Origin of the sequence: Marilutibacter chinensis (assembly GCF_021725675.1) — a bacterium.
GTDB lineage: Bacteria > Pseudomonadota > Gammaproteobacteria > Xanthomonadales > Xanthomonadaceae > Marilutibacter > Marilutibacter chinensis.
Window position 1 is genome coordinate 1 of sequence record NZ_JAKJPO010000001.1, and the last position, 57,671, is coordinate 57,671.

Sequence of the window (57,671 nt, forward strand, 5' to 3'; positions counted from 1 at the left end):
CGATGAATCGCGACAGCGGGCAAAGCCAAGGCAAGCGCCGCGTTCGTGGCGGACGAGCCCCGATGCGGGTGGCGCTCTACATGGCCACGCTCTCGGCCGTACGCTGGGATCCGCTGATGAAAGCGCATTATCAGCAACTGCGGGCCCGTGGAAAACTGGGCAAGGTCGCGCTGGTCGCCTGCATGCGCAAGCTGCTGGGCATCGTCAATGCCAGACGGCGTGACGAGCTGCGTGCGGAAGGGGCCTTAACTGCCTGACAGCTGGGCTCACAAGACAGTTGCTGATTTAAGCCGAGCCGCGAAGCGGCTTCGGCTTGAATGAATGGTTAGGCCTGCGGCTAGTAGAGGCCACGAGTAAGCACTTGGTAGAAGGTGCCGTTGCCGCCAAGACCGCCGGTGTCCCGGATACGGACGAGAACAGAGCCGCAAGTTTGGCATTGAAGGAAAGAGTGGTCAGTGTCGCCGGCCGACCCACCATTGATATGCACATCCTGTCCAATCTCGACGCATACCTCCGAAGGATTGCCAGCGGTGCAGTCAGCGCATTTACCGGTGTGATTGATAGTCATGAGTGTTTCCTAGCAGGCCCCAGAAATGGGGTGATAGCTGAATCGTGCAGGCCCGTGTAAGACCGGTCAAGTTGGATACCCAAGGGCAGCGACAGCACCAGGGCAGAAGCTTTGTAGATGTGGAGCGCGCGCAGTCGTCCCCCCACCTCGCCTGCTTACCATTTGTGTCCCTTTCGACTCAGATGCCAGGCGCCCAATCAGGGGCGCCACGCTGGGCGTGGGCGGGGTATCTGAAGGGTGGCCGCGGCGACGCATACCGACGCGCGCAGGGCGGTTCTGAGGCCCTGTCGGGCGGCTGGCTACAGCTCGCATCTATCGTCTCAATCGTGGAACGGTCGCGCGGACATCCTCGCGATTGTTCTGGCCACGAACGCCACCGCCTTCCCCAATTGGGTTGACCATCGGAAAAGGGTAACCAAGGTAACCACTCCCGAAAAACATCCGTAACACGCTGATTCTAAAGGAGTAGTGAGGTTACCTTTCAACGGTAACTTGAGGTAACCTCAGGGGTAATCCCGGCCTAAGTTGTTGATCTGTATAGGGGGATTTGAGCCATGCAGTCACCTCAGAAAAAGGTAACTAGTTACTCATGAGTTACCTCAATAGTTACCGTCCAATTGTCGCCATATCTGATTGAAATTATTATAGATTTGCGACTTGGTTCTGTGCAGGTTACCAAGATTACCTTTTTCCGATGGGCAACTATTGGCGGGTTCGGCTCTGGCGCTGGACGGCCTCGCTGGCGCGCCTGAGTTGCCGGCGCGACAGCAGTACCCACGCCGGCGTCGGCGTTGGGCAGGAGAGGAATGGCTTAGGGCTGGATGCTGCTGAGCCGGTCAGACTGCGATCTGGGCGCTGGGCTCGGCTCGAGTTCTCGCTCGTCTGGGCGATCGTTGTGATCTCGGGACGCTCCAGGTGGCGGCAGTGTGCCGCCAAGCTGCTCCGCAATCTAAGACGGGCCCTTGCCGCGCAAGGGTTTCACGATACGGATAACGGTGAGATTGCGGAGCGGAAATTGCCGTGGAAACGTAGTAAATCCTACACTCGCACGCGCATTCAAAATCCGCCGGCCTAAAAACCTTGTGGGTTCGAGTCCCACCTCCGGTACCACAGGCTGTTGACTCAGTTGAGTGTGTCCGGGATTGGAGTAGCGGACTTCCCGGTCTTCGGATTCGCCGAGCCCGGAGCCAAGGCCTAGGCAGCTTGGCGGCCCCGGTCGAGGGGGAGCGTCCTCGCAACGGCGTCACCTTCGTGCGGACATAGTCCTGAATTTGCTGGGTCGTCGTGTAGCCCCCCAGCTACTCCTTGAAAAGCTCAGATCGCCCGTCTCCTGGACCAGGCGTGTCGCGCTGGTGCCTGGTCGCTCAGGCCGCGCAGTTCTTGTGGTCGATCCTTGCTGAGCGCCGGGCGCGAGCCAACGATCGTTCGCTCGCCAGTAGTTGAGGCTTGCCTTCTTCGTCAAGAAATGGTCACGTCACCTATCGGAGGTTTATCGTCCTATGAGCCTTTGGCACCTCTTCATACTGCTGGGTTTGATCGGGATCGTGACTCTCATCGTTTTCCTGGTGCGCCGCTCGAAGTAGCTCAAGCGATCGCGTCTTTCCACATGCCAGATCCGGGAAAGTAGCTGAGGGAATCCGTGAGGTAGTGGCGGGGGACCAGTGTCATCGCCGCTGGGCATTGATGAGGGACGCGAGTCCGACGGCCGGCAATCCGGTGAGGACGTAACCGGCGGTCCATCTGGGCTGGCCGGTAGTCGCCGGGCGGCGCAGGGCGACACAGAAGACATCGCAAAGTATCCGCAAGGTGATGGGGCGTTGGCCTCGCCCCGGAGGACGAACGGTTGAGGGTCGCAACCAGTGGCCGGGCCTGGACGTTGGGCTTTGCTCTCATGCAGGTGATGAGTGCCTCGATGCCGCTCAGCGGCTCTGGTCCCGCATGGGGCTGCGTGAGGGCATGGCATCCAGGCAGAGAGCAAGCTTGCCTCACCACCCTGGTCACCTTCGACGAATCTGGACGTTGCCGGGCTGCGTTCGCGCTCAAGGGATTCCGGCAACGACTCGACTTAGGGAGGCATCATGATCGTCACCATTTCCAACGTGACGGATTTCGATCGGTTCCTGCGGACATTCTCGAGCGAGGGCGTCGCGAAGAGGAGGGAGCAGACCGCTCATGCGCTGGCGTTTGCCTGCATGATCTGCACGCCGGCCTGGGCCGCGCAACCGATTTCCCAGCCCGATGACGCGTGGCTGAGCATCGCCGGCACGGTGGATGCGCCAATGGGACTGGTGCCAGGAGGGCTACAGGCTGCTCGATGGTGGCGAGGTCACCGTCTACGGCCGGGTCGACGACGACATGTTCGAGAGCAAGTCGATCGAGGCCGGCAGCGTCTACGTCAAGGATCTGAACACGTACTTCCATGCCAACTCCACGGACGAGGAGGATACGATGTACGCCGGATTGCTTACGACCGACTGGGATCCTGACCAGGTGACCGCACGCGTCTGGCGCAGATGATCGATGAGTCGGACGGGCCTTCTGGATGTCGGAGGAGCCATGCGAAGCAGCGTCGACGGGGGTTGACCGGCACGACCTTCTTGCGGAGAGTCGCTCCCGGAGCCCTCCCGGTCGAGCCTGTAAGCACGATACGGCCCGCCACATACGCCAGGCGCAGAACCCTCTTGTCACGCAACGTTCTCTTCATCTGTACCCAGAACCGGCTCCGCAGTCCGACCGCCGAACAGGTCTTCGCCGATTGGCCGGGCATCGAGACCCAGTCGGCCGGTCTCGGCAACGATGCCGGTAATCCCGTGTCGCCCGAGCTTCTTGCCTGGTCCGACGTCGTCTTCGTCATGGAGAAGGCGCACCAAAACAAGCTTTCCAGGAAGTTCCGCCCTCACTTGCGTGGTAAACGGGTCATCTGTCTCGACATACCTGACGAGTACGACTACATGGATCCGGTGCTGGTCCAGTTGTTGCGCCAGAAGGTCACGCGGTTTCTGCCGGCCTTCTAGCTGTAAACCCGGTACGTTGTTCAGCGACGGTCGGCCGGTCGGCGGCTTGTAGCCCAGGCTGGCGTAGGGGCGGTGCCGGTTGTAGTGGTGCAGCCAGTGGGGAAGCGCTGGTCGGAGCTGTCATGGCAGCGTGCGTAGACCCATTCCCGCAATACGGCCGGGCCCCGTCGCTCGGCCTTGCCGTTGGTGTGCGGTGAAGGCCGGGTCCGTTTGTGGCGAAGCCCAGGGTGCTTGAGGAGCCGGCAAAAGCGGCGTGATCTGTAGCAGGCGCCGTTGCCGGTCAGGTCCCGGCGGAAGCGGATTCCCCGGTCCCGGTGGTGCGGTCACCCGGCGCGCGTCAGCCCGTGTCCGCCGAGCGGGAGCGTTTCGATGTGCTGGTCGAACCCGGCGATCAGGGGTTTGGCACGCGTGATCGCATCCCTGACCGCGGGCAGCGACAGCGACGCCTTGTGGCTGTCGGCGCTGTTCCAGACTTCGGTGATCCAGATGCCATCGGCGTCGGTGGGGTCAGCGGCGACGACGTAGCTCAGGCAGCCGGGCATGCCGTGCACGCTTTCGAGCAGGATCGCGACCAGCGCGTCGCGCTGGCCGGGAGCGGCGCGCATCTTTCCGATCAGTCCGTACATGGGCGTGTCTCCATCCAGGGTGGCGCAGCCGGGCAGGGCGGCGGCAAGAGGGGCGGCGATGCCGGCGATCAGCATCCGGCGTCGGACCAGGTCGGTGTCGAAGGCGGTTGGCCGGCCTGCGGCCCGCGGCAGGGAGGACGCGTCGGCAGAGTCGGCAGAGCCGCCCGCGGCCCGCGGCGTGCCGGACATCGCTCAGAACCCGCCGTAACGGGCCATCGCCGCGGCCAGCACGAAGATCGCGCCGATTGCGAGCAGCTCCAGGTGCACGATGCGACGCGCCCGCGCGACATCGATCGCGGTCGGCGTGAACCCCGGGTCGCTGCGCAGCGCGCGGCGCCAGCGCATGAAGTTCAGCGTCGGCAACGCCGAGAGCAGGCCGGTCAGGACATAAAGTCCGATCTTGGCGTGGAACCAGGGGTTGTGCAGGTAGAAGTCGTAGCCCTTCACTCCGTAGAACAACCGCAGCACGCCGACGCCCAGCAGCAGCACTGCGCAGGCGCCGTAGCCGCCGTCGAGGCGCGCAAGGCGGCCGGCGGTCGCGGAACCGACCTCGCCGCGCAGCAGCACGGATTCGGTCACGAGCATCACCAGCAGTCCGAATACCAGCAGGTGATGGGCGGCGGCGAGCAGCAGGTCGGTGAGCATGGGGACATCCCTGGCGAAAGGCGGGCTCACGCTAGCGATGCCGCCGCCCCTGCGCAAGCCCGGCAAGATGGGGGCTCACGGGGCTGCTGCCGGAGACCGGCAGCAGGACCTGCGGATTTGTGAATACCGCCATCACGCCGGCTTCGCCCTGCGTGAAGCCGGCTTGTGCTTAGGTGTCGCCTACAGGGCGGGCGTTCCGCCGGCCGTCCGGTCAGGATGCGGCGCCACGGGAGAGCGCATCCATTCCGGATCGATCCCCGACGCTCCGCACGGCCGTCCTCCGCAGCTCGTCTCCTGCAACCATCGCTCCGACGGGGAGGCCGACGTGAAACAGCATCATGTGTTCTGCACGCGGGACATCCAGCATGCGAACGAGGTCGTTGCGCTGACCCGCGAAAGTGGCGTGCCGGATCGCGATATCGCGCTGGTCGCGCGCGCGGACATCGAGCTGGGCCAGGTGCCCAACGAGCGCAAGGAGGCCGACACCGACTTCATGCCGGCGGCGGTCCGCGGTGCCGGCTACGGCAGCCTGGCCGGGATCGTGATCGGCCTGCTCGGGCTGGCGATCGTGCCGCTCGGTGCCCTCGGTATCGCGCTGATGGCCGCGGTGGGTGCGGTCGTCGGTGCCTGGGCCTCGGCGCTGATGGGCTCGGCACTGCCGGACCCGGTCCGGCGCAAGTTCAAGGAGCAGATCGACGCCGGACGGGTGCTGGTCGTGGTCGATGCCGACGAGGACACCCAGAAGATGCTCGAACAGCGCCTGGGCGAGCGCGGCGCGGTCCATCTCGACCACCACTCGTCGGCGGCAATGCGTTAGGAGGGCTCCGCAAAGCCCGGCGCCGCCCGATTCGCCGCTCGATTCCGTGCATGGTTCGACAGGCTCGCCACCAACGAAGCCGGGGATGACCGTTCTTCCGGTGTCGACGGAGTGGCCGGGTTGCGCGGAACCAGCGAACCGGGCGCTCGCTCCGGGCTGGTCGGAGGGTGGGCGGGCCGCTGCTTGGGCTCTTCGATGCCTGCCGATGCCCGGGAGCCGGGATGGTGGGCCTGATCTCCGTGCCCGCCGGCAAGGCGTGCCGGGAGTGTGGCCCGGTCAGTGCGCGTCGTCGATGTCCAGGGACTTGTCCAGGCGGGCGAACCATTCGCCCTCCTGCGGCACGAACATCGAGCAGCACTCCATCGGGGCCTTGTAGATGTGCAGCGACACTGCGACCTCGTCGGCGCTGGTGTTGCGGATGGTGTGGTATTCGTGCGGCGGGATCAGGCTGCCGGCGCTGCCGGGGCCGGCCTGCATGCCACCGGCGGCGCGGAAGCGGAAGCGTTCGCCGTCGCGCTCGAGCAGCTCGTACTGGGTGATCTCCAGTTCGCCGTCCCAGACACCCTCGACGCACCACAGCCCGCAGTGGTCGTGCACCGGCGTGCCCTGGCCCGGGCCCCAGGTCATCGCGACCACGCTGTAGCCATGGATCGGACTGCGGTAGATCTCGCGCCGCGCGTAGTGGTCGTCGATCGGTTCGTAGACGCAGGCGGGCAGGGCGACGTCGCGATCGCGGATCATCCGGCACAGGGTGCCGCGCAGGGCAGCGGTGATCGCGTGCTCGTCGCCGCTGGCGACCGCCGCGTCAAGGGCCTGGAGCAGCTTGTCGTGGCCGGGGAAGGGCAGGTCCGGGAGGGTCTGGGCGCTCATGGCGTCATTGTAGGGCGGGTCCGCGACGGCCGCACACCGCAACGCCGCCAGCTGCGTCCGGGGCTGCATTGGGGGCGTGAGCCGCGACCGGCGTCTTCGGTGAAGCCCGATCGCGGCCTGCGCCGCTGCTCCCACACAGGGGGCATGCAGTTCGTCGATGGACCCGGCCTACGGGCTGGGCCGCGATGGGGGGCTACGCACCGGGGGCTGCGCAGGAGGGGTGCGAGCGGCGAGGGACCCCCAATGAATGAGCGCCTGTCGCGACCGGCTCCGGCTGAGCTCTTACGGGGAGTGGGAGACGTGCAGGCTGTCCAGGAATCCGGCCACGGCCGGACCGAAGCGTTCGAAGTCGACCAGGAAGGCGTCGTGGCCCTGCGGCGACGGCAGCGGCAGGAAAGCCGCGTCGCAGCCGCCGGCGCGCAGGCCCTCGGCGATCTCTTCCTGCTGCTGCAGCGGGAACAGGATGTCGGTGTGCACGCCGATCGCCAGCGCCTTTTCCAGGCCGGCGCGGCCGATCGCGGCCAGCGCGCTGCGGGCGTCCGCATCGTGTTCGCCGCAGCGCTGGCTGCAGTATTCGGCGATGTCGAACCAGTCCATCGAGCGGCTCAGGTACAGGTAGCAGTTCGGGTCGAAGCGGCGCACGAACCGGCGCGCATGCGCCTCCAGATAGCTCTCGACCTCGAATTCCAGCCCGAACGGCTCGTCGTCCGCGCGGTCGGAATCCAGCCGCACGCGGCCGAAACGGCCGTCCCATTCCAGTGCGGAGCGGTAGGTGATCACGCCGAGCTTGCGCGCCATGCGCATTCCCGACTCGGGGTATCGCGCGTCGTCGTAGTTGCCGCCGTTCCAGTTCGGGTCCAGCCGGATCGCCTCGCGTTGCAGCGAGCGGATCGCGATCGAGAACGGCAGCGCGCGGGCGGCGCCGGAAATGTTGACGTGGCTGCGGGCGATGCCCGGGCGCTGGGTCAGCAGCGCGAGCGCGGTCATCCCGCCCATCGAGTTGCCGACCAGGCAGGCGAGGCGGGAGATGCCCAGCGCATCCACCACCGCCGCGGCGGCGCGGGCGCCGTCCTCGATCGACAGGTCGGGGAAGTCGAGGGCGTAGCGGCGGCCGCTGTCCGGATTGAGCGACGCCGGTCCGGTCGAACCCTTGCAACTGCCCAGCGAGTTCACGCAGATCACGAACCAGCGGTCGGTGTCGATCGGCTTGCCGGGGCCGAGCATCGCCTCCCACCAGCCGGGTTCGGGATTGGTCGTGTTGGAGGCCGCATGGGCGTCGGGCGACAGCCCGGTGACGATCAGGATCGCGTTGCCGCGGTCGGCGGCCAGCGTGCCCCAGGTTTCGTAGGCGATGCGGGCCTGGTGGAGCTCGCCGCCGCGCTTCATCGGAAATGGCGAGGGCAGGTCGATGTAGCGGGTGCCGGGGGGGATGAACTCGGTCATGCGGCGGGAGCGTGTCCTTTCGGGTGACGTTCGGCGCGCGGCAGCCGCGCGCCAGCGGCCAAGTGTGCCTGCAACGCCCGGCGATGTCGTGCCGTGGAAAGATGCCGATCGGTTATGGCGGTCTGCCGGAACCGCTTCCGACGGCCCGCGGCGTCATCTCAGGGCACCGCCTGATCGATCAGCAGCGCGGCCCTGGCATCCTTGCCGGTGCCGACGAGGACCGGCTGCGAAGCGAAGTCGCCACTGGCAGGCGTGGCGTTGCCGCTGGCGGAGATGCGCGCGATCAGTTCGACCCGGTCGAGCTGGGACAGCTTCATCGTCGGCATCGGGCTGTCGCCATCGCCAAGGGCGACGGTGAGCGGAAATCCGGTGGCCGGCAGCTTCTTCACCGCGACCGGCATCGGCGGGCCGCCCGGCTGGCGCGCGATCACGAACAGGGTCGCATCCGGCGGCAACTGCATGCCCAGTTGCGGATCCAGCGAGACGGCGACGGTGATGCCGGGCGCGGGCGCGACGGCGGGTTCCGCAGCCGGCAGCGGCGGCAGCCCGGCCTCGCGGCGGGCGAGGTCGATCTGTTCACGCAGGGCGGCACCGGTGCGGGCGTCCACTACCTCCAGCAGTGGCTCCCAGACCTTCACCGCGTCCACCGGCCGCTCGGCCTGGCGGTGGGCGATACCGAGGAACCAGCGCGCGCGCTGGTGCATCGGCTGCAGCTCGATGGCGCGTTCGAGCATGGCGACGGCCCTGGCGTCGAAACGGCGCTGCGGCGCCGCCATCGCCCGAGCCTCGGCGGCCTCGGCGAGCATGTCGGGGTCGTCCGGTGCGTGCTGGACCGCCCGGTCATAGGCCTGGCTGGCGTCCTCCATGTCGCCCCTGCTGGCGTAGGCGCGGGCGAGCAGGCGCCAGCCTTCGGGCTGCCCTGGATCCTGGTCCAGCTTGATTTCCAGCTGGGTGATCGCGGCGTCGAGGGTCCGCGGTGCGGCGCGGCGTGCCGGATCCAGTGCGTCGGGCGTGCCGACGGTGGTGTACAGGGTGCCGGTCAGCACGGCCAGCGCGACGACCAGGGCCGCGCCGACGCCACGGGCGCCCCGCCACAGCGGACGCAGCACGTAGCCGAGCGCGAGCGTCGTCAGCACGCCCGCGAGGGCGATGAAGAGAATGGCGGGGTTGTCCGTCATCATGCCGCCCATCACCATTCCTGCGAGTCGTCGGGCGGCACCGGCGCGCCGGCGCTGCGGCGACGCACGATCACCGCGACCGCGATGCCGCCGATCAGCAACAGCAGGGCCGGGCCGAACCACAGCAGCCAGGTCCGCGACTTCACCTGCGGGCGGTAGAGCACGAACTCGCCGTAGCGCTCGACCAGGAACGCCTCGATCTCGGCGTCGCTGCGGCCTTCGCGCATCAGGTCGAGCACTTCGCGGCGCAGGTCGATCGCGATCTGCGCGTTGGAATCGGCCAGCGACTGGTTCTGGCACATCACGCAGCGCAGCTCGACCAGGAGCGCGTGGAAACGCCGTTCCTCAGCGGCGTCGCGGAACTCGGGCGGCGCGGCAGCAGCGCCGGCCTGGGCGAAGGCCGAAGCAGCTGCCAGCCACAGGGCGAGCACGAGCAGCGCCCGCCAGGCGTGCCGGAGCGCGGCGTCACCGTTCATGGCGTGGCGGCCCCGGCGTCGAGGCGGTCGAGCAGTGGCAGCAGTTCGTCGCGGATGTCGTCGTCGTCGACCGGGCCGACGTGCTTCCAGCGGACGATGCCATCGGCGTCGACCAGGAAGGTCTCCGGCGCGCCGTAGATGCCCCAGTCGATCGCGGCCTTGCCTTCGTAGTCGACCAGCACCAGCCAGTACGGGTTGCCGTACTGCTCCAGCCAGCGGATCGCGTCGGCGTGCTCGTCCTTCCAGTTGTAGCCGATCACCCGGATGCGCTTGGTCTCGGCGAAGCGGGTCAGCACCGGGTGCTCGACCCGGCACTCGGGACACCAGCTGCCCCAGACGTTGAGCAGGTAGGGCGCGCCCCTGAGTTCTTCCGACGACACCAGCCGGCCGGCCTCGTGCAGCACCGGCAGCGCGAACGCCGGTGCCGGTTTGCCGATCAGCGGCGACGGCAGGGCCTCGCGGTCGGGCCGGCTGCTGAGCCAGATGCCGGCCGCCAGCAGCAGGCCGAGTGCGGCGACCACGACCAGCGGCAGCCAGCGCATCGCGGAGCGGGGGGCGTCGGTCATGCGGGGCTCTCCTGCGGGTTGTCCTGCCGGCGGGCGGAAGGCGCGAGACGGAAGCGGCGGTCGCAGGCGGTGACCACGCCGCCGAGCATCATCAGCAGTGCGCCGGCCCAGACCCACCTCACGAACGGTTTCACGTGCACCCGCAGCGCCCAGCTGCCGCCGCCCAGCGGTTCGCCGAGCGCGACGTAGAGATCGCGGGTGAAGCCGCGCGAGATCGCCGACTCGGTCATCACCTGGCCGCCGCTGGCATAGGCGCGCTTCTCCGGGTGCAGCACGGCGAGGCGGTGTCCGTCCTCGAGCGCGCCGATTTCGAACACGCTGACCGTGCCACGGTCGGCCTCGTAGTTCGGACCCTGGTGATGTTCGACCCGGTCGAACCGGAAGCTGTAGCCGGCCAGCTCGACCGATTCGCCCGGTGCCACGGCGACCTCGCGCTGCTGGCTCAGGCCCTCGGTCAGCAGCGCGCCGACCAGGAAGACCGCGATGCCGAAGTGGGCCAGCGCCATCCCGGCCATTTCCGCGGTCAGCCGGCCGCTGGCCCGCAGCCGCGCCCACACGAAGCGCAGAGTGCCGAGGCCGACCCAGGCCGCACCGGCCAGGCCGGCGGCGACCTTCCATTGGCCCTGCGGTGCGAGGAAGAATGCGGCGATGCCGGCGACCGCCGCCAGCGCAAGCCACGGCGCCAGCATCGCAAGCGGTCTGACGGTCTGCTCACGCTGCCAGCGGGTCAGTGGCCCGAACGGCACCAGCAGCACGAGAGGCGCCATCAGCAGGGTGAACATGAGGGCGAAGTAGGGCGGCCCCACCGAGATCTTGCCCAGCTCCAGCGCATCGGCCAGCAGTGGATACAGCGTGCCCAGCAGCACCATCGCGCAGGCGGTGGTCAGCAGCAGGTTGTTGACCAGCAGCAGGGTCTCGCGCGAGCTGGCGGCGAACGGCCGTCCCTCGAAGCCGCCGGAGCCGTTGCCGGTCGTCGGCGCGCGCAGCGCATACAGCAGCAGCGAGCCGCCGATCACGAAGCCGAGGAAGATCAGGATGAAGACGCCGCGGGCCGGGTCGGCGGCGAACGAGTGCACGCTGGTCAGTACGCCGGAGCGGACCAGGAACGCGCCCAGCAGCGACAGCGAGAAGGTCGCGATCGCCAGCAGCAGGGTCCAGCTGCGGAAACTGCCGCGCTTCTCGGTGACCGCCTGTGAATGGATCAGTGCCGCGCCGGCCAGCCACGGCATGAAGCTGGCGTTCTCGACCGGGTCCCAGAACCACCAGCCGCCCCAACCCAGTTCGTAGTAGGCCCACCAACTGCCCAGCGCGATGCCGAGGGTCAGGAACGCCCAGGCGACATTGGTCCACGGCCTCGTCCAGCGCAGCCAGCGCGCGTCGACGTGGCCGTCGATCAGCGCCGCGACCGAGAACGCGAACGATACCGCGAAGCCCACGTAACCCATGTAGAGCATCGGCGGGTGGATCACCATGCCCGGGTCCTGCAGCAGCGGGTTCAGATCGCGACCTTCGAGCGCGGCCGGCAGCAGCCGGGTGAACGGATTGCTGGTGAAGATCAGGAACGCGAGGAAACCGGCGGCGACGATGCCGAGCACGCCCAGCACGCGGGCGATCACCGTCTCCGGCAGGCGTCTGGAGAACAGCGCGACCGCAGCGGTCCACAGCGCGATCACCAGCACCCACAACAGCAGCGAGCCCTCGTGCGAGCCCCAGACCGCGGTGTAGCGGTAGACCAGCGGCAGCAGGCTGTTGCTGTGCTGGGCGACATAGGCGACCGAGAAGTCCTGGACGACGAACGCATGGGTCAGGATCGCGTAGGCGATGCCGACCAGGGCCAGTTGCGCATAGGCGGCCGGGCGGGCGACCGCCATCCAGGTGGCGAGGCCGCGCTGCGCGCCGAGCAGGGGCAGTGCGCCCTGCAGGACGGCGACCAGCAGCGCGAGCAGCAGCGCGATCTGTCCGAGTTCGGGCAGCACCTAGTTCGTCGCCTCGTTCGCGGCGGGCTCGACGTCGTGCTTTTGGTGAGCCTTGCCCATCTTGTCGGCGACTTCCTTCGGCATGTAGGTCTCGTCGTGCTTGGCGAGGATCTCCTCGGCGATGAAGGTGTCGCCCTGCATGCGTCCGGTCGCGACCACGGCCTGGTTCTCGCGGAACAGATCGGGGAGGATGCCGGTGTACCGGACCGTCATCTCGGCGTCGCCGTCGGTCACCCGGAAGCTCGATTCGAGCGAGCCTTCCGCACGCCGGAACGACCCCTTGGCGACCATGCCGCCGAGGCGGAAACGGCTCTGGCCGCCGGCGACCTGGGCGCCGGCGGCGCCACCGAGGATCTCGCTGGGCGTATACAGGTAGGCGATGTTGCGCTGCAGGGCGAACGCCACCAGCACGGTGGCGATGCCGGCGGCGGCGATCAGGGCCAATACCCAGATCAGGCGGCGGCGTCGGGTCGGATTCATGCGGCAGGCTTCAGGTCGGCGTGGTTCATCGGATCAGTTCCTCGGAAGCCGTGCGGCCGGCGGCGCGCTCGGCCCGGGTGGCCTCGCGTGCCGCACGCAGGCGCGCCTGGCGGAGCGCGTGGCGGATCTGCAACTGCGGCGCCAGCCAGTCCCAGGCCATCACCACGACGAACACCGCGTAGGCGGCGACCACGTAGCCGAGATAGCTCATCGGCGCGCCTCCACGGCAACCGGCGCGGACAGCCCCGCGACCCAGGCCTTGCCCGACTCGCGGCGCAGGTTGTCGGCGCGGGCACGGGCGAGCAGGGAGCCGAGGAACCAGAACTTGCTGCCGAGCACGACCCACAGCAGCGGCCAGATCATGCTCGGGTCCATGCTCGATTCGCCGAACAGGCGGATGGTCTGGCCCTGGTGCAGCGAGTTCCACCACACCACCGAGTAGCGGATCACCGGCAGCAGCACCACGCCGACGATCGCCAGCAGACCGGCGGCGCGCGCGGCGGCGCGGCGGTCGTCGATCGCGTGGTAGAGGCCGATCACGCCCAGGTACATGAACAGCAGCACCAGCTCGGTGGTCAGGCGCGGGTCCCAGTCCCACCAGGTGCCCCACATCGGCTTGCCCCAGATCGAACCGGTGGCGAGGGTGATGAAGGTGAACGCCGCGCCGATCGGCGCGCAGGCCATCGCCAGGATCTCGCACAGCTTTATCCGCCAGACCAGGGCGATCGCCGCGTAGAAGGCCATCGCCGCGAACACCGCCAGGCTCATCCAGGCGCTGGGCACGTGGATGTAGAGGATCCGGAAGCTGTCGCCCTGCTGGTAGTCGGCCGGGACCTGGAACAGCCCACCGTACAGCCCGACCGCCATCATCAGCAGACCGATGCCGTAGCCCCACGGCGCCCAGCGCGCGGCGAAGCGGTCGAAATAGGGCGGCGAGCCGAGTTTGTGGAACCAGAGGACGATTGGATTCATCTGTTTCTCCCGCTCCCGTCCACGCACGCGGCCAGGGGCGAGGGCAAAGGATTGTCAGTTCAGTGCGATGCGGATCGCGGCGGCTGCCGCCATCGGCGCCAGCACCACCGCAACGACCAGTCCGGCGGCCAGCAACAGCATCGCGCCCGCGACGTCGTGTCCCTGGGCGGCGGCGGTGACACTGCCCGCGCCGAACACCAGGATGGGCACGTACAGGGGCAATGCCAACAGGGCGACCAGTATACCGGAGCGCCTCATCCCGACCGTCAGCGCGGCCACCACCGCGCCGACCAGGCTCAGCAGCGGCGTGCCCAGCGCCAGCGAGGCCAGCAGCACCGGCAGCTGGCCGTGCGGCAGGTGCAGCATCTCGCCCAGCAGCGGTGCGGCCAGCAGCAGCGGCAGCGCGGTGGTGGCCCAGTGCATCGCGGTGCGCACGCCGACCAGCCAGGCCAGCGGCACCGGCGCCAGCATCCACTGCTCCAGCGAGCCGTCCTCCGCATCGCCCCGGAACAGGCTGTCGAGCGACAACAATCCGGCCAACAGCACCGCCAGCCAGAGCACGGCCGGCGCGACCCGGGCGAGGGTCGCCGGTTCGTTGCCCAGCGCCAGCGCGAACAGCACCACCATCAGCAGCGCGAACAGCGCCGGCTGCAGCGCGTCGCCGCGTCGCCGCCAGACCAGATGCAGGTCGCGTACGACCAGGGCGCGGGCGGACTGGAGCAGGCTCACATCGCCGTCCATCGTTAGGTCCCCGGCTCTGATGCAGGGGCGGCCGGTGCCGACGGCCCGCCATTCGGATGCGACGGCCTGCCGAGCGCCAGCAGCCGGGTGCGCACCGGTGGCGCGGCATAGGCGCCGTGGGTGGTGACCAGCGATGCGCCGCCGGCGTCCAGGTGCGCGCGGACCATTCGGTTGACCAGTTCGATGCCCTCCAGGTCGAGATTGGCGTAGGGTTCGTCCATCAGCCACAGCGGTGCCGGCGACAGCCACAGCCGCGCCAGCGACAGCCGCTTCTTCTGGCCGGCCGACAACTGGCGCGCGAGCGTGTCTTCGTAGCCGGCCAGTCCGACCACCGCCAGCGCGCCCTCGATCGTCTGGCTCCGGCGCTGCCCGTGCAGCCCGCACAGGTGCCGCAGGTTCTCGACCACGCCGAGGTCGGCCTTCAGCCCCGGCAGATGGCCGAGATAGGCGAGCGCACGTGCGCGCAACAGCGGTCCGGCCGGCTCGCCGCGGATCGCGACTCCACCGGCATCCGCGCGCAGCAGCCCGGCCAGCACCCGCAGCAACGTGGTCTTGCCGGAGCCGTTGTCGCCCTGCACCAGCAACGCCTCGCCGGCCCCGACCTCGAAATCCAGCGGACCGAACACCGGCACGTCGTTGCGCGAGAAGCGCAGGCCGTGGACTTCGAGCAGGGCCGGTCCGGTCGAAACGGAAGGCGGCGGACAGGCATCCGCAGGTACGGTGGTTCGGTCGGTTCGGATCATCAGGAAGCGGCGGGCGACCAAAGAGGTCGCGGAGCGGACATTCTAAGGGGCGTCGACGCGGCTGTGGCTGGACGTTGCCGCTTTCCCGGCCGGCCGCCGGTGCTGCGGGAGCGGGTCAGTCCTCGACCGGGGGCTGCAACCATTCCACGCTCGGCAGTTCTCCGCAGTCGGGGGGACGGGCCAGCAGCATCCGCAGCCGCACCGGTTCGCCATGCTCCCAGTGCAGCGCGCCGGCCTGGCCGAATTCGGTCGCGAGGGCGTCCAGCACCGTCGGGTCGAGATCCGCGACCAGCCAGCCCGACTCGCGCCACTGGCGGTCGTGGTCGCTGGCCCAGGCCGGGTGGAAGACCAGGTCCAGCCCTTCGATCCGCGCCACCAGGCGACCGTCGGCGAGATTGTTCGCTTCTTCCGAGAGGGGCCGCGATGCCGGGTTCCAGGCGGTGATGAAGGCGTAGCGGCGGGCCGCCCAGTACGCCTCGACGTCGCCGGCATGCTCGCCGACGCGAAACGCGATCACGTCTCCGTCCAGGACGACCGCATAGTGGGCGGCGGCATAGGCGGAGGCCAGCTCGCAGGCGTCGACGACGTGAAGCTCGCGCATCGGGTCAGTGTCGCGGCAGCGGCGTCGCGCCGCAACACCCCCGACGTTGTCGGTCTGGCCCGGTCGTGCGTCGCCGTCGTAGAGGCCGCGCCATGGACATTCCCTGTACCCGTCGATTCCGTAAACTCGGGGCCCCCACCGTCGCTCCCGTTGCCGATGAACCCCGAGACCAAGCTGCCGAAGGTCGGCACCACCATCTTCACCGTGATGTCCCAGCTCGCCGCCGAGCACGGCGCGGTCAACCTGGGGCAGGGGTTCCCCGACTTCGCGGTGCCCGAACGACTGGTCGAGGCGCTGGACAAGGCCATGCGCAACGGGCTCAACCAGTACGCGCCTTCGCACGGGCTGCCGGCGCTGCGCGAGGCGATCGCGGCCAAGGCCGGGCGCTGCTACGGCCACCGTCCCGACGCGGATGCCGAGATCACCGTGACCTCGGGTGCCAGCGAGGCGATCTTCGATGCGATCCATGCGGTGGTGCGGCCGGGCGACGAGGTGATCGTGCTCGATCCCTGCTACGACTGCTACGAGCCGGCGATCGAGCTGGCGGGCGGTATCGCGGTGCATGTACCGCTGGGTTCGGAGGGCGGCGATCCGGCGGACTTCGCGCCCGACTGGTCGCGGATCAGCGCGGCGATCACGCCGCGTACCCGGATGTTGATGATCAACACCCCGCACAATCCGTCCGGAGCGATGTTCGGCGTGGACGACATCGCGCAGCTGACCGCGCTGCTGCGCGATACCGGCATCGTCCTGCTGTCGGACGAGGTCTACGAGCACATCGTGTTCGATGGCGCGCGCCACGAGTCGGTGCTGCGCCATCGCGAGCTGCGCGAGCGCGCCTTCGTGATCTCCAGTTTCGGCAAGACCTATCACTGCACCGGCTGGAAGGTCGGCTACTGCATCGCGCCGCCGGCGCTGACCGCCGAGTTCCGCAAGGTCCATCAGTACAACACCTTCTGCACCTTCACTCCGGCGCAGGCGGCGTTCGCCGAGATGATCGGCGCGGAACCGGAGCACTACGAGCGACTGGGCGCGTTCTACCAGGCCAAGCGCGACCGCTTCCGCGAGCAGTTGCTGACGACGAGGCTCCAGCCGCTGCCGGTGCCGGGCGGCTATTTCCAGCTGGTCGACTATTCCGCCGTCAGCGATCTGGACGATGCAGCGTTCTGCCGCTGGCTGACCGCGGAGCACGGCGTCGCCGCGATCCCGCTGTCGCCGTTCTACGAGACCCCGCCGGCGGGCCAGCGCCTGGCGCGGCTGTGCTTCGCCAAGAACGAGGCGACGCTGGACGAGGCGATCGCCCGCCTGCGGGCGCTGTGAGGACCTGAGCATGGAGAACCTGCGCATTTCCCTGGTCCAGGGCGACACCCGATGGCATGACCCCGAGGCCAACCGCGACTATTACGGCGGGCTCATCGCGCCGCTGCACGACATCACCGATCTGGTGCTGCTGCCGGAAACCTTCACCAGCGGCTTCTCCAACGACGCGATAGACCGCGCCGAAGACATGGACGGGCCGACCGTCGCCTGGATGCGCGAACAGGCGGCGAAGATCGGCGCCGCGATCACCGGCAGCGTGCAGTTGCGGGTCGCCGGCAAGGTGTTCAACCGGATGCTGTTCGTGACCCCGGACGGCGGGATCAGCCACTACGACAAGCGCCACCTGTTCCGATACGCCAACGAACACCAGCGCTACGCGGCCGGCCGCGAGCGGCTGACGGTGGAATGGAAGGGCTGGCGGATCTGTCCCCAGGTCTGCTACGACCTGCGTTTCCCGGTGTTCGCGCGCAACCGCTACGACGTCGAGCGCAAGGGCGGGCTCGACTACGACCTGCTGCTGTTCGTCGCCAACTGGCCCGCCGCGCGCGCCTACCCGTGGAAGACGCTGCTGCGGGCGAGGGCGATCGAGAACCTGTGCTACGTCGCCGGCCTCAACCGGGTCGGTACCGACGGCAACGGCATCCACTACTCCGGCGACAGCGCGGTGATCGACTTCCTGGGCCATCCGGTCAGCGAATGCACCGACGAGGAGGTCGTGGTCACCACGACGCTGTTGGCCGGCGAGCTGGCCGCGCATCGCGAACGCTTCCCGGCGATGCTGGACGGGGACGCCTTCGAGCTGCGATGACGGCGGGGCGGTTCCTCACGCCTGCGGCCGAGTCTCGGAGCGGCCGTTGCCGGCCCTGCGGGCGCGCTCGGCTATGCTCGCCGGATGGATGAACGTCCCTTGGACAAGCCCGGCCGTCGGGACCGACGCCGCCGCGCGCTGCGGTGGGTCGCGCTGGTGCTCGCCGGGTCCTGGCTGGGCTATCTGCTGCTGGGCAACCTGTTTCTCAACACGGCGCTGGGCCCGTGGGCGATCAACCGCAAGCCCGAGCGCTTCCAGATGCACTGGGAGAGGGGGCTGACCGCCTGGCCGGGGCAGGTCGCCTTGTGGAATCCGCAGGTCCAGGGCCATACCGGCTCCGTCCTGTGGAACGTGCGGGGGGACAAGGCGAGCGGCCGGATCGCGCTGCTGCCCCTGCTGCGCAGGGAGCTGCGCTTCCCCTCGATCGAGGTCGAGGGCGTGACGGCGATGCTCGATCGTGGCGACCGGCGCCTGGCGCCGGCCCGGCCCGGCGGCTGGAGCCTGCGCTTCGACCGCATCGCCAGCGACAGCGTGCGCGGCGGTCGTTTCGGGGAGCTGGGGCTGGAGGGCGAAGGGTGGGCCGAGCTCGGGCTGTTCAAACAGCTGCGGGGCGGTCCGCTCGAGGTGACGCCTTCGCGGCTGCGTTTCGAGCGCGCCCGCGTCACGCTCGACAGCGCCTCCGTGCTCGACGAGGCTGTGCTCGACGCGCGTTTAGCGATGGACCGGCATACCGGCGCCCAGACCAGCGGCCTCCACAAACTGCTCAGGACGGAGGCCGGGCTGTCCATCGAAGGCCGGACCAGCGCCCTGGAGGTGCAACGGACCGATCCGCGTCGGCTGACGCTGCAGCCGGTGCCCGCACGGGGACGGGGGCGGGTGGCCGGGCGGATCGGCTGGAATCGCGGGGTCCTGACGCCGGGAAGCCGGCTGGACTGGACCGCGCCCGTCTCGATGGCATCGCGGGACGGACGGGCCACGCTGGAGGTCGGGCTCGAGGTGGACCGTGACATCCACCTGCGCGTGCGGCTGCCGGAGCAGGTCGACGACAGCGGCGACGCGCTCGCGATCGACGCGCAACTGCAGGTCGAGGGCGCCGAAGTGCCGCTGGAGAAGCCGCGGAGCCTGCTGCCGCGTACTTCGGGGCATCTGGTCGGCAGTTGGCAGTTCGCGTCGCTGGGCTGGCTCGGCACGTTCTTCGCCGACGTGCCCTGGCTGACGCTGGATGGTGCCGGGCGGGTCGACGCCGACCTCCGCCTCGTCGCCGGCGAACCCGCGGCGGGCAGCCGCATCGAGGTGCCCGGTGTCGACGTCACCGCCGACGTGATGGGCAATCGCGTGCAGGGACGCGCCCGCGCGCTGGGTTCGCTTCAGGGCGGAGTCGACGGGGAGCCGGGCGGGCTGCGCCCGCGACTCGAGCTGCAGCTGGACCGATTCTCGATCACCGCCGACCATGGCCGCGGTGCCCGCTATGTCGAAGGCCGCGATCTCAGCCTGCAGGTGCAGGCCACCGAGCCGTTGCCCCGCACGTTGCTGGCCATGCCCGGTTCGCCCGTCACCTCCGTGGCCGCGAGTGCGGCGCCCCCCCCTGGGGCGGCACTCGCGCGTGCAGGGCGGGCGCTGGCGGCGCGGCTGCGTTTCGACGACGCATCGGTGCCGGATCTGCGCGCCTACAACCGCTATCTGCCGCGCTCGCACCTCCGCTTCGATGGCGGCAGCGGGCGGCTCAGCGGCGATCTCACCGTCGATGGCGCCGGCGCGGTCGGGCAGGGCTGGCTGCGGGTCCGGGGCCGCGACACCCGCCTGCATGCGGCCGGGCTGGCGCTGCGCGGCAACGTCGATATCCACACCCGGCTGCGTCGCGCCGGCATCGAGGATGGACGCTTCAACATCGATGGTTCTCAGGTCCGGCTCGACGGCATCAGCCTGGTCGAGCCGGACGGCCGGACCCGGCGCGGCTGGTGGGCGCGGGTCGATCTGGTCCGCGCGCGGCTGGACTGGGATGCGGCCACGGACCGGAAGGACGCTGCCGACGTCGATGTCGAGGGCCGCGCCCGGATCACGATGAAGGACGTCGGCTTCCTGCTCGCGTTGTACTCGCAGCGGCGCGAATACCCCAGGTGGATCGAACGTCTGATCGATGCCGGACAGGCGCGGGTGACCGGCGACGTACGCTGGCGCGACGACGTGCTCGTGCTCGACGACCTGGTCGCGAACAACGACCGCTTCGACGTGAATGCGCGGCTGCGCCTGCAGGGCCGGAAGCGTCGCGGCAATCTCTACGCGCGCTGGGGCGTGCTGAGCATGGCGGTCGACGTCGACGGCGCGCGTCGTGACTTCCACCTGCTGCGTGCGCGGCAGTGGTACGACGCGCAGCCGTCCTACATCCGCTGACACCCATCCGCCGGCCTGTGGCCGCATCCGCTGAATCCATGCGGCGCCGCGTCTTGCCGCGGTTTTTACGCCTCCTGCGCTTTACTGAACCCGCAGGTGGGCATTCACGCCGCGCCTGCCGGCATCATGAACGGGTACGTACGCGCACTGCTGTTGGCGCTGGGGCTGCTGGCCCTGGGGTCGTCGCTGGCGCCGGCGATGTCGGCGCGACAGGCGAGTGCGGACGATGATCTCGACGATGCGGTGGCCGCGAATGGCCGCGGCGAGGTGCTGTTGCTCGACATCAAGGGTGGAATCGGTCCGGCGACCCGCGATTACCTGAGGAGAGGACTGGCCCGCGCGGGCGAGGAGTCCGCCGCGGCAGTGGTGCTGCGCATCGACACTCCAGGTGGACTCGACGCGGCGACCCGCGACATCAACCAGGCGATCCTCGCTTCCGACGTGCCGGTGATCGGCTGGGTCGCACCCGAGGGCGCGCGCGCCGCCAGCGCGGGCACCTACATCCTGTATGCCTGCCACCTGGCCGCGATGGCGCCGGCGACCTCGCTGGGCGCGGCGACGCCGGTGTCGATCGGCGGCTCCGGTCCCGCCATCGCGCCGGATCGCGGGACAAAACCGCAGGAAGGCGACAGGGTGGCCGGCGACAAGGACCCCGACGAAGAAGCGACAAAGCAGGAGCGCGAACCCGCCGGCGGGGACGCGATGGGCCACAAGGCCGTCAACGACGCGGTGGCCTACCTGCGCAGCCTGGCCGAGCTGCGCGGCCGCGACGTCGCCTTTGCCGAGGCGGCGGTACGCGAGGCCGCGACGCTTTCCGCCGGCCAGGCGCACAAGCGCCAGGTGATCGAGATCATCGCCGCCGATCTGCCACAGCTTCTGGCACAGGCCGACGGCCGCAGCGTACGTCTGCGGGACGGCGAAATGACGCTGGCGACGCGCGGCCGGCCGGTCACCACGGTCGAGCCGGACTGGCGTTTCAGGTTCCTGTCGGTGCTGACCGAGCCCAGCGTCGCCTATCTTCTGCTTCTGATCGGCTTGTACGGGCTGATCTTCGAGGGCTACAGCCCGGGTGCGGTCGTGCCCGGCGTGGTCGGTGCGATCTGCCTGCTGCTGGCGCTGTACGCGTTGCAGGTGCTGCCGGTGAACTACGCCGGCGTCGCCCTGATCGCGCTGGGCGTGGTGCTGATCGCGGTCGAGTTCGCGATGCCCAGCTTCGGTGCGCTGGGCATCGGCGGGGTGGTCGCGCTGGTCGCCGGTTCGCTGATCATGTTCGACACCGAGGTGCCCGGATTCGGCGTGCCGGGGCAATTGATCCTCGGCATCGGTGCAGCCAGCGCGCTGGCGTTCATGGGCGTGATCTGGCTCGCCGCGCGTGCGCGCAGGCAGCCGGTGACCACCGGCGTGGAGGAGCTGCTCGGCGCCCCGGCGGTGGCGCTGGTCGATTTCGATGCAGGCGGCCGCGGCACGGTACGCATCCACGGCGAGGTCTGGCAGGCCCGTGCCGGCGCGCCGGTCGGCCGTGGCGACGCAGTGCGGGTGCTCGCCATCGACGGACTGATCCTGCAGGTGGCGCCGAAGGACCGGTCGCCGGACATGACGTCATCACGACACGCCGCCACATCCGGAGGTGAACGATGAACCTGGTCTTCTATTTTCCGCTGCTGCTGATCGTCGCGGCGCTGCTGGCCAGCGCGATCAAGGTCCTGCGCGAGTACGAGCGCGGCGTGGTGTTCCAGCTCGGACGCTTCTGGAAGGTCAAGGGACCGGGCCTGATCATCCTGGTCCCGGTCATCCAGCAGATGGTCCGGGTCGATCTGCGCACGATCGTGATGGATGTGCCTTCGCAGGACCTGATCTCGCGCGACAACGTGTCGGTGCAGGTGAACGCGGTGGTCTACTTCCGCGTCGTCGACCCGCAGAAGGCGATCATCAACGTGGAGCACTTCTACGAGGCGATCAGCCAGCTCGCGCAGACGACGCTGCGCTCGGTGCTCGGCCAGCACGACCTCGACGAAATGCTGGCCGAGCGCGAGAAGCTCAACGACGACATCCGCGCGATCCTCGACGCGCAGACCGACGCCTGGGGCGTCAAGGTCGCCAACGTGGAGATCAAGCACGTCGACATCAACGAGACGATGGTGCGTGCGATCGCCCGCCAGGCGGAGGCCGAGCGTCAGCGGCGGGCCAAGGTGATCCATGCCGAAGGCGAGCAGCAGGCGGCGGAAAAGCTGGTCGAGGCGGCACGGATCCTTGCGGCCGACCCGCGCGCGATCCAGTTGCGCTACCTGCAGACCCTGACCGAGATCGCTGGCGAGAAGAGTTCGACGATCGTGTTCCCGCTGCCGGTCGGCGTCGCCGAGGCGTTGTCGCGCCGGCTCGGCAACGACGATGGCGACTGACTGAACGCAAGCGGTTCGCGCCGACGTGCGGCGGTCCGCTCTCGGGCGACGAACCTAGACTGGAGACGACCGGCGCAGGCGCGTCCGGTCGTGCAGTCGCCGGTACGATTCCGGCCGCATCCCCCGACCGCGGCCGGCTCCGAAGAGGTGAAAGCTCATGACTACGCAACGTTTGCAGGACTATCTGAGAGAACAGCAGGTGGATTTCGAAACCGTGACCCATCCGCATGCGTTCACCGCCGCGCAGACCGCGGCCAGCGCACACATCGACGGCCACGCGATGGCCAAGACGGTGATGGTCAGGCTCGACGGCAAGCTGGCGATGGCGGTGCTGCCGTCCAACGAATGGCTCGACATCGAGCAGCTGCGCAAGGCCGCGGGTGCCGGCGAGGCGCGGCTGGCGAGCGAGAGCGAGTTCCGCGACCGTTTCCCCGAGTGCGAGGTCGGTGCGATGCCGCCATTCGGCAACCTGTACGGGATGGAGGTCTATGTCGCCGACTCCCTCTCCGATGACGAGCGCATCGCATTCAACGCCGGCAACCACCGTGAGCTGATGTGGATGCGCTGGCGGGACTTCGAGCGGCTCGTGCATCCGCACATGGCCTCGCTGACGCGGCACTGAAGTGCCGCTTCCGGCCTGTCGGCGACCGCCGCAACGGCGTTGCGGACGGCGATGTCCTCCGCAACCGCGCCGAAATCGCGGTTGCGCGGAGCGCATGCCCGCGTGCGCATAGAACGCGCGCCACTGTGTTTGCTGCGTACCCGGTCACGCTTTCGGGCATGGAACGGATGCGCGGTTCCCTCGTTCATCCGGCGCAAATTCGCGGTGTCCTAGCTTCGCTTTCGGCGCATCCCCCGCACGGCATGCCCCCGCATGCCGCGACGCCGCATCCGAACATGTAAGGAGAACCAGAACATGACCATGCCCCTGTCCCGAAAGGCCGTGCTGGCCGTCGCGCTGGCCGGCGCCACGCTCGCCGGCTGCAGCCACTACGTGAAGCGCGACGAATTCGACGCCACCATTGCCGATCTACGCGCTGCCGATGCCCGCCTGGAGTCGCAGATCCAGGCGCTGTCCGACAAGCACGACGCCCTGGTCACGCGGATGGCCGGCCGGACCCGTGTCGACACCGCCGCGTACTTCGCCACCAACGAGGCGGTGCTGAGCGAGGAGGCCAAGCCGTTGCTCGACGACTTCGCCAACGCGGTCCGCAGCAGCCACAGCAGCGCGGTGGTGACGGTCGAAGGTTTCGCCGACCCGTCCGGATCGGCGGCCTACAACAAGCGCCTGGGCCAGCGCCGCGCCGACGCCGCCCGCGACTACCTGGTCAACAGCGCGGGGCTGCCTGCGGCCCAGGTGCGTGCGGTCAGCTACGGTGAGGACGAGAACCGCCAGGTGCGCCCGGGAGCGACCGGCGAGGCCGGACGCGACAATCGTCGCATCGCCCTGGTCGTCGACTACGCAGGACCGCAGACCGCGAGCACGATGTAAGCGCGGAAGATCGCAAGGGCAGGGATGCATCGCGAGGGGCGCCGTCGGCGCCCTTCGCTATTTGCCGTCCCCGGGCGGCCTTCGCCGTATCCGCGCATTGGCCTGGCCTCGAACCGTCCGCATCGGCCTGGCGCCCTCACGAGCCCGTCACGCGAGGCAGGCCGGAACGCCGGCACCGATCCGAACGATGACGGGTGATTCGACGGCGGCCGCTGTCGAGATGATTCGATATTCACTGCCCGCATCGGCCACCCCATGACGGGGGACGGCCATCGGGGACGAAACCCATTCTGCCGTAGCTCCAGATGTGGCGCCGGCCATCCTTGATCATCCACGCATGGGGTTGACGGTATCGTTCGTCCGCCTCGCGGATCGATTCCCATATCGGGCGTGCCTGGTGGCAGTCGACCTGTGCCCGCAGCAGCGCGTGGCGCATTGCGGCGACGCGGACCAGTTCGCACGACAGCAGCGGCGCCCATACCAGCAGGATCGGAAGCAGCAGGCCCCGTCCGATCGGCGATGTCAGCGCCGGATGGTGCCGGCAACGCCACGTGCCGGCGAGCATCGCCAGCCACAGGGCCATGGCAGGCAAGCCAAGGCGCCAGTACTCCGTGACCGCGACCGCCAACGAGAATGCGGCGTACGGCGGCATGAAGGCGTAGAGCAGTGCGATCAGTGGACCGAAGCCGATCGCCACGTTCACCGACATCCAGGCATGCAGCGCGAACAGCAGTCCCAGCGTGCCCAGGCATCCGGGCCGGCCGGCGGAGCCTTCCGCGCCGGATGTCGCTGTCTGCGCGTTGCCGCCGGCCCGGCTCATGCGTCGCTGCCACGCTTGTGGAAGTACACCTGTTCCGCGGCCCAGCGCAGCGGTGGGGAATGCATGAACAGGTCGAACGGCCAGTCGAACTGCAGGCGGTCGTAAGCCCAGCGCAGTGCGCGTTTGGTGCGGAAGCGCGGCGCCGCGGCGATCGCGAGCGGCTCCGGCCGCGGGCCGTCGCCGCGGACATGGGCGGCGATCGCGCGGCCGGTCGCCCAGCCGTGCTCCCACGCCGAGTGGATGCCGCCGGCGGTGACCGGCGAGACGATGCCGGCGGCGTCGCCGGTCAGCATCACGCCATCGCCGGCCAGCGGCCAGACCGGGCCGCTGCAGGGGATGAGGCCGGCGCGGGTGGTGCCGGGCCTGAGGTGGCGGGGCAGGCCGCCGGCGGCGCCCACGCGCAACAGGAAGCCGTCGATGTCGGGCACGCGCGCGCGGGCCGGGTCGTGGCGCAACGCGAGCCCGGCCTGGATGCCGGTCGGGCTCTGCGCGATCCAGCCGATGTAGCCGGGCGCGTAGCGCTTGCTGATGAAGCAGTGCAGGGCGTCGGGGTGGCGCAGGCAGGCGCCGGGGAACTCGTATTCGACGCCGTAGAGGAACTGCCGGACCTGACCGAGGCCGGTGCGCGCGGCGACACGCGAGCGGGCGCCGTCGGCGCCGACCAGATAGCGGCTGCGGCCGATACCGTCGATCCGCCAGCCCGCGCCGGCCCTGCGCGCATCGGTGAACGCGGTGCCCAGGCGCAGGTCGACGTCGTGCCGGCGCAGCAGGTCGGCCAGCCAGCGCATCACCTGGGGGGTGTCGGTGGTCAGGAAGTAGTAGCCGGGTGCAGCCAGCGCGATCTGCTTCAGGCTGGGCGCGTACAGCCGCACCTGTTCGACGCGCCGGGTCAACGGATCCGGCAACTGGCCGAGCAGGGTCTGTTCGGCCGCCTCCTTCACGATGATGCCGGTCGTGTGCAGCTTCTCCCCCGGGTTGCGCTTGCGTTCCAGCACTGCGACCCGCAGGCCGGACTGGGCGGCCGCGAGCGCGCAGGCGGCGCCGGCGAAGCTGGCGCCGACGACGACCAGGTCGTAATCGGAAGAAACCGGGGGCAAGGGCATCGGCATGTCCGGGTGGTGACGATACGCGTCAGTCTCCGGCGGGCTGGCGAGGGCAGGATGGGCGCTGTGTGAAGCCGGCGCGAAGTGGTCGGCCTTCGGGATCCGGTGCGGACCACGCGGGGGGGCGACCGATCCTTCTCTCCGGTGGATTCGCCGCTGGGAGAAGGACTGGGCGAGCAGCCTCTTGCCGTTGCCCTTCAGAGCCTTTTCAGGGCAACGGCCGTCAGCACTCGTGCCTCTGGCGTTTGCATCGGCCCAGCATCCGGCCCGGACTGGAGGGAGAGCGCATTTGTCCAGAGCTTCCCGATGGGGCGACGGCGTTGCTCAGGACCTTTCGACTGCCTGTCGGGCCTGCCTCACCAGTTCCAGCGGAGCGCTGGTTCCGGGGCGGCTGCGTACGTAGGCCACGGCGATGCGGGCGCCGACAGGGTGCGAGTTCCAGAACGCGTCAGGCACGAGAGACAGGTGCTCGTGACGCTGGCCGTCGTGGTCGCGATATTCGTACCTGAGCCGCTTCTGCGACTGCCGGGCGCTGGTGGCGTGGCTGATCCGTTCGATCACCCGGCCCTCCGCCTCGACGCCATCCTCGACCAGCCGCCGCATCTGCACGGCGCGCCAGGCGACGATCGCGACCATCGCCAAGGCCAGGCCGACCGGGATGGCGATTCCGAGTATCAGACCAGCCATGCCATGTTTCCATTCCGTCGACCGACATGATCATCACCAACGGAAAGCCGGATCTTCGGCGGACCCGCCGCATCTTCCCAGGTGCGGAAAAACCGAAGGGCGCCATCGGGCGCCCTTCTGAGGGTGGGGCTGGCGGTCAGCCGCCGCGACGGCCGCCACCTCCACCACCGCCACCACCACCGCTACCGCCGCTACCGCCACGCCCATGGGCCGGGCGACCGCGGTTCGGGTTCGGGCGCGGCCCGCGCGGCTTGTCGCCGTAGGGGCCCTGGCCGCTGCTGCCTGCATGGTCGGACGGGAAATGCATCGCGTTGCCGGGGTGGCCGTACGGGTGCGCCGGACGCTGTCCCTTCTTGCCCTGCGGCTTGGCGCCCTGACCGCCGCCGCCGCCGGGACGCGCCTTGCCGAACTTGCCGGCGCCGCGGCCGCCACCGGGGTTGCGGTGACCGTTGGGACCGGTTTCGACGCCATCGGGTACGTACCAGGTGCGGAACGCCGCCGGGCTGCCCTCGGGCAGCTTCGGCCCCTTCTGCTTGCGCTGCTTGAACGGCTTCTGCGACTGCTTCGCCGCTGCTTCGCCGCTGACGGTCAGGCCGCCATGGGGCTTCTTGCCGCCGCGACCGCGGCCCCGATCCTCGCGGACGTGGTCGAAGCGGCGCAGTTCGCGGCCTTCGTCGGCGCGGCTGGGGCCGCCGACATAACCGTGACTGCGATCGCTGCCGGTCAGGTTGATCGTTGCCCTGGCCGCCTTGCGCTGGCCGATCACCGGCTGCAGCGTCAGCGCCGACGGCGCACCATCCTCCAGTCCCAGCTGCCTGCGCAGTGCCTCGACCTTGTCGGCCGGCAGCTCCTGCGAATGGCCGCGCAACAGCTCGCGCGGCAGGCTGACGTCACCGTAGCGGATGCGCTTGAGGCGGCTGACCTGGCAGCCCTGCGACTCCCACAGCCGGCGCACCTCGCGGTTGCGGCCTTCCTTGACCACGACCCGGAACCAGTCGTGCGAATCCGTGCCGCCGATGCGTTCGACCTCGTCGAACCTGGCTGGACCGTCGTCGAGGGCGACGCCACGGCGCAGGCGGTCGGGAATGTTGTCGGAAACGCTTTCCTGGCCCTCCGGCGGACGCACGCGGCAGACGTACTCGCGTTCGACCTCGTAGGAGGGGTGCATCAGCGCATTGGCCAGCTCGCCGTCGGTGGTCAGCAGCAGCAGGCCGGTGGTGTTGATGTCGAGGCGGCCGATCGCGATCCAGCGCGCGCCCTTGAGCGCCGGCAGCGCCTCGAACACGGTCGGCCGGCCCTCGGGATCCTCGCGGGTGGTGACCTCGCCTTCGGGCTTGTTGTACATCAGCACGCGCGCCGGGTCGGTCAGCGCGCTGGCGACGAACTGGCGGCCGTCCAGCTCGATCTTGTCGCCGCCCCGGATCGACATGCCGACCTGGGCGACCTCGCCGTTGACCTTGACCAGGCCGTCGGCGATGCGCTGTTCGAGCGCGCGCCGGGAGCCCAGCCCGGCCTGGGCCAGCACCTTGTGCAGGCGCTCCTCGAGGCGGGGGGCGGTGGTGGCGTCGTCGTTGCTGCGTTTCAGGGTGAGCTTGCGGCTCTTGGTTTCACTCATTTCGATTGCTCCGGCGCGTCCTCATCGGAGGCGGCCTCAGACTCGGGAACGGTCGTCGTCTCGACGGCGTTGGGAATGGCCTCTGGACCGGTGTCCTCGTCCACTTCCGGTGCTGCCGAAAAGTCGTCGGATGCCAGCGGCTCCGGCGCCATTTCGTCGTTCTCGTCCGCCGCGCGCTCGCCCGGCGCGGCTTCGGGTTGGGGGGGTAGGCCGGACGACGTGGCATCGTCGTCCGGCACGGCATCGATGTGTCTTTCGTGTCCGACCGGTTGATCGAGGGAGGCGACGTCGCCGTTGTCGGCCAGGTCGTCGCTGGCCCCGGCTTCCGTCGCTCCAGCGGTTGTCCCGCCTGGCCGGTCCAGGGCCATCTCTTTACCGGCGCTTTCTCCGCCGGCGTCTTCTTCGTCCGGGCCGCCGGTCGCGACACCGCCTGCGGCGATGGCCTCGCCTTCGGCGGGCCTGGCCGGCTTCTGTCCGTCGCCGAACCCCAGCTCGGGTTCCAGTTCGCCGATCTCCTTGAGCTCCGACAGCGGCGGCAGCTCGTCCAGGCGCTTGAGACCGAAATAGTCGAGAAAGGCCTTGGTGGTGCCGAACAGGGCCGGCTTGCCGGGTACGTCGCGATGGCCGACGACGCGGATCCACTCGCGCTCCTCCAGCGCCTTGATGATGTTGCTGTTGACCGCGACGCCGCGGACCTGCTCGATCTCGCCGCGGGTGATCGGCTGGCGATAGGCGATCAGTGCGAGGGTCTCCAGCGTCGCCCGGGTGTAGCGGGTCTGCCGCTCGGTCCACAGCCGCGCGACCCACGCGTGCACGTCGGCCTTGACCTGGAAGCGGAACCCGGACGCGAGTTCGACCAGTTCGACGCCGCGGTCGGCGCAGCCGGCCTGCAGGGTCTCGATCGCGGTCTCGACGCTGCCGTTCGGCGCCGGCTGTTCCTCCGGGAACAGCGCATGCAGTTGCGCCAGCGTCAGCGGCTGGTTCGCCGCCAGCAGGGCGGCCTCGACGATCCGGGTGATGAGCGATTGATCCATGCGGTGATTCGGAAGTGGGTGGGTCGGGGCAGTGCGACCGCGCTCAGGCGTGGCCGACGCTGTCGGGCTCGTCGTCGTCGAACTCGCTGCTCAGTTCGACCTGGCTGGGATCGTCCAGCACTGCCAGCGACTTGACGTAGATCGGCGCCAGCGGCGCTTCCTGCACGATGTCGACCAGTTGTTCCTTGGCCAGGGTCAGCAACCCGAGGAAGGTCACCACCACGCCGAGCTTGCCTTCCTCGACGGTGAACAGCTGTTCGAAGCGGTAGAACTGGCCATCGTTGAGCCGTTCCAGCAGCTCGCCCATGCGCTGGCGGACATTCAGCGCGTCGCGCTTGATCGCATGCTGGGTGTACAGCTCGGCGCGCTTGAACACCTCGTGCAGCGCCAGCAACATCTCGCGCAGGTCGACCGGTGGCGGCAGCCGCACCGCGGCGCGGTCGGGGACGAATGCCGCCGCCGGCGCGGTGTCGCGGTCCTGGCGGGGCAGGCCGTCGAGATCCTCGGCGGCCTTCTTGAAGCGTTCGTACTCCTGCAGCCGGCGCACCAGTTCGGCACGCGGGTCGTCTTCCTCGCCTTCCTCCGCGGGTGGCCGCGGCAGCAGCATCCGCGACTTGATCTCGGCCAGCATCGCGGCCATGACCAGGTAGTCGGCGGCCAGCTCGAAGCGCATCTCGTGCATGGCCTGGATGTACTCGACGTATTGGCGGGTGATGTCCGCGACCGGGATGTCGAGGATGTCGAGGTTCTGCCGACGGATCAGGTACAGCAGCAGGTCGAGCGGGCCCTCGAACGCCTCGAGGATGACCTCCAGCGCGTCCGGCGGGATGTACAGATCCTGCGGGATCTGCAGCACCGGCTGGCCGTGCACGACCGCGAGCGGCATTTCCTGCTGCTGCGGCCGCGACGATGTGGCCGAGCTCTCGTTGTCGTGCGGTCCGGCACCGGCGGCCGTCCCCGCGATGTCCTCCGGCGGGGAGGTCTCGCTGTCGACGGCTTGCTGCTCCTCGGTCGCGTCGGGCACGGCGGTCTGGGTCATGCGTGGGCGGCCCCTCCGGGGGTCCTGGGTAACGGCCTCGGCGGCCGCGGCATTGCGGATCGCGACCCGCGAACGGCGGGCCGAAGGGTGCCGTCGACACCGGGAAGTCCCGGAGCCTGGATCGGCCACGGGCGGGTTGCCCATGAAAACGACGGACGGGGTGCAACCAACTGCATAGATCGATGCGGCGCGAAACAGCCCCAATGGCCCCGACGCGGGCCACGGCGGGGAAGGTGCGGGAGTCGTTACGGCCCGGGCAGGTGTGCGGCAGCGGCGCACCGGGTGGTGCAGTGCGTGACGACGGCGTGGGGAGCCTGTCGTGACGGGCCGCTGCGTTCCGGCCTCTGGCGATTGACATCTAGGGTAAGGGCTCGCGTGAAGCCTGTCCAGCGGCTGCGGGCCCTGTTGCGCAAGGGCCTACAATGCCGTTCAGCGCCGGCCCCGGCGACAGGCGAGGAGAATCAGACGGCATGTGGTACGTGATCGAAGGCTACGACGGCGAGGACGTGCTGGATCGGCGTCTGTCTGCACGGTCCGCGCATCTGGCGCGGCTCGTGGCCCTGCGCGACCACGGAAGGCTGCTGCTCGCGGGGCCGTGTCCGGCGATCGACACCGAGGATCCGGGCCCGGCCGGTTTCAGCGGCAGTCTGGTCGTGGCCGAGTTCGAGTCGCTGGAGGCCGCACGGGCCTGGGCCGAGGCCGATCCCTACCTGGCGGCCGGCGTCTACGTCCGCGTCGAGGTCCGACCGTTCCGTCGGGTGCTGCCATGAAGCCGCTGCCTCCGGTCATGCCAGGTTCTCTGCCGCGCGAACAGCGGGTGGAGGCGATCCGCACGGCGCTGGAAGCCGCGCTGTCTCCCCGCATGCTGGAGATCGTCGACGACAGCCAGCGCCATGCCGGCCATGCCGGCGCGCGCGACGGGCGCGGTCACTTTCGCGTCGCGATCGTCAGCGACGTTTTCACCGGCATGTCACGGATCGCCCGCCACCGGGCGGTGTACGCTGCGCTCGGCAGCCTGATGGACACCGACATCCACGCCCTGTCGATCGACGCGCGTGAGCCCGGCTCGGATGGCTGATCCGATGTCGCGCCGCAGCATCGCGGCTTCGGCGAAAAACTGTTTTTAAAACAGTAGCTTGTGGCCTGTTCTTTCGATTTTTTTCATCGGCTTTACATCATTTGATGAAAACGTTTACAGTCGGCCCGCATCCAGCCGTGGAGAGGCGGTTCGAGCTTTGGCACATGTCACCATCAAAGACGTAGCGCGCGCGGCCAACGTATCGGTCGCGACCGTTTCGCGGGTGCTGAACGGACACGACAACGTGACCGAACCCGTGCGCAAGCGGGTCCTGTCCACCGCGCAGGAGCTGCGCTACACCCCGCACGCGGCCGCACGCAGCCTCAGCAGCCGCCGCACCCAGACCCTGGGCGTGGTGCTGCCGGACCTTCACGGCGAGTTCTTCTCGGAACTGATCCGCGGCATCGACCAGGTCGCCCGCCAGCACCGGCTGCACCTGTTGTTGTCGAGCTACCACGGCCATGTCGAGGAACAGGGCACGGCGCTGCAGGCGATGCGGGGGCGCGTGGACGGCCTGCTGGTGATGTCGCCGTACACCGCCAGCTCGCCGACGCTGGACGATCCGCGCGCGCTCTCGCAGTTGCCGGTCGTGCTGATCAACAGCCAGTCCGCGGGGGCCGGTGGTGTCCTGCTGGGCATCGACAACTATGGCGGGGCGAGGGCGATGGTCGAGCATCTCGTCGCGGGCGGGCATCGCCGGATCGCCTTCATTGCCGGCCCTGAAGACAACTTCGACGCGCACGAGCGCCTGCGCGGCTATCGGGACGCGCTGGCGGCGCTGCTGCCGGGCTCGCCCGAATGGATCCTGCGCGGCGACTTCGACGAGGCTTCAGGCCATCGCGCCGGCCGCGACCTGATCGCCGCCGTCGAGCGTCCGGACGCGGTGTTCGCGGCCAACGACATGATGGCGCTGGGCTGCATGTTCGCGTTGCTGCAGGCCGGTATCGACGTCCCCGGCGAAGTCGCGCTGGCCGGTTTCGACGACATTCCGCTGGCCGGCTACGTGCATCCCGGCCTCAGCACGATGCGGGTGAACATCGCCGAGCTCGGCTCGCGCGCGACCGAATTGCTGATTGCGGCGATCGGCGGTGAGGGTGGACGGCCCAGGCCGGAACGGTGGTTGCCGACCGAGTTGATCGTCCGCGAATCCACCCGCCGGCCGGGTCGGCGTACTTCCAGCAACTAGATCGGGCGGAACGGAGCCGCCCAACCGGACAGCCACGTGGCAGTCGCTTGTCTGTATTTGTTTTCGACCTCGGATGTAAACGGTTTCACCAGCCTGAGCAGTTTGTCGGACCAGTTCGTTGAGACATTTCTTCGGAGAGAGGGGAAAGGTTTATGAAGCGTCAGACGGTTACCAGACGACACGCGAAGTTCCAACCCAGGCCTGGGTTGCTGGCCTGCGCGCTGGCCAGCTGCCTTGCGGTGGCCGCCCCGGCGGTCCTTGCCCAGAGCACCTCGGCGATCATCCACGGCCGGGTCACCCTCGACGCGGCGCCTGCCGGCGGTGCGACGGTGACGGTGACGAACACAGGCACCGGGCTGTCCCGCAGCGCCGAGACTTCCGAATCCGGCAGCTACAGCCTTGCCGGCCTGCCGCCGGGTACCTACCGGGTCGACGTCGCCGCCGGCGGCAGCACCGTCTCGCGCGTCGTCACCGTGCGCGTCGGCCAGACCGCGCGGCTCGACCTGAGCGCCGGCGGGGTGGCCGAGACCGGACCGGTCGACGACGCCACCGAGCTGGACACGATCACGGTGACCGGCACGGTGCTGGCCGAGACGCGGACCTCGGAAATCGCGACCTACGTGTCGCAGAAGCAGATCGAGGCGCTGCCGCAGAACTCGCGCAACTTCCTCGCCTTCGCCGACACCGTGCCGGGCATGCAGTTCATCACCTCGCCGAACGGGCAGGAAAGCCAGCTGCGCAGCGGTGCGCAGGGCTCCAGCGCGATCAACGTCTACATCGACGGCGTCGGCCAGAAGAACTACGTGACCCCAGGCGGCATCACCGGACAGGACGACAGCGAGGGCAACCCGTTCCCGCAGGCGGCGATCGGCGAGTACAAGGTCATCACTTCCAACTACAAGGCCGAGTACGACCAGATCAGCAGCGCCGCGGTCACCGCGGTGACCCGCTCGGGCACCAACGAGTTCCACGGCAGCGCGTTCTGGGATCGCAGCAGCGAGGGCTGGACCTCGCCGTCGCCGCGCGAAGATGCGGCCGGCGAGAAGGACGAGGAGTCGGTCGACCAGTACGGCCTGAGCTTCGGCGGGCCGATCATCCGCGACAAGCTGCATTTCTTCCTGGTCTACGAGGGCAAGGACATCGTGCGCCCGGCGCCGGTGCTGCCGCCGAACCAGCTCGGTGCCGCCGACGTCGCCGCGCTGCCTTCCGAGATCCGTTCGCGGTACGGCACGGCGAGCCGGCCGTTCAACCAGGACACCTACTTCGGCAAGCTGAGCTGGCAGGTCACGGACGAGCACCTGATCGAGTTCATCGCCCGCGAGCGCAGAGAGACCGGCGTGCTCGGCATCGGCGGGGTCAACGTGCCCAGTGCCGGCACCGCGCTGAACAACGACGAGAGCCGCTACGACCTGCGCTCGGTCTATTCGACCGTGAACTGGCTCAACGACGCCCATGTCACCTTCGAGGAAGCGGCCTACAACCCGTCGCCGATATCGCCGATATCGAGCAACCGCTACACCGTCGTCGACCCGACCAATGCGAACAATCTTGAGCTGCAGGTCCTGAACACCGGCGGCGGCCCCAACTTCCAGGACAAGGGCCAGAAGGGCTGGGGTTTCCAGGACGACCTGACCTGGTTCGGCTGGGAAGGCCACACCGTGAAGATGGGCATCAAGTACAAGCAGGTCGACCTGAAGGCGTTCCAGCAGTTTCCGCCGTTCCCGCGCTACTGGTACGACGTCAACGAGAGCCTGACCCGGCCGTACCGGGTCGAGTACACCACCGCGCGACCGGGGCGCGACCCGTTCGTGGAGTCGAAGAACAAGCAGTTCGGCATCTACATCCAGGACGACTGGGAGGTCACCGACAAGTTGACCCTGAACCTCGGCATCCGCTGGGACTACGAGGAGATCCCCAGCTACACCGACTACCGGCTCGATCCGGACATCGCCGCCGCGTTGCGCGGATGGACCAACATCCAGAACACCGACTACGACGTCGAGGACTACATCAGCAACGGCAGCAACCGCAGCAACTTCAAGGGCGCCTGGCAGCCGCGCCTGGGCTTCTCCTACGACCTGTCCGGCGACCAGCGCCACGTGATCTTCGGCGGCGCCGGCCGCGCCTACGACCGCAACCTGTTCGACTACATGGCGCGCGAGTACTACGGCGGCGCGTTCACCACCTACCGGATCAACTTTCCGTCGCCGATCCATTGCGATCCTGGCACTGGCGCGACCTGCACGCCGTTCGATCCGGCCCTGTTGACGCCCGAGGGTCTGGCGGCCTACGCGGCGGCCAACCCCATGGTGGGCGGCGAGGTGCAGTTGCTGAACAACGACCTGAAGACGCCGTATTCGGACCAGTACAGCATCGGCATGCGCAATATCGTCGAGTGGTGGGGCCACGACTGGAACACTTCGGTCACCCTCTCGCATATCCGCAGCCGCGACGGCATCTACTTCCACCTCGGCAACCGCCGTCCGGACGGCAGCTTCCACGAGTTCGAGAACCTGGGGCAGACCTGGGGCAATGCGCCGTTCGGGTTCGCGATCCCGGGCTACGGCAGCCTGATCCTGGGCGACAACGGTTTCGAGTACAACCTGAACTCGCTGCTGGTCTCGCTCGACAAGCCGTTCACCGAGGCCTCGCCATGGGGCTTCAATCTGGCGTACACCTACAGTGATGGCGAGGAGAATCGGCCCAACGCGTCCAATGGCGAGACCTTCCTGTTCGACTATCCGTTCGCGACCAGCCAGTACTACCCGTCGACCGGTGTGCCGGAGCACCGGCTGGTGCTGTCCGGGATCTATTCGCCCGGCTGGGACCTGACCTTCAGCGGCAAGCTGGTGCTGGAGAGCCACAAGCCGCGCTCGTCGAACAACTGCCTGGATTCGCCGCCGGAGCCGGAGCCGAACTACCTGTGCTACTACGATCCGTACACGCCCGACGGTTCGATCGGCTACAAGCGTTTCGACCTGGCCGCGGAGAAGCGCTGGAACACCGGTAGCGACGTCTCGTTCCGCGTCCGTGCCGACCTGATCAACGTATTCGACTGGGCCAACTGGAACCAGTTCGATGGGCGATACGGTCTTGGCAACGGCGGGCGCTTGCCGGTCAACCCGGACCTCGGCGAACGCAACGGCAACGAGATCATCGAGCCGTCGCGCACGTTCAAGCTGTCGTTCGGCATCGACTGGTGACCCACGCCGTACCGGCCGCCGTCCGGCGCCGGTACGGATTCGTGACGTGCCTCCTGTGACCGGATGCGTGGAGTGCGGTATCTGTCGCTGAAAACCGACCCTGGAGAAGCTGTGATGTCGCGGTTTCGCGCTGCCTGCGCCGTTTTCGCCTGCCTGATGACGTTGCTGGCGTTGCTGGCCGGCTGCACGGGCGGCCGCGACGACCGTACCGTGGTCCGGTTCTGGGCGATGGGCTACGAGGGCGAGGTCGTGGCGCGGCTGATGCCCGAGTTCGAGCGACGCCATCCGGAGATCCGGGTCGAGGTGCAGCAACTGCCTTGGACCGCGGCCCACGAGAAGCTGCTGACCGCATTCGCCGGCGATGCGCTGCCGGACGTCTGCGCATTGGGCAATACCTGGATCCCGGAATTCGCCCTGCTCGATGCGCTGGAGCCGCTGGGGCCGATGCTGGCGCGGACGCCCTCGATCGAGCCTGCGGACTACTTCGACGGGGCCTGGGACTCGGGCGTGATCGAGGGGCAGGTGTATGCGGTGCCCTGGTACGTCGAGACCCGGCTGCCGTTCTACCGCAGCGATCTGCTGGCCGAAGCCGGAATAGAGCGGGTTCCGGAGGACTGGGCGCAATGGCGCGAGGCGCTGGACGGGATCAAGCGTCATGTCGGTCCGCAGCGCTATTCGATCCTGCTGCCGCTTAACGAGTTCGAGCCGCTGCTCAACCTCGCGATCCAGCAGCCCGACCCGCTGCTGCGCGAGGACGGGCGCTACGGCAACTTCCGCAGTCCCGGCTTCAAGCGCGCGCTGACGTTCTACAAGGAGATGTTCGACCTGGGTTGGGCGCCGCCGGTCAGCAACACCCAGATCTCAAACGTCTGGGACGAGTTCGGCCGCGGCTACTATGCGTTCTACATCAACGGCCCGTGGAACATCGCCGAATTCCGCAAGCGACTGCCGGCGGAGCGGGCGGACGACTGGATGACGATGCCGCTGCCCGGACCGGAGGGCCCCGGCAGTTCGGTCGCCGGCGGCACCAGTTTCGTACTGTTCCGGCAGTCGGGGAACAGGGAAGCGGCGTGGAAGCTGGTCGAGTTCCTTTCCGATCCGTGGATCCAGGCGCGCTTCCATGCGATGACCGGCGACCTGCCGCCGCGTCGCAGCACGTGGCGGCATGGCGAGCTGGCCGCCGATCCTCATGCCAACGCCTTCCGGCAGCAACTCGAGCGCGCACGACCTGCGCCGCGGGTGCCGGAGTGGGAGCGCATCGCGCAGGAGATGCGCCTGGTCGGCGAGCAGATGGTCGGCGGCCACTACACGGTCGACGAGGCCGCCGCCGAGCTCGATCGCCGGGCCGATGCGATCCTGGAGAAGCGCCGCTGGATGCTCGACCGGCGTGTCGCCGGAGGTGGCAGGTGAGCCGGACGGGCCTGGCGGGGTGGGTGTTCGCGGCACCTGCAGTGACGGTGATCGCCGTGTTCTTCGGCATCCCGGTGCTGGCCGCGTTCGCACTGAGCCTGACCGACTACGACATCTACGCGCTGGCCGACATCGGCAACCTGCGCTTCGTGGGCCTGGACAATTATCTGGGACTGTTGCGCCAGCCGCTGTTCTGGAAGGCGCTGGGCAACACCTTCTACTTCGTTGTCGTGGGCGTGCCGCTGTCGATCGCGGTCTCGCTGGCGGCGGCGCTGTTGCTGCACTCGCGCCTGGGCCTGGCCCGGCCGTTCTTCCGTACCGCACTGTTCGCACCGGTGGTCACCACCGTGGTCGCGGTCGCGGTGATCTGGCGCTACCTGTTCCATACCCGCTACGGACTGGTGAACTGGGGACTTTCGTCGATCGGCATCGATCCGGTCGACTGGCTCGGCAGCCCGCAGTGGGCGATGCCGACGATCATCCTGTTCGCGGTGTGGAAGAACTTCGGCTACAACATGATCATCTTCCTCGCCGGCCTGCAGGCGATTCCCGAGGAACTCTACGAAGCCGCCCGCATCGACGGCGCCTCCGCGCCGCGCCAGTTCTGGCATGTGACCCTGCCGATGCTCGGGCCGGTGCTGCTGATGGTCGGCATCCTGACCCTGAGCGGTTACTTCCAGCTGTTCGCCGAGCCCTACGTGATGACCCAGGGCGGACCGCTGCAGAGCACCGTCAGCGTGCTCTACCTGATGTACGAGGAAGGCTTCAAGTGGTGGAACCTCGGCAATGCCTCGGCGGTCGCGTTCGTGCTGTTCGCGTTGATGGCCGCGATCACGACGGCCCTGCTGTGGATCGCGCGTCGCAGGGGAGCGGAGTGAGCCGGTGATGCGACCTGTCATGGCCACCGCGGTCGTCAACGGCCTGCTGATCGGACTGGCGGCGCTGAGCCTGGCGCCGCTGCTGTGGATGCTCTCGGTCTCGCTGATGCAGCCGGGCGAAGCCGCGCACTTCCCGCCGCCGCTGCTGCCGTCCGAGCCGACCCTGCACAACTACCGGGAACTGTTCGCACGCGCCGGGCTCGGTCGCCACCTGGCCAACAGCGCCCTGGTCGCGACCGCGACCACGTCGGTCGCGTTGCTGCTGAACACGCTGGCCGGATACGCGTTCGCCAAGCTGGAGTTCGGCGGCCGCGAGCGCGTGTTCCGGACGATGCTGGCGGCGCTGGTCATCCCCGCGCAGGTCACGATGATGCCGCTGTTCCTGATGCTGAAGCAGGTGGGCCTGGTCAACACCTATGCCGGCGCGATCGTGCCGGGCATGGCGGGGGTGTTCGGGATCTTCCTGGTCCGCCAGTACGCGCGCTCGATTCCCGACGAACTGCTGGAGGCGGCACGCATCGACGGCGCCGGCGAGTTCCGCATCTTCGTGCAGATCGTGTTTCCGCTGCTGCGGCCGATCGTGGTGACGCTGGCGATCTTTACCTTCCTGACCGCGTGGAACGACTTCATGTGGCCGCTGATCGTGCTCAGCGAGGACGACCTCTACACCCTGCCGGTCGCGCTGGCGTCTCTGTCGCGCGAACACGTCCAGGACAGCGAACTGATGATGGCCGGCTCGGTGGTCACCGTGCTGCCGGTGCTGCTCCTGTTCCTGTGCCTGCAGCGGCATTACCTGCAGGGCCTGCTGGCCGGGAGCGTGAAGGGATGACGTCCACACGTGCGCCGACGACGCCCCCGTTTCAAACCGTCAACCGGAGAGAAAAGTGAGTCCGATGAGATCCATCCTGCATACCGCGGCCATGGCGATGGCATTGACCCTGCTGGGCGCGTGCGGCCGGTCCGGCGATCCGGCCGGCACCGGGGACGCGACGGAGATGCCGCCGGTGAGCGAAGCTGCCACGGCGGATACCGCGGCGACCGCGATCACGCTGCCCGAATCCGACGAAGCCTTCCTCGACCTGGTCCAGGAACGGACCTTCCGCTGGTTCTGGGAGGCGACGCCCGAGAACGGGCTGACCCCCGACCGCTGGCCGTCGAGGACGATGTCGAGCATCGCCGCGGTCGGCTTCGCGCTCAGCGCATACCCGGTAGGCGTGGAGCGCGGCTGGATCACCCGCGAGCAGGCGCGCGGGCGCACCCTGGCGACGTTGCGGCTCTTCTGGGAGGCCCCGCAGGGCCCGGAGCCGACCGGTCGCGCCGGCCATCACGGCTTCTTCTATCACTTCCTCGATGCCGAGAACGGTCACCGCTACGACAACTCCGAACTGTCGTCGATCGACACCACGCTGCTGCTCGGCGGCGTGCTGCTGGCGCAGGCCTATTTCGATGGCGACAACGCGGACGAAGCGGAGATCCGCTCGCTGGCCGACCGCATCTATGGCCGCGTGGACTGGACCTTCTTCCAGAACAATCCGCCGCTGGTGACGATGGGCTGGCGCCCGGGCAAGGGCTTCGGACCGGCGCAATGGCGCGGCTACGACGAATCGCTGCTGCTGCAGGTGCTGGCGCTGGGTTCGCCGACCCATGCGTTGGGTCCGGAGCTCTACGAAACCTATGCCTCGACGTACGAGTGGGCGGATTTCCAGGGCCAGCCGCACGTCAACTTCGCGCCGTTGTTCGGCCACCAGTACTCGCATGTCTGGATCGACTTCCGCGGCATCCAGGACGACTACATGGCCGATCGCGGAATCGACTACTTCGAGAACTCGCGCCGCGCGACCCTGTCCCAGCGGGCCTACGCGATCGAGAACCCGGGCGGATGGCGCGGCTACGACGAGAACGTCTGGGGCCTGACCGCCAGCGACGGGCCGGGCGGCTTCAGCGCGACCATCGACGGCGTCGAGCGCAAGTTCCACGCCTACTGGGCCCGCGGGGCCGCGCACGAGGACATCCGCGACGACGGCACCATCGTGCCGACCGCGGCCGGCGGCTCGGTGCCGTTCGCGCCGGAAGTGACGATCCCGGCGCTGCGCACGATGGCCGAACGCTACGGCGGTCACCTGTTCACCGAGTACGGCTATCTGGATGCGTTCAATCCGACCCTGGACCGGGCGGATGCGCCGATCAAGCGCGGAAAGATCGTTCCCGGTCTGGGCTGGTTCAACGACGACTACATCGGCATCGACCAGGGGCCGATCCTGTTGATGATCGAGAATCACCGCAGCGGAATGATCTGGGAACTGATGAAAAAGAGCCCGCCCATCGTGCGCGGTCTGTGCCGGGCCGGCTATCGCGGCGGTTGGCTGGAGGGACGCTGCGAATGATCACCACTGTGATGGGAAGGGTCCGGTCGCGGGCGAAGCTCGCCGCGTTCGCCGTCGCGCTGGCGATCGGTTGGCCGGCGACCGCGGCCGCAGCCGCACCTGAGGACGAGGCCGAAGCCGCGTTCGTCGAGTCGCTGCTGGCGAAGATGACGATCGAGGAGAAGCTCGGCCAGCTCAACCAGCCGCGCGGACGCTGGGGCCAGACCGGCCCGCAGGTGCAGGAGGGCGGCGAAGACCAGATCCGGGCCGGCAGGATCGGCTCCTACCTGGGCGTGCACGGGGCCGACTACACCCGGCGGATGCAGCGGATCGCGGTCGAGGAGTCGCGCCTCGGCATTCCGCTGCTGTTCGCGCACGACGTCATCCACGGCTTCCGGACGATCTTCCCGGTACCGCTGGGCGAGTCGGCGAGCTTCGACGTCGACGCGGTCGAGCGTGCCGCGCGCATCGCCGCGGACGAGGCGACCGCCGCCGGCCTGCACTGGACCTACGCGCCGATGGTCGACATCGCACGCGACCCGCGCTGGGGACGGATCGTGGAGGGCTCCGGCGAGAGCGCGTACCTGGGCTCGGTGCTGGCCGCCGCGCGCGTGCGCGGTTTCCAGGGCGAGGACCTGCGCGCCGACGACACCCTGATGGCCACGGCCAAGCACTTCGTCGCCTACGGTGCGGCCGAGGGTGGCCGCGACTACAACATCGCCGACATCTCCGAACGTACCCTGCGCGACGTCTACCTGCCGCCGTTCAAGGCCGCGGCCGATGCCGGCGTGCAGTCGATGATGGCCGCGTTCAACGAGGTCGACGGGGTGCCGATGCATGCGAACGGCCGACTGATCGACGGTGTGCTGCGCGACGAATGGGGCTGGGACGGCATCATGGTCAGCGACTACACCGGCGTGCTCGAGCTGATTCCGCACGGCGTCGCGGCCAATCGTGCCGACGCGGGCGTGCTCGCATTGGAGGCCGGCGTCGACGTGGACATGGTCAGCGACATCTATGTCGACGATCTGCCGGCGGTGGTCCGTGCCGGCGGCCTTGACGGGGCGAAGGTCGACGAGGCGGTGCGGCGGGTGCTGCGCGCCAAGTACAGGCTCGGCCTGTTCGACGACCCTTACCGCTACAGCGACGAGGCCCGCGAGCGCGAGCGCATCCTGCGTCCCGAATATCGCGCCGCCGCCCGCGACGTCGCACGCAAGTCGATGGTGCTGCTGAAGAACGACGGAGATCTGCTGCCGCTGGATCGCAGGACCGGCACGATCGCGGTGATCGGTCCGCTCGCCGACGACAAGCGCGTCATGCTCGGAGGCTGGGCCGCAGCCGGCCGCGCCGAGGATGCGGTCACTCCGCTGGAAGGGGTGCGCGAGGCGGTCGGTCCGGACGTGCGGGTGCTGCATGCGCGCGGCGCCGACGTCGAGGGCGACGACCGTTCCGGTTTCGACGAAGCGGTGCGGATCGCCCGCCAGGCGGACGTGGTGCTGATGTTCATCGGCGAGCACCACGACATGAGCGCGGAGGCGCACAATCGCACCACGCTGGACCTTCCCGGCGTGCAGGAAGCGCTGGTACGGGCGGTACATGCGACCGGCAAGCCGGTGGTGGCGGTGCTGTTCAACGGACGGCCGCTGTCGATCGGCTGGCTGGACGGGAACGTCCCGTCGATCCTGGAAGCCTGGTTCCCGGGCATCGAGGCCGGCCACGCGATCGCCGACGTGCTGTTCGGCGACCACAATCCGGCGGGCCGGCTGCCGGTCACCTTCCCCCGCAACGTCGGCCAGATCCCGATCTACCACGACCACAAGAACACCGGCCGTCCGCCATCGGAGCAGGAAAAATACACGTCCAAGTACATCGACGTGCCCTGGACACCGTTGTACGCGTTCGGCCATGGATTGAGCTACACCACGTTCGTCTACAGCGACCTCAAGGTCGGCCCGGTGGAAAACCAGGCGCAGGTCGGCACCGGCAAACCGGTGCGGGTCGAGGTCACCGTCGCCAACACCGGCAGGCGCGCGGGCGATGAAGTGGTGCAGCTCTATCTGCGCGACGACGTCGCAAGCGTGACCCGTCCGGTCAAGGAACTGCGTGGCTTCCGCCGCATCCACCTGCAACCGGGCGAGCGGCGCCGGGTCGAGTTCGTGCTGGAGCCGGAGGCACTGGGCTTCCACGGCGCCGATGGCCGGATCGTGGTCGAGCCGGGCACGTTCACCGTGTTCGCCGGCGGCAGTTCCGACGACGTGATCGAAACGAAGTTCGAGGTGAGGTGATGATCAGGCTGGCATCGACGATCTTCGTCCGGGCCGGGTCCGGGATCTTGCGCACGAAGGGGGCGGTACCGTTGCTAGCGACGCTGTTCGCGCTGGCGGCCTGCGGCGCTCCTGGACCCGGGAGCGGGGCGGGCGCCGGCGTCGGTGCCGATACCACCGGCGCCGTCGATGCCGCCGGTTCGGATGCGGCTGGCGTGACCTCTGCAGACCGTCCACGCAACGTGGTGTTCATCCTCAGCGACGACCACCGCTACGACTTCATGGGCTTCATGCCGGGCGCGCCGGAATGGCTGGAAACGCCTGCTCTCGACCGCATCGCCGCGGGCGGCGCGCACGTCCGCAACGCGTTCGTCACCACGTCGCTGTGCTCGCCGAGCCGCGCGTCGATCCTGACCGGGCAGTACGCGCACCGGCACCGGATCGTCGACAACACCTCGCCGATCCCCGACGGAACCCGCTATTTTCCGGAGTTCCTGCAGAAGGCCGGATACAGCACCGCCTTCATCGGCAAGTGGCACATGGGCGAGGTCGACGACATCCCTCAGCCGGGATTCGATCACTGGGTCAGCTTCCGGGGGCAGGGCGCCTATCGCGATCCGGTGCTGAACGTCGACGGCGTGCGCCGGCAGGAGAAGGGCTACACCACCGACCTGTTGACCGATCACGCCCTGGGCTGGCTGCGCCGGCACCAGCAGGTCGAGCCCGGCAAGCCGTTCTTCCTGTACCTGTCGCACAAGGCGGTGCATGCCGAGTTCGAGCCGGCCGGGCGCCATGCCGGACGCTACGCGGACAAGCCGATTCCATACCCGGAGACGATGTCCGAGCGCGCCAACCGGGACAAGCCGAAGTGGGTCCGCGAGCAGCGCAACAGCTGGCACGGCGTGGACTACATGTACCACGGCGACATGGAGTTCGACGGCTTCTACAAGGCCTACGCAGAAACCCTGCTGGCGCTGGACGAGAGCGTCGGTCGGGTGATGGATTACCTGGAGGAAGCCGGACTGGAGGACGACACCCTGGTCATCTACATGGGCGACAACGGCTTCCTGCTCGGCGAACACGGCCTGATCGACAAGCGCCATGCCTACGAAGAGTCGATGCGGGTGCCGATGCTCGCCTACGCGCCCGGCCTGGTGGAGCCGGGTTCGACGATCGACTCGATGGTGCGCAACATCGACGTCGCTCCGACGATCCTCGACCTCGCCGGGGCCCAGACCGCCATCGACATGGACGGCCGCTCGGTGCTTCCGCTGTTGCGTGGCGAGCAGGTCGACTGGCCGCTGGAGATGCTCTACGAGTACTACTGGGAGCACGCGTTCCCGCATACGCCGACCGTGTTCGCGTTGCGCGACCAGGACTTCAAGTACATCTACTACCATGGTGTCTGGGAGAGCGACGAGCTCTACGACCTGCGCAACGACCCGCGCGAGAAGCACAACCTGATCCGCGATCCGGATCACGCCGGGCGTGCGCAGGCGATGAAGTCGCGGATGTGGGACCTGCTGGAGCGGACCGACGGGATGTCGATCCCGCTCAAGCGCGCCGGCTCCTGGCAGGCCGCCGACAGGAAGCCGGAGCCGTGAGCCAGATGGACCGCGCGCGGGCAAGCGGCGTGGCGTTGCTGATCGCCGTCGCCGGCCTTGCATTCGCAGCCGGCTGGTGGCTGACGGCCCGGACAACGGACGCGCCGACGGCCTCGTCGCACGCGGCGCCCCCCGAAGGCATGATCTACGTGCCCGGTGGCAATACCCGGATCGGCGCCGACGACGGCATGCCGGCCGAACGGCCGGTGTTCACTGCCCAGGTGGCGCCGTTCTTCATGGATGTCCATCCGGTGACGGTCGCGCAGTTCCGCGAGTTCGTCGAAGCCACCGCCTACGTCACCGAGGCCGAGCGGCTCGGCGACGCCGCGGTATACGATCCGGCCACGGGCGGCTGGCGGCTGGTGCCGGGGGCGGACTGGCGCCGGCCACGAGGGCCGGCCGCGCCGGCCGCGCCCGACGACCACCCGGTCACCCAGGTGTCGTGGAACGATGCCGTCGCCTATGCCGGATGGTGCGGAAAGCGGTTGCCGACCGAGGTCGAGTGGGAGCACGCGGCACGCAATGCCCGCGACTCGCGCGACCGCTACGCCTGGGGCGACGCGCTGGTCGAGGCGGGGCGGCACCGGGCCAATACCTGGCAGGGCACGTTTCCTGGTCACAATACCGGCGACGACGGCCATCTGCTGACCTCGCCGGTCGGCACCTACGGCGAGACCGAGCTGGGCCTGACCGACATGGGCGGCAATGTCTGGGAATGGACCGCCGACTGGTTCCGTCCCTATGCCGAGCGCGAGACGCCGTTCGAACCGGGGCCGGCCAGCGAGAAGACCCAGCGCGGCGGGTCGTTCCTGTGCCATCCCAGCTATTGCCACGGCTATCGCGTGTCCGCGCGCAGTCATTCCACGCCGGACAGTGCGTTCTTCCATGTCGGGTTCCGGCTGGTGAAGGACGTGGAGGCGTGACGATGTCGCATACGACGCGCGCGTGCGCTCCCATGCCGGCAGCAGCGGGGGCGCGGCGGATGGAATACGGACCCGGCCAGTGGGTGGAGCGCGATCCGTCCGCGAGCGGTGCCGATGGCGGTCGGAGGCCCGATATGGCTTCCGTGCACGCCGGCGGAGGCTGGCGATCGTCGGCGGCTGCTGGCACGGTGTTGACAGGTAACGGTGCGGGAGCGGCGGCGATGCGATTCGGCAGGGGTCTTGTCTTTTCCGTTTCGCTCGCCGTCCTGCTGCTTGCGGGTCCGCCGCCGGTTGCCGCTGCCGACGACGGCAGCGGTGACGACACTGCAGCGATGGGGGCCGCCCTGGACGTGATGACCTTCAACCTGCGCTATGCCGGCACCCGGCCGCCGAACGCGTGGGCCGAGCGCCGCCCGGTCGTGCTGGAGCTGCTGCGGCGTCGTGCGCCCGACCTGGTCGGCACCCAGGAGGGGCTGTATCGGCAACTGATCGACATCGACGAGGGCCTGCCGGAATACGAATGGATCGGGCTTGGCCGCGATGGCGGCAGCCACGGCGAGTTCATGGCGGTGTTCTACCGCCGCGACCGCCTCGTCCCGCTCGAGTACGACCATTTCTGGCTGTCCGATACGCCCGAGGCGATCGGCTCGCGCAGCTGGGGCAACCGTTTCAGCCGGATGGCCACCTGGGTCCGCTTCCGTGACCGACAAAGCGGCTGCGAACTGTATGCGCTCAACACCCATCTCGATCACGAAACGCCCGCTGCGAGGACGAAGAGCGCGCAGTTGCTGGTCGACCGCGTCTCCGGCTTCGAGCCGGGCATCCCGGTCGTGCTGCTCGGCGACTTCAACGCGGCGACGACGGGACCGGAGGCGGCCGACCAGGTGTATGCGACGCTGACCGCGGAGGGCGCGTTCGTCGATACCTGGAACGAGGCCGGGCAGGGCGAGCCGGCGTTCGGGACCTTCCACGACTTCGGCGGTACCGGCAACGCCGCGGGAGGGGCGCGGATCGACTGGATCCTGACCCGTGGCGCCTTCGTCACGCGTTCGGCCGGGATCGACACCTTCGCCCGCGATGGCCAGTACCCGAGCGACCATTTCCCGGTCACCGCACGGGTCGAAACGCCGCGCTGCCGCTGAGTCCGCGGCTCCGGATCGATCCCTCGCGCGCCCCGGATGAACCGCGCAGCGGCGTGAGCCGCGATCGGGCCCTCACCGGGAAGTCCTCGCGGCTCACGCCGCCCCTGCCGGCGCGGTCGCGATGGACGATGCGTCAATCCGCGGCCGGCCCGGCTTCAGTAGGGAAGCGGTTCGGCCAGGCTGCGGCCGTGGCTGCGGATCACCCCGGAGTACCAGTGCGCGCTGTCCTTGGGGGTGCGTTCCTGGGTCGCATAGTTCACGTGGACCATGCCGAAACGCTTGGAATAGCCCAGCGACCACTCCAGGTTGTCCAGCAGCGACCACAGCATGTAGCCGCGCACGTCGACACCGGCCCGGATCGCATCGTGGATGGCGGCGATGTGCTTGCGCAGGTAATCGATCCGCAGCGGATCGCGGACCCGGCCGCGGCCATCCCCGTCGACGTCGGCGATCGGCGGGTCGTACATCGCCGCGCCGTTCTCGGTGACGTAGACCGGGATGTCGCCGTAGGTCTGCTTGAACCAGACCAACAGGTCGGTCAGCCCCTTCGGATAGACCTCCCAGCCGGTCTCGGTGTAGGTCGCCAGCGGCTGGCGCACGCTGCCGGCCTTCAGTGGATAGCTGTCGTTGGCCTCGGTCACGCCGCGGGTGTAGTAGTTGATGCCGACGAAGTCGAGTTGCTGGCGGATCAGTTCGAAGTCCTGCTTCGGCCATTCCGGCCACGCGGCGCCGAACACGTCTTCCAGTTCTTCCGGGTAGCGGCCGAGCAGGGCGGGGTGCAGGTACTGCTCGTTCATGTAGGCGTGCGCGCGGCGGGTGGCGACGCGATCGGCCTCCGAATCGGATGCCGGGTACTTGGGCTCGATGTTCACCACCAGCCCGATCTCGTGCGCGCCGGCCTCGCGATACGCACGGACCGCGGCCCCATGCGCGCGCATCAGGTTGTGCGACGCGATCGGCGCTTCGAACAGGCTGCGATGTCCGGGGGCCAGCGCGCCATGCAGATAGCCGCCGTCGGTGATCACCCACGGTTCGTTGAGGGTGACCCACTTCTTCACCCGGCCATCCAGCGCCCGGTACATCACCGAGGCGTACTCGGCGAACCAGTCGGCGCTGTCGCGGTTGAGCCAGCCGCCGCGGTCGTCCAGTGCCGCCGGCAGATCCCAGTGATAGAGGGTCAGCAGCGGCTCGATGCCGTTGGCGAGCAGCTCGTCGACCAGTCGCGAGTAGAAGTCCAGGCCCGCCTGGTTGATGCGGCCGGTGCCGTCGGGCAGCACCCGCGCCCAGGCCACGCTGAAGCGGTAGGCCTGCAGGCCGAGATCACGCATCAGCCTCACGTCGTCCTTCCAGCGGCGGTAGTGATCGCAGGCGACGTCGCCGGTATCGCCGTTGAGAGTCATCCCGGGCGTATGCGCGAACCGGGTCCAGATGCTGGGGCCGGCGTCATCGGCCAGCGGCGAGCCCTCGATCTGGTGGGCGGCGGTCGCCGCTCCCCACAGGAATCCATCGGGAAAGGTGGGGACTTGGCTCATCGACGGGGGCCTCCAATGCGCGGGTCATGTGGGAATGTAAACGATTACATGGCAGGATAGCCGAGCCCGACGACAATTGCACCGTCGCAGCACGATAGAAGGGGATCGCCGAATGGCCAAAGTGTCGCTCGACCGCTTGCGCAAGGTCTATCCGGACGGGCACGTGGCCGTGCAGGAGGCGAGTTTCGAGGTCGACGACGGCGAGTTGCTGGTGCTGGTCGGGCCGTCGGGCTGCGGCAAGTCGACCCTGTTGCGGATGATCGCTGGACTGGAAGCGATCAGCAGCGGGGAGCTGCACATCGCCGGCAGGATGGTCAACGCGCTGCCGCCGAAGGAGCGCGACATCGCCATGGTGTTCCAGAACTATGCCCTGTACCCGCACATGACGGTGGCCGAGAATCTCGGATTCGGCCTGAAGCTTCGCGGGATGGCGAAGCAGGAGGTGCGCCGGCGGGTGACCGAGGCCGCCGACATGCTCGAGATCGCGCCGTTGCTCGACCGCCGGCCGGCCGCACTGTCGGGCGGCCAGCGCCAGCGGGTCGCGCTCGGGCGCGCGCTGGTCCGCCAGCCGCAGGTCTTCCTGCTCGACGAGCCGCTGTCCAACCTCGACGCCAAACTGCGCGCCAGCATGCGGGTCGAGATCGCGCGCCTGCACCGGAAGCTGGGCACGACGATGATCCACGTGACCCACGACCAGGTCGAGGCGATGACGCTGGGGCACCGGATCGTGGTGCTGCGCGAAGGGCGCATCCAGCAGATCGATACCCCGATGGCGCTGTACGAGCGGCCGGCCAACCTGTTCGTGGCAAGCTTCCTCGGCAGTCCGGCGATGAATCTGGTCGAAGGTGAGCTGGGCCGCGCCGACGGTGCCGGCGGGTACCGGTTGCGGATCGGCGACGGGCTCGCGCTGGCACTGCCGGAGGCCTCCGGGCTGGAAGCCGTGGTCGGGCACCGGGTCACGCTCGGGATCCGGCCGGAGGACCTGGCGCTGGCGGAGGCCGGGCCCGGCGCGCTGCCGGCCCGGGTCGAGGTCGTCGAGGCGGTCGGCAGCGAGGCCTACCTCAACCTGGATTGCGACGGCCATCCGCTGGTGGCGCGGGTACCGCCCTGGCGGCTGCCGTCGGCCGGCGAGCTCGTCCACTGTCGCCCGGCTGCCGAAAGGCTGCATTTCTTCGACCCCGGCTCCGGCGAGCGCCTGCCGGCCTGAGGCGGCGGCCGGCAGGAGCGCTACAGCTGTCGCGGGACCGTTATACTCGCGGGGAAACGCGGCTCCCGGGTCGCGTCGCGTTTATGTCAATCAATGACTTGGGCGCGATAATTAATCTCATACCTAATTCAGCGCGCGGCCTCATGCCGCCCGTCAAGGGTTTCTCCGACGAATGCGTCTGTCCACGATCAAGCTGTCCGGTTTCAAATCCTTCGTCGACCCGACCACGCTGCACCTGCCCACCAACATGACCGGTGTGGTCGGTCCCAACGGTTGCGGCAAATCCAACATCATCGACGCGGTGCGCTGGGTCATGGGCGAGAGCTCGGCCAGCCGCCTGCGCGGCGATTCGCTGACCGACGTGATCTTCGCCGGTTCCTCGGCGCGCAAGCCGGTCTCGCAGGCGATGGTCGAGCTGATCTTCGACAACGCCGACCGCACGATCACCGGCGAGTACGGTGCCTACGACGAGATCTCGGTCAAGCGCACGGTCAGCCGCGACGGCCAGAGCCAGTACTACCTCAACGGCGCCAAGTGCCGGCGCCGCGACATCACCGACCTGTTCCTCGGCACCGGCCTGGGGCCGCGCAGCTATTCGATCATCGAGCAGGGCATGATCAGCCAGGTCATCGAGGCCAAGCCCGAGGAGCTGCGCGTCTATCTGGAAGAGGCCGCCGGCATCTCCAAGTACAAGGAGCGCCGCCGCGAGACCGAGAACCGGATCCGCCATACCCGCGAGAATCTCGACCGCCTCAACGATCTGCGCGAGGAAGTCGGCAAGCAGCTCGAGCACCTCAAGCGCCAGGCGCGGCAGGCCGAGCAGTACCAGGCGCTGCAGGCCGAGCGCAAGGTCAAGGACGCCGAATGGAAGGCGCTCGAGCACCGCGCGCTGGACCAGAAGCTGCAGGCCCAGCGCGAGAAGCTGGCCCAGCAGGAAACCCGGCTGCAGCAGCTGATCGCCGAGCAGCGCGAGGCCGAGCGCGAGATCGAGACCGGTCGCGTGCGCCGCGAGGAGGCCGCCGAGGCGCTGGGCAAGGCGCAGGCGGCGAGTTACGAGGTCAGTGGTGCGCTGGCCCGGATCGAGCAGCAGATCCAGCACCAGAAGGAACTGTCCACGCGGCTGCAGCGCGCCCGTGACGAAGCCCAGACGGCGCTGGCCGAACTGACCCAGCACATCGGCAACGACCAGTCCCAGCTCGACGTGTTGCAGGCGGCGATCGCCGAGTCCGAGCCACGGATCGAACAGCTGCGGGAAGAGGATGCCGCCCGCCAGGATGCTTTGCGCGACGCCGAGAACCGGCTGTCGGACTGGCAGCAGCGCTGGGACGAGCACAGCCGGGCGCAGTCGGAGGCGGTCCGCGCCGCCGATGTCGAGCGCACCCGCATCGAACACCTCGACCGCCAGGCGCTGGACGCCGAGCGCCGCCGGGAGGCGCTGACCGCCGAGCGCAACGGTCTCGACCTGGCCGCGCTGTCGGAAGCCTTCGCCGCGTTGCAGGAGCAGCACGAGACCCAGAAGCTGTCGCTCGACTCGCTTACCGACGCGCTCGAATCGCGGAAGTCGGCGCTGGCCGAGGTCCAGGAACAGCAGCGCGCCACCCAGTCCGAGCTGGCCGAGGTCCGCAAGCAGGCGCAGACCGCGCGCGGCCGGTTGTCGTCGCTCGAGACTCTGCAGCATGCGGCGCTCGGCCAGGAGCAGGGCGCCGCGCTGGACTGGTTGAAGGCGCGCGGGCTGGACTCCGCGGCACGGGTCGGCGAACGCCTGCAGGTCGAGGCCGGCTGGGAAAACGCGGTCGAAAACGCGCTCGGCCAGCTGGTCGAAGGAGTGCTGGTCGAATCGCCCGAGACGCTGGTTGACGCGATCGGCGAACTCGGCGAGGGCCGGCTGGCGCTGGTCGAACCGAAGAACGACGCGGTCGATTTCGCGCCGACCTCGCTGGCCTCGAAGGTGCGCGGGCCGATCGCGGTGCGCCGCATCCTCGCCCGCCTGCATGCGGCCGAGGACCTGGCCGCAGCCCGGGCGATGCTGCCGATGCTGAGCGAGGGCGAATCCATCATCACCCGCAACGGAGAGCGGCTGGGCGCGGGCTGGCTGCGGGTGATGCGCTCGGGCGCGGCCCGGCAGGGCGCGCTGCTGCGCGAGCGCGAGATCCAGTCGCTGCGTGGCGAGATCGAGACCCTGCAGGCGCGCGAGCACGAGCTGGAGTCGCTGCAGGTGCAGCTGCGCGATCGCGCCCTGGCCGCCGAGCAGCAGCGCGAGGACGCCCAGCGGACCCTGTACATGGCGCACCGCGGTGTATCGGAACTGGCCGGGCAGCTGCAGAGCCAGCAGGGCCGGCTGGATTCGGCGCGCGGGCGGATCGAGAAGATCGACGCCGAGCTGGCGCAGCTGGCCGAGGCGACCGAAGCCAGCCGCGAGCAGTCGCGCGAGTCGCGGATGCGCCAGGAAGAGGCGGTGATGAAGATGAGCGAGCTGGAGGATGTCCGCCAGCAGCTCGACGCCGAACGCAGCCGCCTGTACGAGGCGCGCGACCAGGCCCGCACGCTGGCCCGCGAATCGCGCGACGCCGCGCATGCGCTGGCGCTGACCCTGGAGACCCAACGCACCCGGGTCGCGGCGCTGACCCAGGCGCTCGACCGGATGGGCGGCCAGCGCGGCCAGCTCGACAGCCGCCTGGAGGAGTTGAGCCTGCAGCTGGAGGAGGGCGACTCGCCGGTCGACGAACTCGAACAGCAGCGCCAGGTCGCGCTCGAGCAGCGTGTGCAGACCGAACAGGCGCTGACCCGGGCGAGGACCACCCTCGACGGCATCGACGCCGACCTGCGCCGTTTCGAGCAGGTCCGCCAGCAGCGCGACGAGCAGGCGCTGCAGCAGCGCGAGGCGATCGGCCAGCGCCGTCTCGACCAGCAGGCGCTGCTGCTGAAGGCCGAGCAACTGGTCGAGGCCGTGACCGAGGCCGGCTTCGTGCTCGAGGACGTCGCCAATACGCTGGTCGAGGGCGCGGAGCCCGCGGCCTGGGAGCGGTCGGTGAACGAGATCGACGCACGCCTGCGCCGGCTGGAACCGGTCAACCTCGCCGCGATCGCCGAACATGCCGAGGCCGAGCAGCGCAAGAACTACCTCGATGCGCAGCACACCGACCTGACCGCGGCTCTGGAAACGCTGGAAGACGCGATCCGCAAGATCGACCGCGAGACCCGCGGCCGCTTCAAGGACACCTTCGACCGAGTCAATTCAGGCGTGCAGGAGCTGTATCCGCGCCTGTTCGGCGGTGGCCACGCCTACCTGGAGCTGACCGGCGAGGACCTGCTCGACACCGGGGTGGCGATCATGGCGCGCCCGCCCGGCAAGCGGGTGTCGAACATCTCGCTGTTGTCCGGCGGCGAGAAGGCGATGACCGCGGTGGCGCTGGTGTTCGCGATATTCCGGCTCAATCCGGCCCCGTTCTGCCTGCTCGACGAGGTCGACGCGCCGCTGGACGAGGCCAATGTCGGCCGCCTCGCGCAGATGGTCAGCGAGATGAGCGAACAGGTACAGTTCCTGTTCGTGACCCACAACAAGGCGACGATGGAAGCGGCGATGCAGCTGTCCGGCGTGACCATGCGCGAACCCGGCGTCAGCCGGCTGGTGTCGGTCGACCTGGCCGAGGCCGCGCGCCTGGCCGGTGCGGCATGAGCCGGGCGGCATGAATCCGGCGATCGCCTCCGTCCGTTGCCCCGCCCAACCGAGGAGCTTCCCCGATGTCTGAAGTCTGGCTTTTGCGCCTGGGCATCCTCATCGCCGGCCTGATCCTGATCGCGGCGATCTATTTCTTCGGCCGTCCGAGCAGGCCCGGCCAGGGCACCCGGCGCAAGCGCGACCCGCGCGCGGCCGACGGGCGCCGCGAGCCGACCTTCAGCGAGACCCTCGCCGCTGCCGGCGGCGACGCCGACCCGACCGGCGAAGGCGACCGTCAGGCCAGCCAGGGGAGCCTGTTCGCCGTCGAAGGCGATGCGGCGCCTGGTGGCAGCGAACTCGGCCGTCGCGCCAGCGAGGAGTTCGACAAGATCGTGACCCTGTACCTGGCCGCGCGCGCCGGCCACAAGCTGCATGGCCCCGACATCGTCGTCGCCGCCGAGAAGGCCGGCCTGGTCTATGGCTACATGGGCGTATTCCACCGGCTGGTCGAGCATCACCCCGAGCGTGGACCGGTGTTCAGCGTCGCCAACATCATGAAGCCGGGCAGCTTCGACATGGCCGACATCCAGTCGCTGGAAACGCCGGCCATCGCGTTCTTCCTGACCCTGCCGGCGCCGATGCCCGCGCTGGATGCCTGGGAAGCGATGCTGCCGACCGCGCAGCGGATGGCCGAGCTGCTCGACGGCATCGTCCTCGACGAGCAGCGCAACGCGCTCGGCCGACAGCGCATCGCCCACATCCGCGACGAACTGCGCGCCTACGACCGCCAGCGCGAAGCGCCACCGCTGAGCAAGCCGGGCCGCTGGTAATTGACCAGCCGCGGATCACGCGGATGAACACGGATGAGGCAAGAGCACTGTCGGTTGTTCCATTCGCGGGCATCCGCGTGATCCGCGGCTGTAATGTCCTTTCGGGCTGACGTACGAACATGATCAAACCCGAGCAACGCATCGCCGAGCTGTGCCGACGGCTCAACGACGCCAATTACCGCTATCACGTGCTCGACGATCCGGCGATCCCGGACGCCGAGTACGACCGCCTGCTGCGCGAGCTCGAGGCGCTGGAGGCCGAGCATCCCGAACTGGTCAGTCCCGATTCGCCGAGCCAGCGCGTCGGCGCGGCCCCATCCGGCGCTTTCGACGAGGTCCGTCACGCGATACCGATGCTGTCGCTGGGCAACGCGTTCAGCGACGAGGAAGTCGCCGATTTCGTGCGCCGCATCGACGAGCGGATCGGCCGTGAATCGCCGGTGTTCTCGGTCGAGCCCAAGCTCGACGGCCTCGCGATCAGCCTGCGCTACGAACAGGGTCGTTTCGTCCAGGGTGCGACCCGCGGCGACGGCGCGACCGGCGAAGACGTGACCGCCAACCTGCGCACGATCAAGGCGATTCCCTTGCGCTTGCGCGGCGAGGGCTGGCCCGAGGTGCTGGAGGTTCGCGGCGAGGTCTACATGCCGCTGGAGGCGTTCAGGGCCTACAACGAGCAGGCGCTGGCCAACAGCAGCGAGGGCAAGGGCGACAAGGTGCTGGCCAACCCGCGCAACGGGGCCGCCGGTTCGCTGCGCCAGCTCGATCCCCGGGTCACCGCGCGCCGGCCGCTGGCGTTCTACGCCTACGGCGTCGGCCAGGTCGAGGGCGGCGCGTTACCCGATACCCATTCGGCGACGCTGGCTCAGCTGCGCCAATGGGGCTTTCCGGTCAGCGGCCAGAGCGAGGTGGTGACCGGCCTGGATGGCCTGCTCGACTACTACCGCCGGATGGGTGCGCTGCGCGACACGCTGCCGTTCGACATCGACGGCGTGGTCTACAAGCTCGACGACTACGCCGGCCAGCGCGAGATGGGCTTCGTTTCGCGCGCGCCGCGCTGGGCCATCGCGCACAAGTTTCCCGCGCAGGAACAGTCGACCGTGCTGGAAGGCATCGACATCCAGATCGGCCGCACCGGTGCGGCGACGCCGGTCGCCCGGCTGCAGCCGGTGCAGGTGGCCGGCGTGACCGTGACCAACGCGACCCTGCACAACGCCGATCAGATCGCGCGGCTGGACGTGCGCGTCGGCGACACCGTGATCGTGCGCCGCGCCGGCGACGTGATCCCCGAGGTGGTGCGGGTGGTCCCCGACATGCGCGCGCCCGACGCCGCGCCGTGGACGATGCCGGAGCATTGCCCGGTGTGCGGCTCGGAACTGGTCCGCGACGAGGGCGGGGTGGTGTTCCGTTGCTCCGGCGGGCTGACCTGCGCCGCTCAGCGCAAGGAGGCGCTGCGCCACTTTGCGTCGCGCCGGGCGATGGACATTGAAGGACTGGGCGAGCGCTACGTCGAGGAACTCGACGACCTCGGCTACCTCCAGAGCGTCGCCGATCTCTACAAGCTGACCCTGGACGATCTGCTCGAGATGAAACGCCGCGCCGACGAGCGCGACGGCACGACGCCGGCTCACCTGGAAAAGGCCGGGGTCAAGGGCGGCAAGGTCGCGACCCGCTGGGCCGAGAACCTGATCGAGGCGATCGACCGCAGCCGCGACACCACGCTGGAGCGATTCCTGTTCGCGCTCGGCATCCAGCACGTCGGCGAGAGCACGGCCAGGGCGCTGGCCGCGTGGTTCGGCGACCTGCAACTGATCCGGCGGCTGCCGTGGCCGCTGTTCAAGCGCGTACCGGACATCGGCGGCGAGGTCGCGCGCAGCATCGGCCACTTCTTCGACCAGCCCGGCAACCAGCAGGTGATCGACGACCTGCTCGCGCGCGGCGTGCGGATCGGCGACGGGCACGCGCCGTCGCCGAAACTGCGCGAATCGCTGGGCCTGGCGACCCTGCTGGTCGATCTTGAGATTCCGAAAGTCACGGCATTGCGGGCCGACCAGCTGGCGGCGGCGTTTCCCGACGCGGCGGCATTGCTCGCCGCGCCCGAACATGCGTTCGTGACCGCCGGCCTGCCGGCCGATTCGGCGCGTGCGCTGGCCGGGTGGTTGGCCGACGAGACGCATGCGCGCCTGCTGGCCGGCTCGGGGAACGCACTGGCGGAACTCGACGGGCTCTTACCCGCGACCGCCGAGGCCGCCGTCGGCCCGCTCGACGGCCAGACGGTGGTGCTGACCGGCACGCTGTCATCGATGACCCGGGACGAGGCCAAGGCGCGGCTCGAGGCGCTGGGGGCGAAGACCGCCGGCAGCGTGTCGAAGAAGACCAGCTTCGTCGTCGCCGGCGAGGCGGCAGGCTCCAAGCTGGCGAAGGCCGAGCAACTCGGGGTCGAGGTCTGGGACGAGACGCGTCTGCTGGCGTTCCTGGCCGGGCTCGAATGAACGGCCGCAGGAACGACCGCACGCCTGTCCGTAGGAGTGGCGTGAGCCGCGACCGGTTCTTCGTGCTGGCGCATGATGGGGGGCTTTGCCGCCTCTGCCGGAAACGCGAGCGATGAGCTGGCAGCCCACGGCCTCGTTCGATGCGCTGCGTCTGCGCGCGCGGCTGAACGCGACGATCCGCGGCTTCTTCGCCGAACGCGGCGTCACCGAGGTCGAGACCCCGGCGATGTCGGTCGCCGGCAACACCGATCCGAACATCGCTTCGTTCGCCCTGGAGTTCAGCGGCCGTACCGATGGCGCGCCGCGCACGCGCTGGCTGCGGACCTCGCCCGAGTTCCCGCTCAAGCGCCTGCTCGCGGCCGGTTTCGGCGATTGCTACGAACTGGGCCGGGTGTTCCGCGACGGCGAAGCCGGCGGTCGCCACAACCCCGAGTTCACGATGCTGGAGTGGTACCGGCTCGGCTGGGACCATCGCCGCCTGGCCGCGGAAACCGCCGAGCTGGTGCAGGCCGCGCTGGCCCTGGTCGGCCGTGGGGCGCGACTGCAGACGATCGGCTATCACGAGTTGTACCGGCAGCGGCTGGGCGTGGATCCGGCGACCGCCGACGAGGCCGCGCTGCGGGCCGCGCTCGGCGATGTCGAGATCGATCCGTGTGGCCTGGGCCGCGATGACTGGCTCGACCTGCTGATGACCCACCGCCTGCAGCCGTCCTTCGACGCCGGGACTCTGCTGGCGGTGATCGACTACCCGGCCTCGCAGTGCGCGCTGGCGCGGATCCGTGACGGCCGCGGATCCGCCGACGGCGTCGCCGTGGCCGAGCGTTTCGAGCTGTACCTGGGGCCGCTGGAGCTGGCGAACGGCTATCACGAGCTCGCCGACTCCGATGAACAGCGGCGACGCTTCCAGCGCGACCAAGCGGTGAGGACCGCACGCGGGCAGACGGTAGCGCCGATCGACGAGCGCCTGTTGGACGCGCTTGCGTCGGGGCTGCCGCCATGCGCGGGCGTCGCGCTCGGCGTCGACCGCCTGCTGATGGCGATGGTTGGAACCGGGCGCATCGCCGACGTGCTGGCGTTCGATTTTGCCCGGGCATGAGCCTGTCCGCCGGCTGCGGTGACGGGCATTGCGCAGGGACGTCCGGGTCACTACGGTGGTGGTGATGCGCCGGCTCGCTTCGTTCAGGATGCGTTGCGGCGCCAGAAGGGGCGGCGGGCGGCGATTCAGGTTGACGCGGTAACTTGGATGCAGGCATGCCATGCGTCAATTGACGAGGCCATAGTCGGGAGGGAGCAGGTGATGGGAGCATTGACTCGGGTACTCGCGACGGTGCTCGTGCTGGCCTGCGCGGGCTGCATCTACGATCCGGGGTTCTTCGGTGGCGGTCCGGGCGGTCCCTACCCGGGTGGCGGTTACCCGGACTACCCGACATATCCCGGCTATCCCGGCAACGACTACGGCGGTGGACCGTTCCGCTGCGAA

50 protein-coding genes and 1 pseudogene (1 of these 51 running past the window's edge) are annotated in these 57,671 nt (G+C 68.9%); 29 read left to right on the plus strand and 22 right to left on the minus strand.

Annotated features, from left to right (window positions below; all coding sequences use genetic code 11):
• The 3 genes from L3V18_RS00005 to L3V18_RS00015 form a co-directional block, all read left to right on the plus strand.
• The coding region (locus L3V18_RS00005) for a transposase (RefSeq protein ID WP_237052576.1) at positions 1-257 on the plus strand (257 nt) is incomplete at its 5' end.
• Between the two features lie 2,582 nt (positions 258-2,839).
• Positions 2,840-3,085 carry a hypothetical protein gene (locus L3V18_RS00010; protein WP_237052577.1) on the plus strand — a complete coding sequence of 82 codons (246 nt, stop codon included), beginning with the start codon at positions 2,840-2,842 and terminating at the stop codon, positions 3,083-3,085.
• Between the two features lie 164 nt (positions 3,086-3,249).
• On the plus strand, positions 3,250-3,582 hold the full coding sequence (locus L3V18_RS00015; protein WP_237052578.1) for a low molecular weight protein tyrosine phosphatase family protein: 333 nt from the start codon (positions 3,250-3,252) through the stop codon (positions 3,580-3,582).
• Positions 3,583-3,585: 3 nt separating this feature from the next.
• Here the strand turns inward: L3V18_RS00015 and L3V18_RS00020 are convergent.
• From L3V18_RS00020 to L3V18_RS00030, 3 genes and pseudogenes are all read right to left on the minus strand, one after another.
• A pseudogene (locus L3V18_RS00020) lies at positions 3,586-3,887 on the minus strand (integrase core domain-containing protein); the annotation flags it as partial.
• Between the two features lie 18 nt (positions 3,888-3,905).
• Complete coding sequence (locus L3V18_RS00025; RefSeq protein ID WP_237052579.1) at positions 3,906-4,397, minus strand: putative quinol monooxygenase; 492 nt, start codon at positions 4,395-4,397, stop codon at positions 3,906-3,908.
• Between the two features lie 3 nt (positions 4,398-4,400).
• A complete protein-coding gene (locus L3V18_RS00030) occupies positions 4,401-4,853 on the minus strand; it encodes a DUF2214 family protein (RefSeq protein WP_237052580.1) in 453 nt (150 codons plus the stop codon).
• A 325-nt stretch (positions 4,854-5,178) separates the two neighbouring features.
• Here L3V18_RS00030 and L3V18_RS00035 point away from each other — a divergent pair, with 325 nt between their 5' ends.
• Positions 5,179-5,670, plus strand: a complete 492-nt coding sequence (locus tag L3V18_RS00035) for a DUF1269 domain-containing protein (RefSeq protein ID WP_237052581.1) — start codon at positions 5,179-5,181, stop codon at positions 5,668-5,670.
• A 276-nt stretch (positions 5,671-5,946) separates the two neighbouring features.
• On the opposite strand, the gene L3V18_RS00040 is transcribed toward L3V18_RS00035, so the two are convergent.
• The 12 genes from L3V18_RS00040 to L3V18_RS00095 all read right to left on the minus strand — a co-directional run bounded on the left by L3V18_RS00040 (position 5,947) and on the right by L3V18_RS00095 (position 15,716).
• Positions 5,947-6,540 (minus strand): cysteine dioxygenase family protein, encoded by a 594-nt coding sequence (locus L3V18_RS00040; RefSeq protein WP_237052582.1) that lies wholly within the window; start codon positions 6,538-6,540, stop codon positions 5,947-5,949.
• Between the two features lie 282 nt (positions 6,541-6,822).
• Positions 6,823-7,983 carry a homoserine O-acetyltransferase MetX gene (metX, locus tag L3V18_RS00045; protein WP_237052583.1) on the minus strand — a complete coding sequence of 387 codons (1,161 nt, stop codon included), beginning with the start codon at positions 7,981-7,983 and terminating at the stop codon, positions 6,823-6,825.
• Between the two features lie 158 nt (positions 7,984-8,141).
• Positions 8,142-9,161: a tetratricopeptide repeat protein gene (locus L3V18_RS00050; protein WP_425493465.1), complete on the minus strand. Its 1,020-nt coding sequence runs from the start codon at positions 9,159-9,161 to the stop codon at positions 8,142-8,144.
• Positions 9,162-9,172: 11 nt separating this feature from the next.
• Positions 9,173-9,637, minus strand: a complete 465-nt coding sequence (locus L3V18_RS00055; protein ID WP_237052585.1) for a cytochrome c-type biogenesis protein — start codon at positions 9,635-9,637, stop codon at positions 9,173-9,175.
• Positions 9,634-10,203 carry a DsbE family thiol:disulfide interchange protein gene (locus L3V18_RS00060; RefSeq protein ID WP_237052586.1) on the minus strand — a complete coding sequence of 190 codons (570 nt, stop codon included), beginning with the start codon at positions 10,201-10,203 and terminating at the stop codon, positions 9,634-9,636. Before L3V18_RS00060 ends, L3V18_RS00055 begins: the two co-directional genes overlap by 4 nt.
• Positions 10,200-12,179, minus strand: a complete 1,980-nt coding sequence (locus tag L3V18_RS00065; protein ID WP_237052587.1) for a heme lyase CcmF/NrfE family subunit — start codon at positions 12,177-12,179, stop codon at positions 10,200-10,202. Before L3V18_RS00065 ends, L3V18_RS00060 begins: the two co-directional genes overlap by 4 nt.
• The gene (gene ccmE / locus L3V18_RS00070; protein ID WP_237052588.1) at positions 12,180-12,659 is read right to left on the minus strand and encodes a cytochrome c maturation protein CcmE; all 480 of its coding nucleotides are present in this window, start codon (positions 12,657-12,659) and stop codon (positions 12,180-12,182) included.
• Positions 12,660-12,684: 25 nt separating this feature from the next.
• Positions 12,685-12,870, minus strand: a complete 186-nt coding sequence (gene ccmD, locus L3V18_RS00075) for a heme exporter protein CcmD (protein WP_237052589.1) — start codon at positions 12,868-12,870, stop codon at positions 12,685-12,687.
• Positions 12,867-13,631: a heme ABC transporter permease CcmC gene (gene ccmC, locus L3V18_RS00080; protein ID WP_237052590.1), complete on the minus strand. Its 765-nt coding sequence runs from the start codon at positions 13,629-13,631 to the stop codon at positions 12,867-12,869. The genes ccmD and ccmC overlap by 4 nt, the downstream gene beginning before the upstream one ends.
• 54 nt (positions 13,632-13,685) lie before the next feature.
• Positions 13,686-14,372: a heme exporter protein CcmB gene (gene ccmB / locus L3V18_RS00085; protein WP_237052591.1), complete on the minus strand. Its 687-nt coding sequence runs from the start codon at positions 14,370-14,372 to the stop codon at positions 13,686-13,688.
• 2 nt (positions 14,373-14,374) lie between these two features.
• Positions 14,375-15,115, minus strand: coding sequence for a heme ABC exporter ATP-binding protein CcmA (gene ccmA / locus L3V18_RS00090; RefSeq protein ID WP_237052592.1), 741 nt, complete (start codon positions 15,113-15,115; stop codon positions 14,375-14,377).
• A 115-nt stretch (positions 15,116-15,230) separates the two neighbouring features.
• Positions 15,231-15,716, minus strand: coding sequence for a DUF3293 domain-containing protein (locus tag L3V18_RS00095; protein WP_237052593.1), 486 nt, complete (start codon positions 15,714-15,716; stop codon positions 15,231-15,233).
• Between the two features lie 156 nt (positions 15,717-15,872).
• Between L3V18_RS00095 and L3V18_RS00100 the strand changes: the two genes are divergently transcribed.
• From L3V18_RS00100 to L3V18_RS00130, 7 genes are all read left to right on the plus strand, one after another.
• Positions 15,873-17,036 (plus strand): pyridoxal phosphate-dependent aminotransferase, encoded by a 1,164-nt coding sequence (locus L3V18_RS00100; protein ID WP_237052594.1) that lies wholly within the window; start codon positions 15,873-15,875, stop codon positions 17,034-17,036.
• A 10-nt stretch (positions 17,037-17,046) separates the two neighbouring features.
• The gene (locus L3V18_RS00105; protein WP_237052595.1) at positions 17,047-17,844 is read left to right on the plus strand and encodes an amidohydrolase; all 798 of its coding nucleotides are present in this window, start codon (positions 17,047-17,049) and stop codon (positions 17,842-17,844) included.
• A gap of 99 nt (positions 17,845-17,943) precedes the next feature.
• Positions 17,944-20,235, plus strand: a complete 2,292-nt coding sequence (locus L3V18_RS00110) for a hypothetical protein (protein ID WP_237052596.1) — start codon at positions 17,944-17,946, stop codon at positions 20,233-20,235.
• Between the two features lie 96 nt (positions 20,236-20,331).
• Positions 20,332-21,873, plus strand: coding sequence for an NfeD family protein (locus tag L3V18_RS19310; protein ID WP_237052597.1), 1,542 nt, complete (start codon positions 20,332-20,334; stop codon positions 21,871-21,873).
• Entirely contained in the window at positions 21,870-22,634 is a 765-nt protein-coding gene (locus tag L3V18_RS00120; protein ID WP_237052598.1) for a slipin family protein, read from the plus strand. The genes L3V18_RS19310 and L3V18_RS00120 overlap by 4 nt, the downstream gene beginning before the upstream one ends.
• A gap of 157 nt (positions 22,635-22,791) precedes the next feature.
• On the plus strand, positions 22,792-23,256 hold the full coding sequence (locus tag L3V18_RS00125; protein ID WP_237052599.1) for an aminoacyl-tRNA deacylase: 465 nt from the start codon (positions 22,792-22,794) through the stop codon (positions 23,254-23,256).
• A 294-nt stretch (positions 23,257-23,550) separates the two neighbouring features.
• Complete coding sequence (locus L3V18_RS00130; RefSeq protein ID WP_237052600.1) at positions 23,551-24,126, plus strand: OmpA family protein; 576 nt, start codon at positions 23,551-23,553, stop codon at positions 24,124-24,126.
• A 232-nt stretch (positions 24,127-24,358) separates the two neighbouring features.
• Here L3V18_RS00130 and L3V18_RS00135 read toward each other — a convergent pair whose 3' ends face one another.
• From L3V18_RS00135 to L3V18_RS00160, 6 genes are all read right to left on the minus strand, one after another.
• A complete protein-coding gene (locus L3V18_RS00135; protein ID WP_237052601.1) occupies positions 24,359-24,946 on the minus strand; it encodes a hypothetical protein in 588 nt (195 codons plus the stop codon).
• Positions 24,943-26,049, minus strand: coding sequence for an NAD(P)/FAD-dependent oxidoreductase (locus L3V18_RS00140; protein WP_237052602.1), 1,107 nt, complete (start codon positions 26,047-26,049; stop codon positions 24,943-24,945). The genes L3V18_RS00135 and L3V18_RS00140 overlap by 4 nt, the downstream gene beginning before the upstream one ends.
• A gap of 324 nt (positions 26,050-26,373) precedes the next feature.
• The gene (locus L3V18_RS00145) at positions 26,374-26,736 is read right to left on the minus strand and encodes a DUF3592 domain-containing protein (protein ID WP_237052603.1); all 363 of its coding nucleotides are present in this window, start codon (positions 26,734-26,736) and stop codon (positions 26,374-26,376) included.
• A 136-nt stretch (positions 26,737-26,872) separates the two neighbouring features.
• Positions 26,873-28,351 carry a pseudouridine synthase gene (locus tag L3V18_RS00150; protein WP_237052604.1) on the minus strand — a complete coding sequence of 493 codons (1,479 nt, stop codon included), beginning with the start codon at positions 28,349-28,351 and terminating at the stop codon, positions 26,873-26,875.
• Positions 28,348-29,385: an SMC-Scp complex subunit ScpB gene (scpB, locus tag L3V18_RS00155; protein ID WP_237052605.1), complete on the minus strand. Its 1,038-nt coding sequence runs from the start codon at positions 29,383-29,385 to the stop codon at positions 28,348-28,350. Before scpB ends, L3V18_RS00150 begins: the two co-directional genes overlap by 4 nt.
• A 43-nt stretch (positions 29,386-29,428) precedes the next feature.
• The gene (locus tag L3V18_RS00160; RefSeq protein ID WP_237052606.1) at positions 29,429-30,424 is read right to left on the minus strand and encodes a segregation and condensation protein A; all 996 of its coding nucleotides are present in this window, start codon (positions 30,422-30,424) and stop codon (positions 29,429-29,431) included.
• A gap of 470 nt (positions 30,425-30,894) precedes the next feature.
• Between L3V18_RS00160 and L3V18_RS00165 the strand changes: the two genes are divergently transcribed.
• The 12 genes from L3V18_RS00165 to L3V18_RS00220 all read left to right on the plus strand — a co-directional run bounded on the left by L3V18_RS00165 (position 30,895) and on the right by L3V18_RS00220 (position 46,475).
• Positions 30,895-31,194 (plus strand): YciI family protein, encoded by a 300-nt coding sequence (locus L3V18_RS00165; protein ID WP_237052607.1) that lies wholly within the window; start codon positions 30,895-30,897, stop codon positions 31,192-31,194.
• 17 nt (positions 31,195-31,211) lie between these two features.
• Complete coding sequence (locus L3V18_RS00170) at positions 31,212-31,502, plus strand: BolA family protein (RefSeq protein ID WP_237052608.1); 291 nt, start codon at positions 31,212-31,214, stop codon at positions 31,500-31,502.
• A gap of 157 nt (positions 31,503-31,659) precedes the next feature.
• Positions 31,660-32,688: a LacI family DNA-binding transcriptional regulator gene (locus L3V18_RS00175; protein ID WP_237052609.1), complete on the plus strand. Its 1,029-nt coding sequence runs from the start codon at positions 31,660-31,662 to the stop codon at positions 32,686-32,688.
• A gap of 152 nt (positions 32,689-32,840) precedes the next feature.
• The gene (locus L3V18_RS00180; protein ID WP_237052610.1) at positions 32,841-35,891 is read left to right on the plus strand and encodes a TonB-dependent receptor; all 3,051 of its coding nucleotides are present in this window, start codon (positions 32,841-32,843) and stop codon (positions 35,889-35,891) included.
• A gap of 114 nt (positions 35,892-36,005) precedes the next feature.
• On the plus strand, positions 36,006-37,301 hold the full coding sequence (locus tag L3V18_RS00185; protein WP_237052611.1) for a sugar ABC transporter substrate-binding protein: 1,296 nt from the start codon (positions 36,006-36,008) through the stop codon (positions 37,299-37,301).
• A complete protein-coding gene (locus tag L3V18_RS00190; protein ID WP_237052612.1) occupies positions 37,298-38,179 on the plus strand; it encodes a carbohydrate ABC transporter permease in 882 nt (293 codons plus the stop codon). The genes L3V18_RS00185 and L3V18_RS00190 overlap by 4 nt, the downstream gene beginning before the upstream one ends.
• Positions 38,180-38,186: 7 nt before the next feature.
• The gene (locus L3V18_RS00195; RefSeq protein WP_237053655.1) at positions 38,187-39,008 is read left to right on the plus strand and encodes a carbohydrate ABC transporter permease; all 822 of its coding nucleotides are present in this window, start codon (positions 38,187-38,189) and stop codon (positions 39,006-39,008) included.
• A 64-nt stretch (positions 39,009-39,072) separates the two neighbouring features.
• On the plus strand, positions 39,073-40,563 hold the full coding sequence (locus L3V18_RS00200; protein WP_237052613.1) for a glucoamylase family protein: 1,491 nt from the start codon (positions 39,073-39,075) through the stop codon (positions 40,561-40,563).
• Complete coding sequence (bglX, locus tag L3V18_RS00205; protein ID WP_237052614.1) at positions 40,560-42,827, plus strand: beta-glucosidase BglX; 2,268 nt, start codon at positions 40,560-40,562, stop codon at positions 42,825-42,827. Before L3V18_RS00200 ends, bglX begins: the two co-directional genes overlap by 4 nt.
• Positions 42,828-43,021: 194 nt before the next feature.
• Positions 43,022-44,410 (plus strand): sulfatase family protein, encoded by a 1,389-nt coding sequence (locus tag L3V18_RS00210; RefSeq protein WP_237052615.1) that lies wholly within the window; start codon positions 43,022-43,024, stop codon positions 44,408-44,410.
• Between the two features lie 5 nt (positions 44,411-44,415).
• Positions 44,416-45,333: a formylglycine-generating enzyme family protein gene (locus L3V18_RS00215; protein ID WP_237053656.1), complete on the plus strand. Its 918-nt coding sequence runs from the start codon at positions 44,416-44,418 to the stop codon at positions 45,331-45,333.
• Between the two features lie 221 nt (positions 45,334-45,554).
• Complete coding sequence (locus tag L3V18_RS00220; RefSeq protein WP_237052616.1) at positions 45,555-46,475, plus strand: endonuclease/exonuclease/phosphatase family protein; 921 nt, start codon at positions 45,555-45,557, stop codon at positions 46,473-46,475.
• A gap of 155 nt (positions 46,476-46,630) precedes the next feature.
• On the opposite strand, the gene L3V18_RS00225 is transcribed toward L3V18_RS00220, so the two are convergent.
• Positions 46,631-48,007 (minus strand): GH1 family beta-glucosidase, encoded by a 1,377-nt coding sequence (locus L3V18_RS00225; protein ID WP_237052617.1) that lies wholly within the window; start codon positions 48,005-48,007, stop codon positions 46,631-46,633.
• A 112-nt stretch (positions 48,008-48,119) separates the two neighbouring features.
• Here L3V18_RS00225 and L3V18_RS00230 point away from each other — a divergent pair, with 112 nt between their 5' ends.
• From L3V18_RS00230 to L3V18_RS00255, 6 genes are all read left to right on the plus strand, one after another.
• Entirely contained in the window at positions 48,120-49,214 is a 1,095-nt protein-coding gene (locus L3V18_RS00230; protein ID WP_237052618.1) for an ABC transporter ATP-binding protein, read from the plus strand.
• A 172-nt stretch (positions 49,215-49,386) separates the two neighbouring features.
• Positions 49,387-52,890 (plus strand): chromosome segregation protein SMC, encoded by a 3,504-nt coding sequence (gene smc, locus L3V18_RS00235; protein ID WP_237052619.1) that lies wholly within the window; start codon positions 49,387-49,389, stop codon positions 52,888-52,890.
• 65 nt (positions 52,891-52,955) lie between these two features.
• A complete protein-coding gene (gene zipA / locus L3V18_RS00240) occupies positions 52,956-53,702 on the plus strand; it encodes a cell division protein ZipA (protein WP_237052620.1) in 747 nt (248 codons plus the stop codon).
• Positions 53,703-53,821: 119 nt separating this feature from the next.
• Positions 53,822-56,191: an NAD-dependent DNA ligase LigA gene (ligA, locus tag L3V18_RS00245; protein ID WP_237052621.1), complete on the plus strand. Its 2,370-nt coding sequence runs from the start codon at positions 53,822-53,824 to the stop codon at positions 56,189-56,191.
• A gap of 112 nt (positions 56,192-56,303) precedes the next feature.
• Complete coding sequence (epmA, locus tag L3V18_RS00250; RefSeq protein ID WP_237052622.1) at positions 56,304-57,287, plus strand: EF-P lysine aminoacylase EpmA; 984 nt, start codon at positions 56,304-56,306, stop codon at positions 57,285-57,287.
• 201 nt (positions 57,288-57,488) lie between these two features.
• Positions 57,489-57,671 carry the 5' end (the start) of a DUF3011 domain-containing protein gene (locus L3V18_RS00255; RefSeq protein WP_237052623.1) on the plus strand. The gene runs 597 nt beyond the window's last position, so the window shows 183 of its 780 coding nt (coding positions 1-183); it begins with the start codon at positions 57,489-57,491; its stop codon lies off the right edge, out of view.

Excerpts from the sequence above, each read along its gene's own strand:
- L3V18_RS00010 (WP_237052577.1), top strand. The coding sequence starts at position 2,840 with ATGCGCCAATGGGACTGGTGCCAGGAGGGCTACAGGCTGCTCGATGGT.
- L3V18_RS00025 (WP_237052579.1), bottom strand. The coding sequence starts at position 4,397 with ATGTCCGGCACGCCGCGGGCCGCGGGCGGCTCTGCCGACTCTGCCGAC.
- L3V18_RS00030 (WP_237052580.1), bottom strand. The coding sequence starts at position 4,853 with ATGCTCACCGACCTGCTGCTCGCCGCCGCCCATCACCTGCTGGTATTC.
- L3V18_RS00040 (WP_237052582.1), bottom strand. The coding sequence starts at position 6,540 with ATGAGCGCCCAGACCCTCCCGGACCTGCCCTTCCCCGGCCACGACAAG.
- metX (WP_237052583.1), bottom strand. The coding sequence starts at position 7,983 with ATGACCGAGTTCATCCCCCCCGGCACCCGCTACATCGACCTGCCCTCG.
- L3V18_RS00050 (WP_425493465.1), bottom strand. The coding sequence starts at position 9,161 with ATGACGGACAACCCCGCCATTCTCTTCATCGCCCTCGCGGGCGTGCTG.
- L3V18_RS00055 (WP_237052585.1), bottom strand. The coding sequence starts at position 9,637 with ATGAACGGTGACGCCGCGCTCCGGCACGCCTGGCGGGCGCTGCTCGTG.
- L3V18_RS00060 (WP_237052586.1), bottom strand. The coding sequence starts at position 10,203 with ATGACCGACGCCCCCCGCTCCGCGATGCGCTGGCTGCCGCTGGTCGTG.
- ccmE (WP_237052588.1), bottom strand. The coding sequence starts at position 12,659 with ATGAATCCGACCCGACGCCGCCGCCTGATCTGGGTATTGGCCCTGATC.
- ccmD (WP_237052589.1), bottom strand. The coding sequence starts at position 12,870 with ATGAGCTATCTCGGCTACGTGGTCGCCGCCTACGCGGTGTTCGTCGTG.
- ccmC (WP_237052590.1), bottom strand. The coding sequence starts at position 13,631 with ATGAATCCAATCGTCCTCTGGTTCCACAAACTCGGCTCGCCGCCCTAT.
- ccmB (WP_237052591.1), bottom strand. The coding sequence starts at position 14,372 with ATGGACGGCGATGTGAGCCTGCTCCAGTCCGCCCGCGCCCTGGTCGTA.
- ccmA (WP_237052592.1), bottom strand. The coding sequence starts at position 15,115 with ATGATCCGAACCGACCGAACCACCGTACCTGCGGATGCCTGTCCGCCG.
- L3V18_RS00095 (WP_237052593.1), bottom strand. The coding sequence starts at position 15,716 with ATGCGCGAGCTTCACGTCGTCGACGCCTGCGAGCTGGCCTCCGCCTAT.
- L3V18_RS00100 (WP_237052594.1), top strand. The coding sequence starts at position 15,873 with ATGAACCCCGAGACCAAGCTGCCGAAGGTCGGCACCACCATCTTCACC.
- L3V18_RS00105 (WP_237052595.1), top strand. The coding sequence starts at position 17,047 with ATGGAGAACCTGCGCATTTCCCTGGTCCAGGGCGACACCCGATGGCAT.
- L3V18_RS00120 (WP_237052598.1), top strand. The coding sequence starts at position 21,870 with ATGAACCTGGTCTTCTATTTTCCGCTGCTGCTGATCGTCGCGGCGCTG.
- L3V18_RS00125 (WP_237052599.1), top strand. The coding sequence starts at position 22,792 with ATGACTACGCAACGTTTGCAGGACTATCTGAGAGAACAGCAGGTGGAT.
- L3V18_RS00130 (WP_237052600.1), top strand. The coding sequence starts at position 23,551 with ATGACCATGCCCCTGTCCCGAAAGGCCGTGCTGGCCGTCGCGCTGGCC.
- L3V18_RS00135 (WP_237052601.1), bottom strand. The coding sequence starts at position 24,946 with ATGAGCCGGGCCGGCGGCAACGCGCAGACAGCGACATCCGGCGCGGAA.
- L3V18_RS00140 (WP_237052602.1), bottom strand. The coding sequence starts at position 26,049 with ATGCCCTTGCCCCCGGTTTCTTCCGATTACGACCTGGTCGTCGTCGGC.
- L3V18_RS00145 (WP_237052603.1), bottom strand. The coding sequence starts at position 26,736 with ATGGCTGGTCTGATACTCGGAATCGCCATCCCGGTCGGCCTGGCCTTG.
- L3V18_RS00150 (WP_237052604.1), bottom strand. The coding sequence starts at position 28,351 with ATGAGTGAAACCAAGAGCCGCAAGCTCACCCTGAAACGCAGCAACGAC.
- scpB (WP_237052605.1), bottom strand. The coding sequence starts at position 29,385 with ATGGATCAATCGCTCATCACCCGGATCGTCGAGGCCGCCCTGCTGGCG.
- L3V18_RS00160 (WP_237052606.1), bottom strand. The coding sequence starts at position 30,424 with ATGACCCAGACCGCCGTGCCCGACGCGACCGAGGAGCAGCAAGCCGTC.
- L3V18_RS00165 (WP_237052607.1), top strand. The coding sequence starts at position 30,895 with ATGTGGTACGTGATCGAAGGCTACGACGGCGAGGACGTGCTGGATCGG.
- L3V18_RS00170 (WP_237052608.1), top strand. The coding sequence starts at position 31,212 with ATGCCAGGTTCTCTGCCGCGCGAACAGCGGGTGGAGGCGATCCGCACG.
- L3V18_RS00180 (WP_237052610.1), top strand. The coding sequence starts at position 32,841 with ATGAAGCGTCAGACGGTTACCAGACGACACGCGAAGTTCCAACCCAGG.
- L3V18_RS00185 (WP_237052611.1), top strand. The coding sequence starts at position 36,006 with ATGTCGCGGTTTCGCGCTGCCTGCGCCGTTTTCGCCTGCCTGATGACG.
- L3V18_RS00195 (WP_237053655.1), top strand. The coding sequence starts at position 38,187 with ATGCGACCTGTCATGGCCACCGCGGTCGTCAACGGCCTGCTGATCGGA.
- L3V18_RS00200 (WP_237052613.1), top strand. The coding sequence starts at position 39,073 with ATGAGATCCATCCTGCATACCGCGGCCATGGCGATGGCATTGACCCTG.
- bglX (WP_237052614.1), top strand. The coding sequence starts at position 40,560 with ATGATCACCACTGTGATGGGAAGGGTCCGGTCGCGGGCGAAGCTCGCC.
- L3V18_RS00215 (WP_237053656.1), top strand. The coding sequence starts at position 44,416 with ATGGACCGCGCGCGGGCAAGCGGCGTGGCGTTGCTGATCGCCGTCGCC.
- L3V18_RS00220 (WP_237052616.1), top strand. The coding sequence starts at position 45,555 with ATGCGATTCGGCAGGGGTCTTGTCTTTTCCGTTTCGCTCGCCGTCCTG.
- L3V18_RS00225 (WP_237052617.1), bottom strand. The coding sequence starts at position 48,007 with ATGAGCCAAGTCCCCACCTTTCCCGATGGATTCCTGTGGGGAGCGGCG.
- L3V18_RS00230 (WP_237052618.1), top strand. The coding sequence starts at position 48,120 with ATGGCCAAAGTGTCGCTCGACCGCTTGCGCAAGGTCTATCCGGACGGG.
- smc (WP_237052619.1), top strand. The coding sequence starts at position 49,387 with ATGCGTCTGTCCACGATCAAGCTGTCCGGTTTCAAATCCTTCGTCGAC.
- zipA (WP_237052620.1), top strand. The coding sequence starts at position 52,956 with ATGTCTGAAGTCTGGCTTTTGCGCCTGGGCATCCTCATCGCCGGCCTG.
- ligA (WP_237052621.1), top strand. The coding sequence starts at position 53,822 with ATGATCAAACCCGAGCAACGCATCGCCGAGCTGTGCCGACGGCTCAAC.
- epmA (WP_237052622.1), top strand. The coding sequence starts at position 56,304 with ATGAGCTGGCAGCCCACGGCCTCGTTCGATGCGCTGCGTCTGCGCGCG.